General features: G+C 40.6%; 58 protein-coding genes and 1 tRNA gene (2 of these 59 cut by a window edge). 25 read left to right on the top strand and 34 right to left on the bottom strand.

What is annotated here, in order from left to right:
- The 4 genes from WG989_RS13275 to WG989_RS13260 all read left to right on the top strand — a co-directional run.
- Positions 1-479: the 3' portion of an AMP nucleosidase gene (locus tag WG989_RS13275; protein ID WP_340430042.1), read on the top strand. The gene continues 301 nt to the left of window position 1, outside the view; 479 of the gene's 780 nt are visible here — the last part of the coding sequence; its start codon lies beyond the left edge, outside the window; the stop codon is at positions 477-479.
- Positions 476-2,215 (top strand): ABC transporter ATP-binding protein, encoded by a 1,740-nt coding sequence (locus WG989_RS13270; protein WP_340430040.1) that lies wholly within the window; start codon positions 476-478, stop codon positions 2,213-2,215. Before WG989_RS13275 ends, WG989_RS13270 begins: the two co-directional genes overlap by 4 nt.
- A 212-nt stretch (positions 2,216-2,427) precedes the next feature.
- Positions 2,428-3,477 (top strand): tRNA preQ1(34) S-adenosylmethionine ribosyltransferase-isomerase QueA, encoded by a 1,050-nt coding sequence (gene queA / locus WG989_RS13265; RefSeq protein ID WP_340430038.1) that lies wholly within the window; start codon positions 2,428-2,430, stop codon positions 3,475-3,477.
- Between the two features lie 111 nt (positions 3,478-3,588).
- A complete protein-coding gene (locus WG989_RS13260) occupies positions 3,589-4,101 on the top strand; it encodes an acyl-CoA thioesterase (RefSeq protein ID WP_340430036.1) in 513 nt (170 codons plus the stop codon).
- Positions 4,102-4,108: 7 nt separating this feature from the next.
- On the opposite strand, the gene WG989_RS13255 is transcribed toward WG989_RS13260, so the two are convergent.
- The 3 genes from WG989_RS13255 to WG989_RS13245 form a co-directional block, all read right to left on the bottom strand.
- Entirely contained in the window at positions 4,109-5,245 is a 1,137-nt protein-coding gene (locus tag WG989_RS13255; protein WP_340430034.1) for a carboxypeptidase-like regulatory domain-containing protein, read from the bottom strand.
- A 28-nt stretch (positions 5,246-5,273) separates the two neighbouring features.
- A complete protein-coding gene (locus WG989_RS13250) occupies positions 5,274-6,101 on the bottom strand; it encodes an ion transporter (RefSeq protein ID WP_340430033.1) in 828 nt (275 codons plus the stop codon).
- 138 nt (positions 6,102-6,239) lie between these two features.
- Complete coding sequence (locus tag WG989_RS13245) at positions 6,240-7,010, bottom strand: lysophospholipid acyltransferase family protein (protein WP_340430032.1); 771 nt, start codon at positions 7,008-7,010, stop codon at positions 6,240-6,242.
- Between the two features lie 124 nt (positions 7,011-7,134).
- Between WG989_RS13245 and hxpB the strand changes: the two genes are divergently transcribed.
- Complete coding sequence (hxpB, locus tag WG989_RS13240) at positions 7,135-7,791, top strand: hexitol phosphatase HxpB (protein WP_340430030.1); 657 nt, start codon at positions 7,135-7,137, stop codon at positions 7,789-7,791.
- A 4-nt stretch (positions 7,792-7,795) separates the two neighbouring features.
- Here hxpB and WG989_RS13235 read toward each other — a convergent pair whose 3' ends face one another.
- The 3 genes from WG989_RS13235 to WG989_RS13225 all read right to left on the bottom strand — a co-directional run bounded on the left by WG989_RS13235 (position 7,796) and on the right by WG989_RS13225 (position 12,377).
- Positions 7,796-9,568 (bottom strand): chloride channel protein, encoded by a 1,773-nt coding sequence (locus tag WG989_RS13235; protein WP_340430029.1) that lies wholly within the window; start codon positions 9,566-9,568, stop codon positions 7,796-7,798.
- A gap of 5 nt (positions 9,569-9,573) precedes the next feature.
- Positions 9,574-10,950, bottom strand: a complete 1,377-nt coding sequence (locus WG989_RS13230; RefSeq protein ID WP_340430027.1) for an HAD-IB family phosphatase — start codon at positions 10,948-10,950, stop codon at positions 9,574-9,576.
- 242 nt (positions 10,951-11,192) lie between these two features.
- Positions 11,193-12,377 carry an acyl-CoA dehydrogenase family protein gene (locus WG989_RS13225; protein WP_340430026.1) on the bottom strand — a complete coding sequence of 395 codons (1,185 nt, stop codon included), beginning with the start codon at positions 12,375-12,377 and terminating at the stop codon, positions 11,193-11,195.
- A 206-nt stretch (positions 12,378-12,583) separates the two neighbouring features.
- On the opposite strand from WG989_RS13225, the gene WG989_RS13220 reads away from it, so the two are divergent.
- Entirely contained in the window at positions 12,584-13,000 is a 417-nt protein-coding gene (locus WG989_RS13220; protein WP_340430025.1) for a YciI family protein, read from the top strand.
- A gap of 128 nt (positions 13,001-13,128) precedes the next feature.
- Positions 13,129-13,752 (top strand): SGNH/GDSL hydrolase family protein, encoded by a 624-nt coding sequence (locus WG989_RS13215; protein ID WP_340430024.1) that lies wholly within the window; start codon positions 13,129-13,131, stop codon positions 13,750-13,752.
- Between the two features lie 111 nt (positions 13,753-13,863).
- Here WG989_RS13215 and pyrF read toward each other — a convergent pair whose 3' ends face one another.
- The 5 genes from pyrF to WG989_RS13190 form a co-directional block, all read right to left on the bottom strand.
- Complete coding sequence (gene pyrF / locus WG989_RS13210; RefSeq protein ID WP_340430023.1) at positions 13,864-14,691, bottom strand: orotidine-5'-phosphate decarboxylase; 828 nt, start codon at positions 14,689-14,691, stop codon at positions 13,864-13,866.
- Positions 14,692-14,752: 61 nt separating this feature from the next.
- Positions 14,753-16,030 (bottom strand): kynureninase, encoded by a 1,278-nt coding sequence (gene kynU / locus WG989_RS13205; RefSeq protein WP_340430022.1) that lies wholly within the window; start codon positions 16,028-16,030, stop codon positions 14,753-14,755.
- 55 nt (positions 16,031-16,085) lie between these two features.
- Complete coding sequence (locus tag WG989_RS13200; protein WP_340430021.1) at positions 16,086-16,721, bottom strand: FMN-binding negative transcriptional regulator; 636 nt, start codon at positions 16,719-16,721, stop codon at positions 16,086-16,088.
- A 77-nt stretch (positions 16,722-16,798) separates the two neighbouring features.
- Positions 16,799-17,047 carry a GlsB/YeaQ/YmgE family stress response membrane protein gene (locus WG989_RS13195; protein ID WP_340430020.1) on the bottom strand — a complete coding sequence of 83 codons (249 nt, stop codon included), beginning with the start codon at positions 17,045-17,047 and terminating at the stop codon, positions 16,799-16,801.
- 118 nt (positions 17,048-17,165) lie between these two features.
- Positions 17,166-18,260: an Mrp/NBP35 family ATP-binding protein gene (locus WG989_RS13190; RefSeq protein ID WP_340430019.1), complete on the bottom strand. Its 1,095-nt coding sequence runs from the start codon at positions 18,258-18,260 to the stop codon at positions 17,166-17,168.
- A gap of 103 nt (positions 18,261-18,363) precedes the next feature.
- Between WG989_RS13190 and WG989_RS13185 the strand changes: the two genes are divergently transcribed.
- The 5 genes from WG989_RS13185 to WG989_RS13165 all read left to right on the top strand — a co-directional run bounded on the left by WG989_RS13185 (position 18,364) and on the right by WG989_RS13165 (position 23,381).
- On the top strand, positions 18,364-19,005 hold the full coding sequence (locus WG989_RS13185; RefSeq protein ID WP_340430017.1) for a carboxypeptidase-like regulatory domain-containing protein: 642 nt from the start codon (positions 18,364-18,366) through the stop codon (positions 19,003-19,005).
- Positions 19,006-19,317: 312 nt separating this feature from the next.
- Positions 19,318-20,208: a 3-hydroxyacyl-CoA dehydrogenase family protein gene (locus tag WG989_RS13180; protein ID WP_340430015.1), complete on the top strand. Its 891-nt coding sequence runs from the start codon at positions 19,318-19,320 to the stop codon at positions 20,206-20,208.
- 61 nt (positions 20,209-20,269) lie between these two features.
- A complete protein-coding gene (locus tag WG989_RS13175; RefSeq protein WP_340430013.1) occupies positions 20,270-20,860 on the top strand; it encodes a hypothetical protein in 591 nt (196 codons plus the stop codon).
- 179 nt (positions 20,861-21,039) lie between these two features.
- Positions 21,040-21,648 carry a hypothetical protein gene (locus tag WG989_RS13170; RefSeq protein ID WP_340430012.1) on the top strand — a complete coding sequence of 203 codons (609 nt, stop codon included), beginning with the start codon at positions 21,040-21,042 and terminating at the stop codon, positions 21,646-21,648.
- A 920-nt stretch (positions 21,649-22,568) separates the two neighbouring features.
- On the top strand, positions 22,569-23,381 hold the full coding sequence (locus WG989_RS13165) for a 3-keto-disaccharide hydrolase (protein WP_340430011.1): 813 nt from the start codon (positions 22,569-22,571) through the stop codon (positions 23,379-23,381).
- A gap of 5 nt (positions 23,382-23,386) precedes the next feature.
- Here WG989_RS13165 and WG989_RS13160 read toward each other — a convergent pair whose 3' ends face one another.
- Positions 23,387-24,412, bottom strand: a complete 1,026-nt coding sequence (locus WG989_RS13160) for a sensor histidine kinase (RefSeq protein ID WP_340430010.1) — start codon at positions 24,410-24,412, stop codon at positions 23,387-23,389.
- Positions 24,413-24,731: 319 nt separating this feature from the next.
- Between WG989_RS13160 and WG989_RS13155 the strand changes: the two genes are divergently transcribed.
- The gene (locus WG989_RS13155; protein WP_340430009.1) at positions 24,732-24,959 is read left to right on the top strand and encodes a hypothetical protein; all 228 of its coding nucleotides are present in this window, start codon (positions 24,732-24,734) and stop codon (positions 24,957-24,959) included.
- Between the two features lie 130 nt (positions 24,960-25,089).
- Positions 25,090-26,199 (top strand): DUF2911 domain-containing protein, encoded by a 1,110-nt coding sequence (locus tag WG989_RS13150; protein WP_340430008.1) that lies wholly within the window; start codon positions 25,090-25,092, stop codon positions 26,197-26,199.
- A 117-nt stretch (positions 26,200-26,316) separates the two neighbouring features.
- Here the strand turns inward: WG989_RS13150 and WG989_RS20965 are convergent, their stop codons facing one another.
- The 3 genes from WG989_RS20965 to WG989_RS13140 form a co-directional block, all read right to left on the bottom strand.
- Entirely contained in the window at positions 26,317-26,571 is a 255-nt protein-coding gene (locus WG989_RS20965; protein ID WP_445298479.1) for a GIY-YIG nuclease family protein, read from the bottom strand.
- A 43-nt stretch (positions 26,572-26,614) separates the two neighbouring features.
- A tRNA-Val gene (locus WG989_RS13145) sits at positions 26,615-26,689 on the bottom strand.
- Between the two features lie 67 nt (positions 26,690-26,756).
- On the bottom strand, positions 26,757-28,757 hold the full coding sequence (locus WG989_RS13140) for a site-specific recombinase (protein ID WP_340430006.1): 2,001 nt from the start codon (positions 28,755-28,757) through the stop codon (positions 26,757-26,759).
- Between the two features lie 110 nt (positions 28,758-28,867).
- On the opposite strand from WG989_RS13140, the gene WG989_RS13135 reads away from it, so the two are divergent.
- Positions 28,868-29,161: an ATP-dependent Clp protease adaptor ClpS gene (locus tag WG989_RS13135; RefSeq protein ID WP_340430005.1), complete on the top strand. Its 294-nt coding sequence runs from the start codon at positions 28,868-28,870 to the stop codon at positions 29,159-29,161.
- 35 nt (positions 29,162-29,196) lie between these two features.
- Positions 29,197-29,841, top strand: coding sequence for a leucyl/phenylalanyl-tRNA--protein transferase (aat, locus tag WG989_RS13130; RefSeq protein WP_340430004.1), 645 nt, complete (start codon positions 29,197-29,199; stop codon positions 29,839-29,841).
- A gap of 36 nt (positions 29,842-29,877) precedes the next feature.
- On the opposite strand, the gene WG989_RS13125 is transcribed toward aat, so the two are convergent.
- The 7 genes from WG989_RS13125 to pdhA all read right to left on the bottom strand — a co-directional run bounded on the left by WG989_RS13125 (position 29,878) and on the right by pdhA (position 35,442).
- A complete protein-coding gene (locus WG989_RS13125; protein WP_340430003.1) occupies positions 29,878-30,789 on the bottom strand; it encodes a DUF4349 domain-containing protein in 912 nt (303 codons plus the stop codon).
- 82 nt (positions 30,790-30,871) lie between these two features.
- Positions 30,872-31,306 carry a hypothetical protein gene (locus tag WG989_RS13120; protein WP_340430002.1) on the bottom strand — a complete coding sequence of 145 codons (435 nt, stop codon included), beginning with the start codon at positions 31,304-31,306 and terminating at the stop codon, positions 30,872-30,874.
- A gap of 614 nt (positions 31,307-31,920) precedes the next feature.
- Positions 31,921-32,328 (bottom strand): EVE domain-containing protein, encoded by a 408-nt coding sequence (locus WG989_RS13115; RefSeq protein WP_340430001.1) that lies wholly within the window; start codon positions 32,326-32,328, stop codon positions 31,921-31,923.
- 105 nt (positions 32,329-32,433) lie between these two features.
- Entirely contained in the window at positions 32,434-33,153 is a 720-nt protein-coding gene (locus WG989_RS13110) for a (Fe-S)-binding protein (RefSeq protein WP_340430000.1), read from the bottom strand.
- A gap of 28 nt (positions 33,154-33,181) precedes the next feature.
- On the bottom strand, positions 33,182-33,688 hold the full coding sequence (gene ribH, locus WG989_RS13105; RefSeq protein ID WP_340429998.1) for a 6,7-dimethyl-8-ribityllumazine synthase: 507 nt from the start codon (positions 33,686-33,688) through the stop codon (positions 33,182-33,184).
- A 26-nt stretch (positions 33,689-33,714) separates the two neighbouring features.
- Positions 33,715-34,404, bottom strand: coding sequence for a tetratricopeptide repeat protein (locus tag WG989_RS13100; RefSeq protein ID WP_340429997.1), 690 nt, complete (start codon positions 34,402-34,404; stop codon positions 33,715-33,717).
- 45 nt (positions 34,405-34,449) lie between these two features.
- The gene (gene pdhA, locus WG989_RS13095) at positions 34,450-35,442 is read right to left on the bottom strand and encodes a pyruvate dehydrogenase (acetyl-transferring) E1 component subunit alpha (RefSeq protein ID WP_340429996.1); all 993 of its coding nucleotides are present in this window, start codon (positions 35,440-35,442) and stop codon (positions 34,450-34,452) included.
- Between the two features lie 202 nt (positions 35,443-35,644).
- Between pdhA and WG989_RS13090 the strand changes: the two genes are divergently transcribed.
- The gene (locus WG989_RS13090; protein WP_340429995.1) at positions 35,645-36,079 is read left to right on the top strand and encodes a DoxX family protein; all 435 of its coding nucleotides are present in this window, start codon (positions 35,645-35,647) and stop codon (positions 36,077-36,079) included.
- On the opposite strand, the gene WG989_RS13085 is transcribed toward WG989_RS13090, so the two are convergent.
- The 3 genes from WG989_RS13085 to clpB all read right to left on the bottom strand — a co-directional run bounded on the left by WG989_RS13085 (position 36,080) and on the right by clpB (position 40,714).
- A complete protein-coding gene (locus tag WG989_RS13085; RefSeq protein WP_340429994.1) occupies positions 36,080-37,303 on the bottom strand; it encodes a TCR/Tet family MFS transporter in 1,224 nt (407 codons plus the stop codon).
- 138 nt (positions 37,304-37,441) lie between these two features.
- Complete coding sequence (locus tag WG989_RS13080; protein ID WP_340429993.1) at positions 37,442-38,020, bottom strand: DsbA family protein; 579 nt, start codon at positions 38,018-38,020, stop codon at positions 37,442-37,444.
- Positions 38,021-38,071: 51 nt separating this feature from the next.
- Positions 38,072-40,714, bottom strand: a complete 2,643-nt coding sequence (clpB, locus tag WG989_RS13075; RefSeq protein WP_340429992.1) for an ATP-dependent chaperone ClpB — start codon at positions 40,712-40,714, stop codon at positions 38,072-38,074.
- Between the two features lie 219 nt (positions 40,715-40,933).
- On the opposite strand from clpB, the gene WG989_RS13070 reads away from it, so the two are divergent.
- On the top strand, positions 40,934-42,079 hold the full coding sequence (locus tag WG989_RS13070; protein WP_340429991.1) for a serine hydrolase domain-containing protein: 1,146 nt from the start codon (positions 40,934-40,936) through the stop codon (positions 42,077-42,079).
- Positions 42,080-42,099: 20 nt separating this feature from the next.
- On the opposite strand, the gene WG989_RS13065 is transcribed toward WG989_RS13070, so the two are convergent.
- Complete coding sequence (locus WG989_RS13065) at positions 42,100-42,864, bottom strand: oxygenase MpaB family protein (protein ID WP_340429990.1); 765 nt, start codon at positions 42,862-42,864, stop codon at positions 42,100-42,102.
- A gap of 343 nt (positions 42,865-43,207) precedes the next feature.
- Positions 43,208-43,702 (bottom strand): hypothetical protein, encoded by a 495-nt coding sequence (locus WG989_RS13060; protein WP_340429988.1) that lies wholly within the window; start codon positions 43,700-43,702, stop codon positions 43,208-43,210.
- Between the two features lie 110 nt (positions 43,703-43,812).
- Here WG989_RS13060 and WG989_RS13055 point away from each other — a divergent pair, with 110 nt between their 5' ends.
- Together WG989_RS13055 and WG989_RS13050 are read left to right on the top strand one after the other, a co-directional pair.
- Positions 43,813-44,106 (top strand): hypothetical protein, encoded by a 294-nt coding sequence (locus WG989_RS13055; protein WP_340429987.1) that lies wholly within the window; start codon positions 43,813-43,815, stop codon positions 44,104-44,106.
- A gap of 85 nt (positions 44,107-44,191) precedes the next feature.
- Complete coding sequence (locus WG989_RS13050) at positions 44,192-44,473, top strand: hypothetical protein (RefSeq protein ID WP_340429986.1); 282 nt, start codon at positions 44,192-44,194, stop codon at positions 44,471-44,473.
- 69 nt (positions 44,474-44,542) lie between these two features.
- Here the strand turns inward: WG989_RS13050 and WG989_RS13045 are convergent, their stop codons facing one another.
- From WG989_RS13045 to WG989_RS13035, 3 genes are read right to left on the bottom strand one after another with little or no spacing between them, the layout of a single operon-like run.
- Positions 44,543-45,268, bottom strand: coding sequence for a DUF4328 domain-containing protein (locus WG989_RS13045; RefSeq protein WP_340429985.1), 726 nt, complete (start codon positions 45,266-45,268; stop codon positions 44,543-44,545).
- Positions 45,269-45,322: 54 nt separating this feature from the next.
- Complete coding sequence (locus WG989_RS13040) at positions 45,323-45,841, bottom strand: hypothetical protein (protein WP_340429984.1); 519 nt, start codon at positions 45,839-45,841, stop codon at positions 45,323-45,325.
- Between the two features lie 47 nt (positions 45,842-45,888).
- On the bottom strand, positions 45,889-46,608 hold the full coding sequence (locus tag WG989_RS13035; protein ID WP_340429982.1) for a hypothetical protein: 720 nt from the start codon (positions 46,606-46,608) through the stop codon (positions 45,889-45,891).
- Positions 46,609-46,945: 337 nt separating this feature from the next.
- Between WG989_RS13035 and WG989_RS13030 the strand changes: the two genes are divergently transcribed.
- From WG989_RS13030 to WG989_RS13010, 5 genes are all read left to right on the top strand, one after another.
- On the top strand, positions 46,946-47,461 hold the full coding sequence (locus WG989_RS13030) for a hypothetical protein (protein ID WP_340429981.1): 516 nt from the start codon (positions 46,946-46,948) through the stop codon (positions 47,459-47,461).
- 83 nt (positions 47,462-47,544) lie between these two features.
- Entirely contained in the window at positions 47,545-48,354 is an 810-nt protein-coding gene (locus tag WG989_RS13025; RefSeq protein WP_340429980.1) for a DUF695 domain-containing protein, read from the top strand.
- Between the two features lie 301 nt (positions 48,355-48,655).
- Positions 48,656-50,986, top strand: a complete 2,331-nt coding sequence (locus WG989_RS13020; RefSeq protein ID WP_340429978.1) for a PAS domain S-box protein — start codon at positions 48,656-48,658, stop codon at positions 50,984-50,986.
- 83 nt (positions 50,987-51,069) lie between these two features.
- On the top strand, positions 51,070-51,876 hold the full coding sequence (locus tag WG989_RS13015; protein ID WP_340429976.1) for a cyclase family protein: 807 nt from the start codon (positions 51,070-51,072) through the stop codon (positions 51,874-51,876).
- Between the two features lie 140 nt (positions 51,877-52,016).
- On the top strand, positions 52,017-53,627 hold the full coding sequence (locus tag WG989_RS13010) for an OmpA family protein (RefSeq protein ID WP_340429974.1): 1,611 nt from the start codon (positions 52,017-52,019) through the stop codon (positions 53,625-53,627).
- Between the two features lie 14 nt (positions 53,628-53,641).
- On the opposite strand, the gene WG989_RS13005 is transcribed toward WG989_RS13010, so the two are convergent.
- The 4 genes from WG989_RS13005 to WG989_RS12990 all read right to left on the bottom strand — a co-directional run.
- A complete protein-coding gene (locus tag WG989_RS13005) occupies positions 53,642-54,013 on the bottom strand; it encodes an iron chaperone (protein ID WP_340429972.1) in 372 nt (123 codons plus the stop codon).
- A 90-nt stretch (positions 54,014-54,103) separates the two neighbouring features.
- Positions 54,104-55,150 (bottom strand): porin, encoded by a 1,047-nt coding sequence (locus WG989_RS13000; protein WP_340429970.1) that lies wholly within the window; start codon positions 55,148-55,150, stop codon positions 54,104-54,106.
- 13 nt (positions 55,151-55,163) lie between these two features.
- A complete protein-coding gene (locus WG989_RS12995; RefSeq protein ID WP_340429968.1) occupies positions 55,164-57,107 on the bottom strand; it encodes a KUP/HAK/KT family potassium transporter in 1,944 nt (647 codons plus the stop codon).
- A 26-nt stretch (positions 57,108-57,133) separates the two neighbouring features.
- Positions 57,134-57,279, bottom strand: partial view of a response regulator gene (locus WG989_RS12990; RefSeq protein WP_340429965.1) — the end only. 541 nt of this gene lie beyond the right edge of the window; the window shows 146 of its 687 coding nt (coding positions 542-687); its start codon lies beyond the right edge, outside the window; its stop codon occupies positions 57,134-57,136.

Genomic DNA, 57,279 nt, shown 5'->3' with positions numbered 1-57,279 from the left:
AAAACAAAATTGGCGATCTCATTCTCCCCATCGCCGCTGTAAGAGGCGAAGGTACCAGCAAGGATTATTTCCCATCTGAAGTGCCGGCTTTACCTTCATTCGCTTTGCAGAAGGCAGTATCAACCACCATCCGTGATTATGATAGTGATTACTGGACCGGAACCGTTTACACAACCAACCGTCGTGTATGGGAGCATGATATAGAATTTAAGGCATACCTCGAAAAGATTCGTGTGATGGCAATTGATATGGAAACAGCGACCATTTTTACAGTTGGTTTTTTCAACCATATTCCTACCGGTGCTCTGTTACTGGTAAGTGATAGCCCCATGACACCTGAAGGTGTAAAAACTGAAGAAAGCGATAAAAAAGTAACCTCACACTTTGTTGAAAATCATATTAAGATCGGCATTGATTCATTGAAACAATTGATCAACAACGGCAACACCGTTAAACATCTTCGTTTTGAAGAACAATGATGGATCTGCTTCAAATAAAAGATCTTGAAGTAAACTTCAAAACAGAGGAGGGTTTTGTTAAGGCCATACATTGTATTTCATTTGGTGTTGGCAAAGGAGAAACGGTTGCAGTAGTGGGCGAAAGCGGTTCAGGCAAATCTGTTACTGCATTGTCTGCTTTGAAATTGATACCGCAACCTCCTGCTTCTTATCCCAATGGAAGCATTCATTTCACCAGAAAAGACGGAACTACTATTGATCTGCTCAACGCTTCCGCAAAGGAAATGCAACATATTCGTGGTAATGAAATTGCCATGATCTTCCAGGAACCAATGAGTTCACTCAATCCTGTTTTTACTTGCGGCATGCAAGTGATGGAAGCTATTCAATTGCATCAAAAAGTAAATAAAGAAGAAGCGGCCAAACGAACACTTCAATTATTTGAAAAAGTAAAGTTACCCAACCCGGCGGCTATGCTTAGCCGTTATCCGCATCAATTAAGTGGTGGACAAAAGCAACGGGTGATGATCGCTATGGCCATGAGTTGTAATCCATCACTCTTAATTGCGGATGAACCAACTACGGCATTGGATGTAACGGTGCAAAATACCATCCTTCAACTCATAAAAGAATTGCAGCAGGAAACCGGCATGGGTGTGTTGTTTATTACCCATGATCTTGGTGTGGTGCATGATATTGCTGATAAAATTGTGGTGATGTACAAAGGACAAATTGTTGAGCAAGGCTCTGTAAGAGATATTTTCAATAACCCGCAACATCCTTACACAAAAGCTTTACTTGCTTGCCGGCCTGCACTTCATCCAAAAGGAAAACGTTTGCCGGTGGTGAGTGATTTTATGGAAGTGGGAAATGGAAAATTGAAAGTGGAAAGTATAGCCGGTAGTCATGAGCCGAAAGTGGAGAGTGAAAAGCCCAAAACCTTAATTCCTAATTCCCAAACTCCCCTTCTTCAAATTCAAAACCTGAACGTTTGGTTTCCGGAACAGAAGAAACTGTTTGGCAAATCCTCTTCTTACATTAAAGCAGTGAACAATGTAAGTTTTGATGTGTACAATGGTGAAACGCTGGGACTTGTTGGCGAAAGCGGTTGCGGCAAAACAACACTCGGCAGAGCATTGCTTCGCTTGGTTGATGCAACATCGGGCAGCATTTTACTGAATGGTGAAAACATCCTCAGCAAATCTTCTGCTGTATTCAAACAACAACGCAAAGACTTGCAGATCGTTTTCCAGGATCCATATTCGTCTTTGAATCCACGTATCAGCATCGGTGATGCCATTGCAGAACCAATGCTGGTGCATCAACTTCAACCCTCCCAAAAGAAAGCGAAAGAAAAAGTGATGGAGCTTCTGGAGAAAGTAAATCTAACTACCGATCACTTCAACCGATACCCCCATGAGTTCAGCGGCGGGCAACGCCAGCGGATCGTTATTGCAAGAGCATTGGCCTTGCATCCATCGTTTATAGTTTGGGATGAATCAGTTTCGGCATTGGACGTAAGTGTACAGGCGCAGGTGCTGAACCTGCTCAACGATCTGAAGCAGGAATTCAACTTCACGTCCATCTTTATTTCGCATGATCTTTCGGTGGTGCGTTATATCTGCGACCGAATTATTGTTATGAATAGAGGTCAGATCGAAGAAATGGGTACATCTGAAGAAGTTTATTTCAACCCCAAATCAGATTATACCCGTCAATTGCTGTCAGCGATTCCCGGCCAGGCTTTACAATCCTAAACTTGATGAATAAGTTCGCAACGATCAGCTAATAGCTTGCAGCTTTGTTTGTGGATAAAATTCCCCGATTTTCGCCTAAATTCCTTACCTTCGCACGCATTAAAAAGTAACAGGTTCAAACCCGGTGCCGTAAGACGGGGTTTGGAGAGTCACTCCCGAATACTCACCTCAACGCTGCGTTTGCACCCGTTACTAAAATTATAAAACGCAGTATGAAGTTATCACAGTTTACGTTCGACCTACCCCTCAATCTCATTGCCCAGAATCCTACAAAAAAACGTGAAGACAGCCGTTTGATGGTGGTTCACCGCAAAACCGGACAAATCGAAAACCGCCAGTTCCGTGACATCATGGAATACTTCGACGACAAAGATGTTTTTGTAGTTAACAACACCAAAGTATTTCCTGCCCGTATGTATGGCCGCAAGGAAAAGACAGGTGCTAAAATTGAAGTGTTTCTTCTCCGTGAATTAAATAAGCAAAACCGTTTGTGGGATGTGATCGTTGATCCCGCAAGAAAGATACGTGTTGGTAACAAATTATATTTCGGTGAAACAGAAGATCTGGTTGCTGAAGTAATTGACAACACTACTTCACGTGGACGTACCATTCGTTTCTTGTTTGATGGTACTGATGAAGAGTTCCGCACTGTATTGTATGCGATGGGGGAAACACCACTTCCAAAATATATTAAGCGTAAGCCGGATGATGAAGATCGTGAGCGTTACCAAACTGTGTTTGCAAAACACGAAGGTGCGGTTGCAGCTCCTACGGCGGGTATGCACTTTAGCCAGGAGTTGATCAAACGTTTGGAAATTCAAGGTATCCGTTTTGCAGAAGTAACACTGCACACGGGTTTAGGAACGTTCCGTCCAATTGAAGTAGAAGATTTGAGCAAACATAAAATGGATGCAGAGTATTATAAGATCGATGATTTTTCCTGCAAAATTGTAAACAAAGCAAAAGAAGGAAAAAACCGCATCTGTTCTGTGGGCACCACTACAATGCGTGCATTGGAAACATCCTTTACTGCACAGCAATTATTAAAACCAAGTGAAGGCTGGACGAATATTTTTATTCACCCTCCTTACAATTTTAATATTGCCGATTCATTGGTAACCAACTTCCACTTGCCGAAAACAAGTTTGTTGATCATGACCTGTGCATTTGCCGGTTACGATCTTACAATGGAAGCGTACAAAAAAGCAATTAAAGACAAATACCGTTTCTTCAGTTATGGAGATGCGATGTTGGTGATCTAACTCATACAATCCCTCTCCCAACCGAGAGGGATTTTTTCTGGCCACAAAGACTCAAAGAATTTCCTTTGTGCATTTTGTGCCTTAGGGCCTTTGTGGTAAAAATATTTTTACATGAACAGCAAAACAGCAAAAGAATCGTTTATCATAATGACCGAGTTGGTACTCCCGAACGATACCAATGTATTTGGCAACCTCATGGGCGGTCGTTTAATGTATTGGATGGACATTGCCTCGGCATTGGCTGCAGGCAAACATTGTAACTCACCTGTAGTTACAGCCAGTGTTGATAATATTTCATTTGAGAACCCGATCAAGTTGGGCAACGTTGTACACATTGAAGCAAAAGTTACAAGAGCATTTAATAGTTCAATGGAAGTGCACATGAAAGTGTGGGGTGAAGATACCGTGCAGCAATACCGTTACAAAAGCAATGAAGCGTATTATACATTCGTAGCACTCGATCCCAACCGCCGACCAAAACCCGTTCCGCAGTTAATTCCCGAAACAGAAGAAGAAGTAAAATTATTTGACGGTGCATTACGCCGCCGTCAATTGCGTTTGATCCTTGGCGGAAAAATGAAACCGAATGATGCAGCGGAGTTGAAGGCGTTGTTTGTGGATTAGCCGTTCGCTACTCCGGCTCATAATCTTCCGGCAACATATTGGCCAATCGTTCAAAGGCCCACATCCCATCATTGTAAGCAGCCATAGGTGTAAGTAACCTTCCACGGTAGTCAACAAGAATAGGTGGTTGAAAAGGGTGTAGACCGGCGACAGTTCCATCTCTTGGCTGGCCGCCCACAATTCTGTTCTTTGTAATATCCTGCTTCAGTGCTGTGTTTTTTGCATATAATACACGCAGGCGATCGGCTGTTTTAATTTCATAGATCGTATAACCTGAGTCGCTGTAAACACGCAACAAACTGTCTTCGGTAACCGGCACTGCAATATCAATACTGTTGCTTCCTCCGAGGTTGAGTGTAATGTTTTGCGGAATCCCTCCTTCCCGTTTCATTTCCTTCCTGTAAATATTCTGTACTGTAAACTGTTCTTCCTTTAGTTTACGCTGTACCAAGCTGCGGTAAAAATGCATCGTACTTCCTGCATATGCTTCCTTTCTTCTTTTTGCCCACCGGCGTTTATTTTCGCCTTCGCCATTTTTGTCTACAAAACGGGTATAGCCAAAAAACCGTGACTCTCCTGTTGCACTGTTAAAATAAAATTCAACCAGGTCGAAATAGATCATGTATCCAAGTTCAGGGTTGTCAACAACAAGCGTTGTATCGCAATAGGCAACTAATTCGTTCTTGTTAGGTGTAGCTGCAAACTGTACATCTTTCAAATTTTTCACCTTTGACCGGTTTGCCGCATTGGTTTCACCCAATAAATTTTTTCGAAAAATTTCAAGGTATCGTACCCGTGTTGCTTCTGGCAAAATCAGCAACTCACGCATTTCTTCTTCACGCCGGGTCATTCGGAAAGTGATTTTCATTGAAGCGTTACGGATATCGGCAATGTAGAGTAATCGTTCGTACCCTACAAAAGAAGTAACAACCTCATAGGTACCTGGCGCAAAAGGTCCCAGTTGAAATTCCCCTGCGCTGTTTGTAACGGTACCGGTTGTGGAATTATTGATGAACACACTTGCATTGGCAAGAGGCACGCTCGTTTCGTTATCAATTACGATGCCTTTGATATAAAACGACTGTGCAACTAAATTGCTTTGTGCTAAGAGAAAGATGATGATAAGTTTATAAACAATATGCATTCCCAGACTAAAATTAAATATTCATCTGCTAATGACCATGTTCATGATGGTCTGGATGAAAATTTGCACCACAATGCGGACAATGAACCGTTTTCTTTCCACGCATATGTTGCACCTCTTCTAAAAAACCTGCTGTAATTATCCCGGCAGGTAAAGCGAAAATAGCAACACCACTCAGCATTATAACGCCGGTCATTATTTTTCCGATGATCGTAACCGGTATCATATCGCCATAACCAACAGTGGTGAGGGTTACAATTGCATACCATAACGTTGCAGGAATACTGGAGAATACGGCAGGTTGAGCATTGTGTTCTGCAAAATACATCACACTCGAAGCAATGATGATCAGTATAAGAATAAGCACAACGCTTAACTTCAGATCACTTGCTCTTTTTACAAATACATTGCGGATCATTTTTGCAGATTTCATATACGCTGTTAGCCGGAACAAACGCAAAAATCGAAGTAACCGCAACATTCGTAAAACACGTAGGTCAAGCCCTACCACCACATGCACATAAAAAGGGAGAATGGCCAACAGATCAATCAATCCTTCATACGAAAACATATATTTTAACCGCCCAAAAAATGTATGACTGTAACGGGGATCATGATCACAACTCCACACCCGTAACACATACTCAATGGTAAAAATGATGACTGAAATAAGATCGAAGTAATAAAAAAATGTGAGATACCTGTCGTGGATCCACGGAACTGTTTCAAGAATTACAACCAATACATTTGAAATGATCAGAAAAATAATGAACGCATTGATGATCTTATCCCATTTCGTTTCGCCCAGTTCAGGGTGAAGAAGGATGTGTACTTTCTTTCTGGTTGAGTGATACATGCAGTAGCTTTGGCGGTGGTTTAAAGTTAGGGAATAATACAAGCACTGCAACAGCCGGTGCAACAGCTTCAACGAAAATAAAAAAGGATGAATAATTATTCATCCTTTTTTAAAAACGATCTGTTACAGCAAGCAATCTTATTTATCAATTACGCTCATAAGGTGATGTTTCCCTTTGAGCATGTATTTTTTACTTTGTTCAATGCCATCCATTACCTGATCCAGAATATCTTCAACAGGCGCATTGTAATCAATGTTTAACGGCTCCTTGATGGTAACCGACAAAATACTTCCTCTCTTCTTAAACTTCAATCCCTTTTTATTGAATGCACGCCAGAATCCATTGATCACAATTGGTACAACAATGGGTTGGTTTTGTTTGATGATGTAAGCCGTTCCTTTACGGCCGGGCGCAAACGGTTTTGTTGTTCCCTGCGGGAAAGTGATCACCCAACTATCGTTCAATGCCCTTGCAATTTTTCGTGTGTCGCCGGGATCTAATCCACGTTGTACTTCTTTTCCCTCAGCCCTCCATGTACGCTTCACCGTGAGTGCGCCTGCACTGGCAAACAAACGTGTTAGCCATGTATCTTTCATGGTTTCGGCTGCGGCTACATAATAAATTTTTGTGATGGGGTTGAGCAAGTAATACGGTATACCAAGTCCTTTGTATCGGCCCCACTTCGCTGCAAAGAAAATATGCAGGAACGTGATCACATCCGCAAAATAAGTCTGGTGATTGCTTACAAACAATACATTCCGTTTGGGAAGATCTTTCAAACGTTCTGCGCCATGCACCTGGAGCTTATTAATAAGTGCGATGCCGGGGTAAGTAATAACACCAACAACACCGTACACAACACGACGCAACAAGTTGAACTCTTTTATTCGTTCTACTAAATTTGACATGGTTAAAGTTGATTGACACCTGTAAACAGGAGTTGCAAGATAACAATTTGGTAATACTGACAAACATTAATTTTGCGCTCATTTCAACCTGATTATATGAAAAAATCAGGCCTATTTTTGCAGCATGACTTATAGAGCCGTAATTTTTGATATGGATGGCTTACTCATTGACAGTGAGCCATTTTGGGAAGATGCAGGGAGCGAAACGCTACTACAGTTTGGTAAAAAATTGACAACCGCAGAATACCACAGCTCTACAGGCTTACGTACGGAAGAATGGATCGAACATTGGTTCCGTCATTTTGATCTTCCCATGCAGGATGCGCCAACTGCTGTTGACACGATCATTCAAAAAGCAATTGAAAAAATTGATGCAAATGCGGATGTGTTTGAAGGTGTAGATACCATCATCCATTTTTTCAAACAGCGGGGCTTTCAAATCGGACTGGCTACTTCTTCTCCCCTTTCGTTGGTAGATGTGGTGTTGAAAAAACTTGATCTGCAAAACAGTTTTGATGCAATTACATCGGCCGAAAAACTTCCGTTTGGGAAGCCACATCCGGAAGTATATCTCAATTGTGCCGCGGAGCTTGGTTTGAAAGGAATGGAATGTATTGCATTCGAAGATTCATTCAACGGTATGATCGCCGCCAAAGCAGCACGTATGAAATGCGTGGTTGTACCTGCAACGGCAGCATATGATCATCCGAAATGGAATGCAGCCGATTTGAAATTAAGATCGCTGATGGAATTTGATGAAGAGAAATTAAAGATGCTGTAGTTTCTTATTCAGAAAGATGATGCGTATTGAGCGTTTCACGTAACAGCCCCAACAGTTTTCGTTTATCAGCAAATCCAATAAACAAACCATCCGTTTGTACAACAGGTATCACCCATAAACCCGACAAATCAAACAGGCGCATGATCTTTTGAATATCATCTTTTACAGAAATCGTGTATTGTGGTTTTACCATGATATCAGCAATCACTGTTTTATCGAATACATCTTCTTTCAGCAAAATCGATTTCACATCATCAATATATACAAGCCCTGTTAAACGACGATCCTCATTCAACACCGGAAAAACCGTTTGATCAGTTACAAGGAATGCATCGGATAATTTACGAAACCGATCTTCTTTGCGCAATGCAATAAAATCTTTTTCAAAAATTGATTCGGGCCGGATGTTGTTGAGCAACACCAATTCCCGATCATCTACTTTAAATCCTTTCTGTGCCAGTTTTTCGGTGTAGATAGAATACGGTTCAAATGCCTTGCTGATAAAATAACTTACTGCTGCCACGATCATCAACGGTACAAACAATGTATAACCGCCTGTTACTTCTGCAATCAAAAAGATAGCAGTCAATGGTGCGTGCACAACACCACTGATGATACCGGCCATTCCTGCCGCAACAAAGTTCACCGTGAGTAATTCTTTCCAACCGGTGGTATTAAAAAAATGCGCAAAGCCAAACCCCGTAAATGCACCTGTAAATAAAGTGGGCGCAAAAATACCACCGTTACCACCGGCGTTAATTGTAATGGCAGAAGCAACTACTTTAAACAAAACAATGGCAATAACCACCAGCAGTAACACATACGGGTTTGTAACCCATTCACCATAAAATGTATTATCAAGCAGCTTACTTGTATCGCCGTTAAATAAGGCAGAAACAGTGGAATAGCCCTCGCCATACAACACAGGAAAAAAGAAAATCAACAAGCCTAACGTTAAACCGCCCGCAATTGCTTTGGGAAGTATAGTAGAAGAAGCTGCAAACTTTTTCTCTGTCCAGAAATACACACGCATAAAATAAACTGATACCAATCCACACAACCCACCCAGCAATAAGTAAAACGGGATAGCATCAATTTGCCACTCTTTTGTAAGCAGGTAAAACAAATGCTCATTGTACAATAACCTGGAGATAACCGCACCACTTGCTGATGCAATAAGAATGGGAATAAATGTTGGGATTGAAAATTCAGCAAGCAATACTTCCATTGCAAACAACACACCTGCAACAGGTGTATTAAACACGGCCGCAATTCCTGCTGCAGCACCGCACGCAAGCAATACAACACGCTCCTTCTGGCTAAGCAAAAATATACGTGCAATATTTGATCCCACTGCAGAACCTGTAATCACAATCGGCGCTTCCAGTCCAACCGATCCGCCAAACCCTACAGTAACAGCACTGGTAACCATATGGCTGTACATATTATCGGGTGGAATATTTCCATGACGCTTAGAGATCGACTGAATAATACCGCTGATACCTCTTCCGATCTTTCCCTTTCTGATCTTCTGTACATAAAATACAGTGATCAAAATACCAATGAGTGGTAACAAGTAATACAAGTATTGCCAATCGTGGCCTCTGAATAATTCACGCAACCAAAACTGAATTGCATGCACTGTTTTCTTCAGTGCCACAGCAACAAGCCCTACCGATACTCCAACAATAATACTGGAGATCAGAAGAAAATTTCGCTCACTGATGTGTGAGGCTCTGTAACGATTAATATTTCGAATAACCGACCTGATGGACATACTTGTCAGGCAAATTCAAGTAGTTCGCTAAAAGACGGAACAGTGATTTGCCTGTCGGCAAGGTAATTCAATAATTCGTTGGTTGAACAAAATGAAATACCAACACCCACATGTTTGATCATGCAGAGATCATTCTCACTATCACCAATGGCAATTGCATTGTTTATGTCGATCTTATAATGTTTGAGAATATGCTGCACTGCATTTGTTTTGCAGATGCTGTGTTTGCAAAGCGACTCCTGCGAATTAAACAGGAAAGAAGGAATTTTCACTTCACCGGTTGCTACACTCTTCGAAAATTCCAATTCGTTGGCTAACGAAAAATCAGCACCAATTTTTGTTTTTACATAATTCGTAACCACGTCATAACTATCGCTGATGATACCCACTACATAGCCACGATTTTTTAATTCCTTCACTACGTCTGCTACATCATCTACTGGCGGAATACTTTCAGCAACAGCAAGAATCTGAGATAAATTTAAACCCTTTAACAGCCGTGCTACATTTTTTGTTGTACTGGCTGTGTCAGAGCCACTTCCCCGGATATTGAGCAGATCTTTTTCAAAGCCATAAAGTTTTGCACAGGTATCGATAAAACGACCACGAAGAATTGTGTTGTCCATATCAAAAAGGGCGATCTTTTCAAGCCCCATTACGCTTTCACGAATGGCAAAATCCATTTGGTCACGTATTTCGGAAAACGACTGCAACTCTTCCAGATTTGCATTGGGTTTATTTTGCTGCATGGCTTTTTGAATAATAGCACGGGATACTTCTTTACTCATTTTACCCAATGCCTGCCATGGCTTACTTTTATTGTCGATGTATCCAATATTCACTTCTGTTATACGTGCCTTTTGCAAATACATATCAATGAGGATGCCGATGTCAACTCCGTAATCATCATAAAAATCAATTGTTTCAAAATACTTTTTACGACCGGCGATCATACCGCTGAGTGGCTGTTCAAATTCCGACAGATCAGGAAATAAAATATTCAGTAATGGCTTTGCAACAAGTTCGGTTACACGACCTGCATTGCGGCCAAATGTTGCTTTTACAAAATCATGTGTATCATTGATGATCGGATCGGTAAGATCACGAATTGTATTGGGTGGATAAGGATCAATATCACCATCCAGAAAAATTAAAATTTCATTTTTTGCACAGAGCATCCCTTCCTTCATGGATGCACCTTTTCCAAGCTTGGTACTGGTGATCACTTTTGCTCCTGCCGCTGTAGCTTTTGCAACTGTTTCATCAAATGATTTATCGTCTACCACCACTACTTCTGAAACATTTTCATTCTCAAACGCAAATTTGATTACATTTTCAATTGTTTCTGCCTCATTTAAAACGGGTATAATTACAGTTACCATACGAAAACTTTTTTGGTTAGAAATCGGGGTTATTTACAGCAGTTTACAAGGAGTACTGGCGAAAAAAGATTGTTCCCGCCGGGTATAGTGCAAGATGGATGCCACAAAAAATGGTTGCATCCTGAAAAAAGAAATACTTCACCGAAATTCTTCTAAATCAGTTGATATTCTTGTAAATAGAAAGATAGTACATAAAAAAAGGATACCTGTTAAGATATCCTTCCATTACTGATAAATAATAATTATTTAAACGCATTGATTCCGGTAACATCCATGCCTGTGATCAATAAATGAATATCATGTGTTCCCTCGTATGTAATTACACTTTCCAGGTTCATCATGTGGCGCATCACAGAATATTCTCCGGTAATACCCATACCACCCAGCATCTGTCGTGCGTCTCTGCAAATATTCGTCGCAATTTCGCAACTGTTACGCTTGGCCATACTCACTTGCTGTGGTGTAGCTCTTCCTTCACTCATCAACACACCCAAACGCCAATTCAATAATTGTGCTTTGGTTATTTCTGTGATCATCTCCGCCAACTTTTTTTGTTGCAATTGAAATCCTGCGATCGGCTTGTCGAATTGAATACGCTGTTTACTGTAACGCAATGCAGTATCGTAACAATCCATGGCAGCACCTAACACACCCCACGCAATACCATAACGTGCTTTACTTAAACAACCCAACGGACCTTTCAATCCTTTTACATTCGGTAAAATATTTTCTTTCGGCACTTTCACATTATCAAATACCAACTCACCGGTTGCACTTGCACGCAAACTCCATTTACCGTGCGTTGTTGGTGTAGAAAATCCTTCCATTCCTCTTTCTACAATTACGCCTCGCACTACACCCTCTTCGTCTTTTGCCCACACAACAGCTACTTGTGCAAACGGCGCATTACTGATCCACATTTTTGCGCCATTCAAAATCACATGATCACCTGCATCTTTTATATTCGTCAACATACTGCTTGGATCGCTACCATGATCTGGTTCTGTTAAACCAAAACAACCCAACCATTCGCCACTTGCAAGCTTGGGTAAATATTTATTCCGTTGCTCTTCGTTACCATACGCATAAATAGGATACATCACTAAACTTCCCTGCACACTAGCAGTTGAACGCACACCACTATCGCCACGTTCCAATTCCTGCATCATTAATCCATAACTGATATAATCCAAACCACCGCCACCATATTCAACGGGCACTGTTGGACCAAAGCAACCTAAGTCGCCCATTTGCTTTACGATCTGCACAGGAAATTCTGCTTTTTGTGCATACTCTTCAATGATAGGAGAAATTTCTTTTTTAACGTAAGCACGCACTGTATCACGAATCAACTTATGTTCTTCGGTCAACAATTCATCCACTAAAAAATAATCTGGGCTTTGAAAAAGGTCTTGTTTTACACTCATACCGGAAGCAATTTTTTGTTATCGTCTTTTGTGCTGCTATGTTACGTTCGTTGCGTCGCACTCTTGTACTTTATCTATTCTACTCAACCCCACCCCTTCCATCTTTTCTTCCACTCTAAGGACGGGAATCAGCTGGTCGCAAATGTACGAATGAGCGGCTGACAGAATAGAAAAAGTTGTACTTTTCTTGCCCTTAACAAACTTCCATGAAACAATTATTTTTTTGCTGCCTGTTGCTTGTATCGCTTACCGGGTTTGCCCAACAAAAGAATGAAACCCCAAAAGAAACCATTCAGCCATATTGGTTTGTGATGTTGCTAAAAGGTTCCAATCGTTCGCAGGATTCTGCCACAGCAGCAAAAATCCAGCAAGGACATATGGCAAATATGGCGAGATTACACAAAGAAGGAAAATTAAAAGTTGCCGGACCTTTTGGAGATGGTGGCGACTGGGTGGGGCTTTTTATTTTTGATGCGTCGGCACCGGGTTGTAAAACAAAAGAAGAGATCGAGTTATTGGTAAAAACAGATCCTGCAATTGTTGCCGGTCGTTTAACGTATGATATCCGGCCTTGGTGGACGATGGGTAGTGGTAGTTTTAAAACGGGGATTCCTGAAAATTAAATTCAAAGCAAGATGCATCAAGCATATTTTTCGATTTGAACTTCTGCAAAACATTTATCAGCCTTATGCAATTCCTAAACGCAATCGTTCTATTATTATTTCTAACCATTTCATGCAACAGCAGTAAGATGCCAACAAACACGTCACAAAAAACATATACCTATCTCGCTCTCGGTGATTCTTATACCATCGGCGAAAGTGTTCCGTCAGAAAAAAACTTTCCGCACCAGCTTGTTGCATTGTTGCAAAAAGAAAAAATAACGATCGATGACCCGGCAATCATTGCTAAAACCGGTTGGACGACCGATGAACTGCAGGAGCAATTAAGTCGGGTGCGATTAGCAGTGCCGTTTGATTTTGTTACACTATTGATTGGTGTAAACAATCAATACCGTGGCAGGAGTGAACAAGAATATGCACAACAATTTGAAGAATTGTTGCAACAGGCAATTGGTTATGCAGGTGACAAAGCAAACCATGTAATTGTATTAAGTATTCCTGATTGGGGCGTAACACCATTTGCAAAAGACCGTGACCGCAGTAAAATTGCAAAAGAGATCGATGCGTTTAATGCGATCAACGAAAAGATCAGCAAGCAGTACAATGTCCATTACATCAACATCACTCCTTTTACAAGAGAAGCCGCTACTGATTTAACATTGGTTACCGACGATGGACTGCATCCATCCGGAAAAGATTATGCACGCTGGGCGGTGAGAGTGAAAGAGGTGATGATGAAGGAGATGAAATGAACTGTCATCCCGAGGAACGAGGGATCTGCAGAGCACCTGTACAAAGCCCAACAGATTCCTCCTGCGTCGGAATGACAAAAACTTCAGCTTTATCTTTTCTGATGTTCTTGCTTACAAATAACTCTTCATCTCAACTTGATATTGCTCTGCAATGGCTTTTGCCTCTGTTGCAAAATCTTCTTTACCTGAAGCATAAATAACTGCACGGCTTGCATTCACAAGAAGCCCGCAATCGGCATTCATTGCCTTTTCTGAAATATCTTTTAAGCTTCCACCTTGTGCACCAACACCGGGAACCAATAAAAAATGATCAGGAATAATGCTGCGGATGTTTATAAATTCTTCGGGTTGTGTTGCCCCTACTACAAACATTAAATTATCAGGCGTACCCCATTTTGCAACTGTGCGCAACACACGTTCGTACAAAAACTCTGCACGTAAATGCTCTTCACCATTTTCGCTGATCAGTTGTTTCAATTCAAAATCATTTGCGCCTTTGTTGGATGTAAGTCCCAACACAATCGCCCACTTGCCTTCGTATTCTAAAAACGGACGCACACTATCTTCACCCATATATGGCGCAACAGTTACTGCATCAAAATTCATGGCTTCGAAAAAAGCCCGTGCATATTGTGAAGAGGTGTTACCGATATCGCCACGCTTGGCATCAGCAATTTTAAAATGAGTATCGGGAATATAATTGACAGTACGTTCCATCACCTCCCATCCTTTGACTCCCATAGCTTCGTAGAACGCAGTATTGATCTTGTAACTTACGCAATGTGGCAAGGTAGCATCAATGATGGCTTTATTGAATTCAAACATCGCATCGGGATGCGATTGTAAATGTTTCGGAATTTTAGTAAGATCGGTATCTAACCCAACACACAAATACGATTGCTTTTGATTGATCTGCTCAATAAGTTGCTGCCTTGTCATGCGGCGAAGATATAGAAAGATGCACGATGTAAGAAGTACGAGGCAGGTAACTAGAGTAATTTTAAGACGCTAAAATTTTCTTCAGCGCCTCCCCGAATTTCCACACTTCTTCAAACGTATTGTACAACGGAACCGGAGCCAAACGTATTACCGATGGTTCACGCCAGTCCACATAAAATCCCTGCTTCATCAATTCAGCATAAACTTCTTTCCCACGTTGCAGCATGTTCATGCTCACCTGGCAACCATGTTCGTTTTCATTGCGGGGCGTTATAAATTCAATGATGGGTTGCTTCTGCGAAGAGTTTACTTCATCAAGGATATACCACAAATATGCTGTGAGTAATTTTCGTTTTTGATTGATGTTTTGCCAACCGGCTTCTTCCACCACCTGTAGTGCAGCCAGATGCGATGCATACAACAGCATAGCCGGTGTGCCCAGTTGCCAACCTTCCGCCGATTGAATGGGCTTGAAGCCTTGCTCCATTTGAAAACGGGTGGCTTTTTCATAACCCCACCAACCTGCAAAACGTTGTATCGATGGATCGGTATGATAACGCTCATGCACATACGCTGCTGCCACAGCACCCGGACCAGAGTTGAGATATTTGTAATTACACCAGCACGCAAAGTCAACATTCCAGTCGTGCAGTTTTAATTCAATATTACCGGCAGCATGTGCCAGGTCGAATCCAACTTTCGCTCCGGCTTGCTTTGCCAGTTGCGTAATGGTTTGCATATCGAATACCTGACCGCTGTAATAATTGATGCCGCCAAATAATACCAATGCCAGTTCTTCCCTGTGTTGCACAATGATTTGTAACAGATCTTCATTGCGGATAGTATGTTCGCCGTCTCTTGGCTTTACTTCAATAATTGCATCAGCCGGATCGAATCCATGATGCTTTACATGCGTTTCCATCATGTACTGATCGCTGGGAAACGCTTTTGCTTCACAAAGAATTTTATAGCGTTTGCCCTGCGGACGATAAAAACTCACCAGCATCAAATGCAGATTTACACTGAGGTTATTCATCACCGTTACTTCATGCGGCAAACAACCAACAACTTTACTGAGCGGCGTTGTAAGTTGATCATGATAATCCATCCACGGTTCGTCAGCACCAAAAAACGCTTCTACGCCATGCGCTGCCCAATCGTTGAGGATTGTTTGCAGCCGGTCTTTTGTACGCTTTGGCTGCAAGCCAAGTGAATTACCAAGAAAATAGACTTTCTCTTTCCCGTTTGCAGAAGGAATAATAAACTGCTGACGAAAACTCTTTAACGGATCAACTGCATCCAGTTGTTGAGCGAAGGCAAGTGATGGTTGAAACTGCATAGCAACAAAGAAACGATTAAATCATTTGAAAAAAGGAAACGTTGAACAATACCGGTTATGCAGACGGATATACTTTCTCCTTTCGTTCTTCCATCATCTTTGCTACCTCAGCTGCTTCTCCGCCTTCCGCTTTAAGATGATCGATAATATGATGATAACTTTTTTCATCCCGGTTCTGGCTAAGCTTAAACACATGCTCCACTGAGTTTACTTCAATTTCAAATGCAACGATGGCTTTCAGCAGGGGACTTGTGTATTCATGCGATAAATTATTGAACACTGTTGTTGCATGTGGATCATGCTGTTCGTAATGAGAACTTAATTTTTGCAATGCCTCTTTCAACCCCTGTTCATCCAGAAATGAAATGCTTCCTCTTGCATGCACACTAACATAATTCCAGGTACTCGCCTGATGCGGATCTTCATACCAGGTAGCGCTCACGTACGTATGCGGACCAGTAAACACGACCAACACTTCGGGATTTTTTTCAAACGCCAGTTGATGATCCTGTTTTTTCATCATATGACCCAGCAAGATCATCTTTCCATTACGCTCTTCAAATAACAAGGGAATTTGTGTTGCCACTGAACGTCCATCTGCATTACCGATCAACATTGCAAACGGATGCTGTTTCATAAAATCAGTCACAACCGATTGATCAGGTTCTTTGAAATGAGTAAGGTTATACATAAACCAAAGTTAGCAAAGCATCTACAAAAAAATAACGGCGGGCTAAAAGCCCGCCGTTCCTTATCACAATTTCATTTTCATCTTCGATTGAACAACAGATTGATAATGGCGAGAATAACAATAGCACCTAAAGCACCAGTTAAAATTGCACCCACCAATCCTGTTCCAAAACTAATACCCAGTTTGCCAAGCAACCAGTATCCCACAAAACTTCCAAGGATACCAACTACAATGTTACCAAGCAATCCAAGTCCGCCTCCTTTAAAGATAAATGCTCCCAGCCATCCGGCCAGTGCGCCAATCAAGAGTGTTGCGATCAGTTCCATGATTCGTTTTTTTTAGTGAGTAATAAAGTGGAAGCTACACATTGTAATGCACAACAGGTAACTTCTTTTATGATGCAACAATGTTTTGCATCAAGTTCAATTACTCCCTAATCATAAACTATACCACAGTTGTAAGTAATTCAGTTGCAGGCATCTCGGCATTCCGCATCGCAATGCTTCGTACAGCAGCGGCTGTAAAATCTTGAAATGCTTTTTTGGTAACGCTATCGTCACTTGCCATGATCGGCATTCCGTAATCACCACCTTCACGAATGCTTTGCACCAATGGTATCTGCCCGAGAAAATTCATTTCAAATTCATCAGCCAAACGTTTGCCACCATCTTTTCCGAAAATATAATATTTGTTATTCGGCAATTCAGCAGGAGTGAAATACGCCATGTTCTCTACCAAACCAATAATGGGCACTTTAATTTGCGCCTGTCCAAACATTGCTACGGCTTTCTTTGCATCAGCCAATGCAATATCCTGTGGAGTGGTTACAACAATAGCACCTGTTACGGGAACAGTTTGTACCAATGTTAAATGAATATCACCTGTACCCGGTGGCATATCGATCACTAAATAATCCAATTCTTCCCACATTACATCCGTTACAAATTGACGGATTGCACTGCTGGCCATTGGTCCACGCCACACAATGGCATCTTTTTCATTTACCAACAAACCAATGCTCATGAATTTGATGCCATATTTTTCCATGGGCACGATCATGGCTTTACCATTTACCTCCGTCATCTTCGGACGTTCGCCCCTTACACCAAACATAATAGGTACACTTGGTCCGTAAATATCTGCATCCATCAAACCAACTTTTGCACCACCTTGTGCCAATGCAATCGCAAGATTTGCACTAACAGTACTCTTCCCTACGCCACCTTTACCACTTACTACGGCAATAATATTTTTCACATTCGGCAATACCGATCTTGCATCTTTCCGGTTGCTCGTTGTATTCGATGTAAAGTTCACGATCACAACCGCATCTTTATTTACCAGCAATTCAATGGCATTGGTTGCTGCACGTCCCATCATATCCTTCATGGGACAAGCAGGCGTTGTTAATACAATGGTGAAGGAAACTTTATTTCCATCGATCACTATATCCTTGATCATATTTAGCGTAACAAGGTCTTTACCAAGATCGGGCTCCTGCACATTACTCAACGCCTGCAGCACTTGTTCCTTTGTCATATCGTATTATTATTTGTTAAAAAAGTGAATAGAAACGCAAATTTAGCCATTGATCGCTTTCAAATAATGAGGCAAATCATGTTTTGGCTTATTTTTGAAGCAGATGAAGAAATTTCTACTCCTTGGACTCCTGTTTGTATTGCTTGCACCTTTTGCCGTTAAAGCTCAGTTTGAATCGTTCAAAGATTCCGTGGTACAATTATATGGTGTGGTAATGACCGCCGACAGCCTTCGTGGACTGCCCGGTGTTACGGTGAAACTCCGCAATCAAAACCGGGGAACGTTTACCAATGAACAAGGTGTGTTCAGTATTGTGGTGTTGAAAGGCGATATTATCGATTTTACCTATGTGGGGTTCAAAGCAAAAGAAGTGGTCATCCCCGTTAATATTGAAGGCAATTCCTTCAGCGTAATACAACTCATGGTGGTTGATACGGTTTATTTACCTGCCACCATCATTAAAGCAAGGCCACGACGGGAACAGTTTGAACGGGAGTTTGTAACGGCCGATGTGCCCGCCGATAAAATTGAAATTGCACGACAAAATACCAGAACGGCTCAATCAAGAATTTTACAACAATCGCTCCCACGTGATGGTGGTGAAAACTCACGGAATGTGCAACGTCAATATGCACAGTCGCAATACTACAACGGGCAGTTCCGTCCGCAGAATATCTTTAACCCGGTTGCCTGGAATGAATTTATACAGGCGTGGAAACGGGGAGATTTTAAGAAGAAAAATTAAACTTGCCACCAAGGCACGAAGACACAAAGCCGCACAAATAAGAATTAATTTTCAAACATTTTCCGGATATCAAAATCATTTTGTGTCCGGGCTATTGTCATTTCCTCAACTTTTGTTGCGTCGCACACTTGTACTTTTTTTTCTTTGCTGAACTTTTCAGGGTTGCCAACCTTTGGAAGGTAGGCAACCCTTCTTCGTGATTCTTTGCGACTTTGAGTCTTTGTGGCAAGTCTTTATCATCACGCATTCTAATTCCCGTCATACAATCAACACTGGTCTTTCCTTATCTTGCAACCAATAAAAAGCATAGAAATGAAACAGATTGCAGTTGTCGGTGCAGGAACCATGGGAAATGGAATTGCACATGTATTTGCCCAGTATGGATTTAACGTAACACTTATTGATGTAAATCCAGGTCAGTTAACAAAAGCGATGGAAAGCATCAGTAAAAATCTCGACCGGCAGGTTGCCAAAGGCACTTTAACCGAAGAACAAAAACAAAGCACATTAAAAAATATTACTACAACACACGATTTGTTGAAAGGTGTAAGTACAGCTGAATTGATTGTGGAAGCTGCTACTGAAAATATTGAACTGAAGCTCGACATTTTTGAAGAGATCGATAAAGCAGCTCCGGCCGGTTGCATCTTAGCCAGCAATACTTCATCTATTTCCATTACAAAAATTGCATCAGTAACCAAACGACCCGGTATGGTAATTGGCATGCATTTTATGAATCCTGTACCGGTAATGAAACTGGTAGAGATCATTAACGGATATGCAACAAAAAAAGAAGTGACCGATCAAATTGTGGAGTTAAGCAAGCAGCTTGGCAAAGTACCCTGCGTGGTAAATGATTATCCCGGATTTATAGCCAACCGCATTTTAATGCCGATGATCAATGAAGCGATTTGCAGTTTGTACGAAGGTGTTGCCGGTGTGGAAGAAATTGATACCGTAATGAAATTGGGAATGGCTCACCCGATGGGACCGTTGCAATTAGCTGATTTTATCGGGCTGGATGTTTGTCTTGCTATATTGCGTGTGTTGAACGATGGTTTTGGTAATCCAAAATATGCACCTTGTCCGCTGCTGGTGAATATGGTGACTGCAGGTAAGTTAGGCGTAAAGAGCGGCGAAGGATTTTATACATATACTGCAGGTAGCAAGGAATTAGTAGTGAGTAAGAATTTTAAAAAATAATAAATCCGGTGTTGGTCAGGCGACCAACAAGGGCATTCGACCAATAAGGCATAAAGCATCTATGATCAAGCAAACCGTTTTTTCGCTTTTACTTTTTATTGTTACACTCACTGCTACAGCACAAATTGAAGCAGGCAAAGAATTTGTTTACAAACCAATTAACTGGAAGATCATTATTCCGCAGGGCACTACTGTAGTTTCACAACAGGAGTGGCAACGATTGGAACAAAAAGGTGCCGAAGCGATCGAGAAAACATATGGCGAGAAAGTTGAAAGCAACGCCACTACCCTTTTTGTAGTAAAGTACGACGACTTAAATTATTTTGAAGCGAATCAGCAGCCTTACGATTCAATTACCGACCCTGATTACCCCGCTTATTTTCGAACTGTAAACGAAGTTCTTTACGAAACCTTCAAAGAACAAATTCCAAACGGAACAATTGACACTGCTTCATCAGAAGAATTGATCGCAGGTTTGTTGTTTCAGAAATTCCGGATCAGCATCAGCATGCCCAATAATATCGTTATCCGGCTGTTTATGTTTAGTCGTCCATTTGGCGACAAAGAATTTACTGTTAACATCATGTATGTAGATGAAGAGAAAGGAATACGCATGATGAGTGCGTGGAAGAAATCGACGTTTGGGAAGTGAGGTGCCTTGTGTAAGGTATAAAGTTGATTGCTTCTCCAAAGATTGTATGGTACTAACTACGACCTGTCTGCCGATAGGCAGGTACAAAAAGTATAACACTATAATATTGATTTTCAGATGCTCTCTTTTTTGTGTAGTATCATATTATATCATAAATTGGAATGTTATAGGCAACTAATATGCAACTTCCCGTTTACATAGGTTATGACAAATTTCGCCAAGTTGGTTATGTGACAATTACCTCAGACCGCATAACCAATGTTGACATTTCATTTTCGTTTCCCACTCCTATGGGTCACGCAGAAAGGTTTGCTTTATACGTAATGCAAGGAAAGGAACAACCTCAAACAACTCTTGAACTTAAACAGGACACACAGTTTTCTTTTGCAATTAAAAAAATTTCAAGAGCTGACTTTGCATACCGAAATTCAAGTTTGACACACGAACTTATATCAAACGACTTAAAAAAATATTTTGACAACACAAAGTTTTTTACAAAGCCTTCATTTGCTCAAAAGCTGACACTCTCTTACAGTCTCAAAAAATTCTTCTGGCAGACACAAGACTTCAAAACACACATTTATAAATACGTTGCGACAAGTTTTATTAGTTTGGCTATTGGTATCATTGGGACACTTATTCTTATCAAACCTTGCGACAATACAAAAGGTTCGGACAAACCAAATATTACGACACCACCAACCGATACGTTAGGTAAGCAACTAGTGACCCCCATAACAGGTGACACACTAACTCACCAACCCATTCATAAAACAAAGACACCTTAGACTTTTTATTATTTCGTGACATCCAAAATTCGTTTGGTATAACTATAACATTGGGGCTTGCTGCTATACTAGCGGACGAATAAAATATCATCTTTTTATTCGCTATCAGCTTTAGTTACAGCGGACGGAATGCTATTTGGCTTTTAATTATTAAATTCAACATCATATTTTTAGATGGGCTGCGGTTCCGGGCTGGACATTATAAATTCCAGCACAGCAGTAAGCCCTGCCGTTTTGCGTCACTTAACATTCTTCAAATGCGTTATTCATTTTACTATATATCGGGTTTTATCTTAGGACTAGTAATGTTGTTTTATTATCTGAAAGGAATTTTGTTTCTCCTCCGCCAAAAGAAATTTTTTAGTTTAACTATCTATTTCGCAGCTTTGACTTCTTCCATTTTTGCCTCTCAAAAGATCTTAAAAATTGAGGACAACTATTTGAGGGTATGGTGTTTTACTGGATTATTGATGATTTACATTGTTTTGTTTCTCTTCCCACTTATATTTATTCCGAATTCAAAAGAGCATCAGAGTTCTAAGTTTGGGAAAAATAAAAAAATAAACATCCTTCTCATTGCAGTTGGAATTGCTGCGTGGCTAGCAGGGCTACTATTCAATGCAATTACGAGCTATACTATTATTCTTCTAGTAATATTTATGTATAGTTTTTTAATCGGTTCGTACAATTTATTGATTCAGCTTAAAATGGTTAAAAGACTATAAATCCCCAGTTGGCGTAAGCGTCTCACTTGTGCCTTTCCAATGAACATATGATTTCGGTAAATCGCACAAGCGAGGCGCTTGCGCTAAAAAATAGTGCGATATATCTCGACATCAGGAATAAGGATCATTGCGCAACCGTTCCCTCAACTTCATTTCCTTTGTTTCAAGTATCTTCGGAATCCATATTTCAACAACATGCGTCATTTCTTTTCAATTCTTCTCATCAGTCTTGCATCATTCATACTCAACAGTTGCAGCAGCCGTACTACAACGAAAGCAGCCGATGAATGGAAACCGCTCTTCAACGGCAAAGACATCAACGACTGGATCGTAAAAATTCAGCATCATGAAACAGGTGTCAACTTTGGCAACACCTTTCGTGTGGAAGAGGATATGATCAAAGTACGTTATGATCAGTATGATAAATTCAATGAACAGTTTGGTCATTTGTATTATAAAACACCTTACTCCTACTATCATCTCAAAATGGAATATCGTTTTGTAGGCGAGTGGTTTAAAACAGCACCTTCGTATACATTGCGAAACAGCGGTGTGATGTTTCATTCGCAAGACCCACGCAGTATGCCGAAAGAACAGGATTGGCCCATCTCGGTTGAAATGCAATTCCTCGGCGGACTCAGTGATGGCAAACCACGACCCACCGGTAACATGTGTTCGCCGGGAACAGAAATCGTGTACAAGGGAACCATGTATCCGGGGCATTGCCTCAACTCCACATCCAAAACATATGATGGCGAACAATGGGTGAGTGCAGAATTAATTGTGTTGGGCGATTCGTTGATCACGCATATCATTAATGGCGATACGGTATTGCAATATTCTAAACCACAAATTGGTGGCGGCGTAGTGGCCCGTTACGATCCCAACATAAAACAAGATGGGAAATTATTGAGCAGTGGTTTTATTGCATTGCAAAGCGAAGGCCAGCCGATTGATTTCCGGAATATCCGCATCAGGGATTTATCGCAGCAGTACAAACAAAAATAGAATGGTTATTTTTTCAGCGTAAGAATCACTTCTGTTCCGCTGCCGGGTTTACTGGATACAGCTAGTGCCGCATTGATGGAGGCGGCTCGTTCTTTCATGACAGTGAGGCCGTTGCTTTTTTCAATTTGAGTAACATCAAATCCTTTCCCGTTATCAACAACAGCAAACGACAATTCAGTTGTTGTTTCTTTGATTGTGATGGATGCAATAGTTGCGTCTGAATGATACAATACATTATGCAATGCTTCCTGGCAAATCCGAAAAATGTCGAGCTGCAGTTCCTTGCTCAATAATTCATCATCACAACTTCCCTTCAGCTTACAGTCGACAGAGCTGATCAGACTGAATTCATTGCAATGCCATTGCAAAGTTTCAACCAATCCAAGATCTGTTAACATACCCGGGCTGATAGTAAACGAAATACGTTGAATGGTTTTGATCAACAGTTCGGCAATAACACCTGCATGTTCCAGCCGTGTTGAAATTTCATCGGGTAACTCTGCTTCTTTTGTTTTGATCCAGTCAATATCGATTTTCAAAACGGCGAGCAGTTGTGCAAGCTCTTCGTGCAGCTCAACGGAAAGATATTTTCTGTCACGCTCAATATTGCCTTTGAAATGATTCGCTAATCCTTTAAAGCGATTGTATTTTTCTTCAATTTGCAGTTCTGTTTCTTTGCGTCGTGTTACATCTTTTGCAATCGCAAACACCACTTCCCGTTCAGCAAAATAAATGGAGGTCCATTCAAGCCAAACGATGCTTCCGTTTTTATGAAGATATCGGTTCTGAAAATTAACAAGCGGTTGCCCTTCGATCATCTTTACACGTGTAAGCTGTGTAAGCTCTCTGTCGTCGGGGTGCACAAAACTACTGATTGGCCTTGCAAACAATTCCTCATTGGTATACCCAAGTTTTTTACTAACAGATTGATTGATCCTGCGGAAATAGCCATCCTTTCCTGCGATACAAACAAGATCGGGAGTAAGTTCAAAAAAAGGCAAGAGTTCAAATTCAGCGGAACTTTGGGACATCATCCCGATGAAAATACAGAAATCTGCAAATATGAAATGTAGTACAATCTATTTTTTGTGATAAGTATAATTTGAAAACACGTTGCTTGAAATATTAAAAAATCAGGAATACCAAATCAGGCTGTTTTACAATTCTGTATATATGCCATTTATTTACTTGATATCATTTCACTTTTGAAATATAGAACGGCATGAAATTACTCAACGTTTTCATTCACCTGCGCCATCCACTACCGGCCAACTGGAACAATTCTTGATGCGATTAAAAGTATTAACAACAATATCTGTATCGTAATTGTTTTACTTGAAATGAATAGATATGTTGAAACAGCCTTACATACTTGCTATTCTTCTTACTTGCTATTTACTGGCATATGTTGTATTGCTGCATCTGAACATTTTGCCGGATGTAACCATGATCATGTTTTTCCTTTCGCCTTTTCTGATCATAACACTTGTGTACAGTATTCTCTGCCATGGAACGTATGATAGCCCCGAATTAAAAGACGACGAACACTGGGGTTACCAGGATCGTCAACCGAAGTAAATAACCGACGTCGCATTTCACTGCAGATCTTACTTGCACTCCGTTTGTCAGCTACTGTATGATTTAATCATATTCTGCTGCTGCATCGTTTTGTAAATAATTAATTTGCACCAACTAAAATTTTTCATACATGAAACAATTCTGTTTACTGCTGCTTGGTAGTTTCCTCTGCCTTTCAACTTTCGCACAAATTCCATTAACTGTTGCTCCAAGTGGTGGCAATAAAAAAGCATCGGTGAGTGAACGGATCGGTTTAACAGATGTAACGATTCATTATGATCGTCCGGCCGTGAAAGGCCGTGAAGGAAAAGTATGGGGTGAGCTGGTGCCTGTTGGTTTTACCGATCCTGGTTTTGGCAGCAGCAAATCTGCTCCCTGGCGTGCAGGTGCCAATGAAAACACAACCATTGAATTCAGTACCGATGTTACAGTGGAGGGGAAACCATTGAAAGCCGGCAAGTATGGTTTGTTTCTGGCGTATGATCCAAATGGTTCAACCTTGATCTTATCAAACAACTCCACTTCATGGGGTCATTATTATTACGATGCAAAAGAAGATGCCTTGCGTGTACCTGTAAAAGCAGTGGCACTTGATAAATCAATTGAATGGTTGAAGTACGAATTCATGAATGAAAGTGAAGCAGGCGCTACGGTTGTATTGCAATGGGAGAAACTCATGTTTCCTTTTCGTATTGAAACTGATTATGTGAAAGAACAGATCGCTTCTTTCAGAAAAGAATTACGAACAGAAAAAGGATTCATCTGGCAAAGCTGGAACCAGGCAGCAAGCTGGTGTTTGCAACGTAATACAAATTTGAACGAAGCACTGCTGTGGGCCGATTCTGCTACAAGTACAGGCTTTGGTGGTGATCGTGTGTTTGGTGCATGGGCTGTAAAGGCACAATTGCTGGAAAAACTTGGTCGTGCAGATGAAGCAAGCAATGTAATGAAACAGGCCATGACGTTTGGTAACATGCAGGACCTGCATCAATACGGCCGCCAATTATTACAACTGAAAAAAGCAAAAGAAGCGCTGGAAGTTTTCAAACAAAACCATGCAAAAAATCCGAACCAGTTTACAACGTTGATGGGTTTGGTGAGAGGCTATTCTGCTACTGCAGATTACAAGAATGCATTAAAGTATGCCAACCTTGCACTACCGTTAGCACCTGATCAACCCAATAAAAATAATGTGCAGACGATGATCTCTAAGTTGAAAGAAGGAAAAGATGTGAATTGAAGAGAATTTGTATCGATAAGTAAACAGATAAAAAAAACCTCCGAAATTTCGGAGGTTTTTCTGTGGGAGCACACGGGCTCGAACCGCGGACCACTCCCGATTGTAAATCGGGATGCTCTAAACCGAAAGAGCTATTAATGCTTCAATGTATTTTCTCGACTTCTTAGACTTGATCTCTTTTTCTCTTTGAATAGCATCCTGCTTATTATTAAAACACTCTGTATACTTTACTATCCAATCACCTGAACCTCCGGTGAATCCATTGTGATTCGAATTGTGGCGGCGTAGTCTTTCTGCAATTATATCGCCAGTGTAACCAACATAATATTTATCAAACGAAATGGAATATAAAATGTAGACGGTGTAAGTCATGCCGTAAAATAAAGAAACCTCCGATAAATCGGAGGTTTCTTTGTGGGAGCACACGGGCTCGAACCGCGGACCCTCTGCTTGTAAGGCAGATGCTCTGAACCAACTGAGCTATGCTCCCGTTTGGGGAGTGCAAAGATAAGGGGATGAGTTATTCAGACAAAAAAATCTAAAAAAATCTTTCAAGTTTATTTTTTCGTCGGAATAATGAAATCCATTGGTCGTTTGCGGATGTAGCGCCAGAGAATACCCAGGAATTCCGGATAATCTTTCAATTTAATGCCTCTCGATTTTACTGCCACGTAAAAAGCAAATCCAAAACTCACAAAGAAGTTGAGAAAGCCGATCAACCCAACACCCAGCAGTACAGTGGCGAGATAGCGGTAACTAATAGCCTCCTCTAATCCATAATAACCAATAGCGGTATTACCTGCAGAGATCGTAATGTGGCGAATGTCAAATGGCACGCCAAAGGTTTTACCAATAAATGCAGCCATCCCGAGGAAAAAACCCAACGATACACTACCGGCTATGGAACCTAATTTCTTTTCAACTGTGCTTACCAACCAGCGTAGTTGTCGCTCACCTAAATAATGACGAAGTGTTGGATGCAGTTGAATGCGTTGCGGCAATTGTGCATACACAACATAATTCTCCACCCAACCTGCAATCAATCCGCTTAGAAATAAAAAGAAACCGGTAAAGCATGCATACAACAATGCAAGACTTTGAAAGGGATGTTGACTCTGTAATAACTGCAATGCAGCAGCTCCGGTTGCAACCCTGTTTCCGGTTACTTCAAAAAACAACATCGCCAGCAAATAAGTTAGCGGAAAAACAACTAATAGATTTCCAGCAAATGAAGCCAACTGACTCCTTGACACCTGTGCAATGGTAACAGCGAGGTTATCAAGATCAGGACGTCCCTTGAGTTTGCTGCTATCAAGCGAACTGGCAACAGCCGAAGCCGTGAAGGCTGGTTGTTTGGTTGCAAGTGTAGAGCCGGTTGACTGGATCAGCAAGAAACCAAAACTGTAATTTGTACTGTAAGCAACGGCTTGCCAAAAAGGAGCCAGCGTTACTTTCATCAGCAGATTTTTGAATACCGCAATAAAGGAAATGATCAGACCTCCGCCCATTGCACTTAAAAAAAGTGCATTGAATTCTTTTCTTGTTTTGGTAATAAAGGTTTCTCCTCTCCGGCCTCCATGTTCGGATATTTGGTAAGCCAACAATCCCATATTCTGCGACAGAAATTCTTTTACACTGTTCTTCCTGTTTTGATTTCGAACAACTGTGATGAAATACGTAATAAACCGATCAACATCAAACCGGTTATCGTTATCAATCGCATCGAGCAACATGAACATCCGTTCTACATGTTGTTCCATGCGTGTAAGCAAAAATGTTTCAGCCAGGCTTGTACCTGATTCCCTACGTTGTTCTTTGATCCATTGAATGCTTTGTAAGCAGTTGTGTAATGCTTCCGAAATTCCGGCAGCTATCATTTTCTCATCACTGATCGGATGTGCTTTTTGTTTTCGCTCGATGAACAGATTCACTAACCTGTTTTGTTCCATAAAAGGAAATACCGCATCATTTACTTCGCTATATTGCCGGGTAACTTCTTTTTCCAACCCCATCATGGTCAAGCGGTACGACAATACCTGCATTGAATGAATTAGTTGTGATGTAAGTGCGGGTTCCGATAAATTCACTTCTATACCGATCCGTTCAAAAAACGATTTCCACAATTCCGGATCAATTTTTTCGATCCAGACATAATCGTTCCGTTTATAAAAAATACGTTCAATTACAAAGAGAAAATCAGTGGGCTTTAATAAGGCAGGAATAATTTTATGTTTCACTTTCAAACCAAGTTCCTGGATAAATCCTCTTGAACTTAACAACCCGCTTTCGGTCAATGCAGTAGTAAGGTCGCTGCCGGTGAACTGTGATAACAATGCACGGCGAAGTGAAAACAATAATGACCGGTCTTCGTGTAATTGAAATAAAAAGGCTTTGAATTTCAGCTCTATATCTTCGGTGTTTGTAACATCTGCCGGTCGAATTTTTCTGAATAATTCAACCAGGAAATCCAACCCTCTGTTAGTAGAATTGATGGAAAGCACAATTGCTTTGCCTTGCTCTTCCGGCACTTTCTTTTTAGGCAGTAGTTTGAATTTCATATAATTGAGTAGCTGAGAACGAATATATGACAAGTATTGTGCCTTGTTAGTTGCCTGAATAATATCAAGTAATTATTTTTTTAGCCCTTCTTTTTATAAATTTGTGTTTTATGGCCGATCATTCTACATATACCAAAGAGTTAATTGAAACCGACGTTCTTACAGATGTGGAAGAACCCTGTCGCCTGATCATGTGGAATGATGAAGTGAATACATTTGAATGGGTCATCGAAACCCTTGTTGATATTTGCGGTCACGCTCCGGAACAGGCCGAACAATGTGCCTGGCTTATTCACACCAAGGGAAAATACGCCGTAAAAAACGGTGCGTATGATGATCTGAAACCTTTATGCGATACAATTACTGAGCGGGGTATTGGTGCAACTGTTGAAGTGGTTGTCTGATTTGTTGTTTCCGGCCCTATCCTGTTACTTTACACATGCCCCTTCCTTTTTTATCTGATGCGCTCTGGTTTCCGCCTGTTGAAAAAGCAGCGGAGGATGGGTTGCTTGCTTATGGTGGCGATTTGCGTACCGAACGTCTGTTGTTGGCCTATCGGAGCGGCATCTTTCCTTGGTTTAACCAGGATGAGCCTCCGCTCTGGTGGTGTCCTGATCCACGTTGTGTTATTTTTCCCGATGAATTGTACATCAGTAAAAGCATGCAGCAACTGTTGAAACGAAAAGCATACAGCGTAACTATCAACAGAAATTTCGCAGCCGTTATTCAGCAATGCGCCGCAACACGTGAAGAACAGGAAGGCACATGGATCACAACCGACATCGAAGAAGCCTATACAGAGCTACATCGATTAGGCTACGCCGTTAGTATTGAAGCATGGCAACACGATGAACTGGTGGGCGGATTATATGGCATCCGCATTGGGAATATTTTTTTTGGTGAAAGTATGTTCAGCAAAGTGAGTAACGCCAGCAAATACGCATTCATCACTTATGTTCAACAACTAAAAAAAGAAGGTATTGTGTTGATCGATTGCCAGATCCATACAGCACATTTAGAGAGCCTGGGTGCAAGGATGATCCCGAGAGAAGAGTTTTTGAAAATTGTAAAACAGAACATATGAGCCGATGCCGATCCATATGTTCTGTAGCAATATTTATTACTGAACAATTTTTCGGGGCCTGAATGAGAATCGTTTCAACCACCATACGATCACAGCAGCTATTATCAGCAATGGCCAAATATAAACCAACCCGATCAGTACGTCTCCTACTCCATTCCATCCGGTTAAAAAAGCGGTTTTTACTTTCTCCCACAAACCACGATTGTCCGGATCGGCAGCAGTTGCGTTGAGCACCTGATAAAACGTAAGATGAATGGTACTCATAGCTGATGCATTCGACAGATAGTTAATACGACCGGCAGCACTTTCAATTTCTTCCTGTATTTCGTTGATCTCGTTTTGCACCTGTAAGATCTCCTCCATATTTTTTGCCTGCTTCAACAAATCAAGATAACGGAGACGAACCTGCTTCTTTGCTTCCAGTCTTGATTTTGTATCCACATATTGTGTTGTTACATCTTCAGAACTGATCTTCTTCTCATTCATTTTTCTATCACCGTTTGTGAGATAATCAACAGCAGATTGGAACTGATCAACGGGCACTTTGATGGTAATTGTATTTTCAATTTTATAGTCCGTTTCTGTTTGTTGCTCATCAGCAATATAACCGCCAAACTTATTGGCTGCAGTATGCACAAGTTGATTAAACTTTGCATACTCTTTTACTTCAACGTTGAGTGAACCTGTTTTAATGATCTTCTTATTCCAGTCGGGTTTACTGGCTGGGACCTGTGATGGCTTTACTGGTTGCTTTGCCTGTTGTTGATCACCAGATTGCGGTGGTGTAAATGCTGCCGCCGAATCGGTAACTGCTGTTTCCATTGCTGACTCCTCCATTTTCAAATTCGGTGAATGGAGCAGAACATCAGTCGATTTACTCTTTGCTGATTCAGAATGATTGCAAGCCGCAAACACAAACAGAAGCAGAATGAAATGTATGTATTTCATAAACTAATTTTTAATCAGATGCAGAAAAATTGGATTTGCATAAAAGAAGCCGGTTGATAGAAACATCAACCGGCTTGCATCGTTAACGGCGCTGCTTCTTAAAATAGAATACGGAACTGTCTTTATGCATGATTGTAAATGCATCAGTTGTCAATGCTAATACCTGAACGGACTGTTGATCGGTGAGTGAATCGCCTTCATTAATAGCTAGATGAACGCTGTCTTTCCATTCATAGGTTCGTTTCAACGGAAGAACGGTATCGTTCAATAACTGTGTAATACTTCCATCTTCTTTAAATTGAAACCGATACCTGGTGAAATTTGTATCGAGTGAAAGCATTAATAAACCAATGCTGCCTGAGTCGCCTGCTGCAACAGAGTCGATCATCCATTCGCCAATGATGTTTTGTTGATACGAAGTAGTTGTTTGTACTGCTGGCTTCTTTGTTTGATAATAATAGTACAAAGCTCCGCCTGCGGCTGCCAAAACAATGACAGCCAAAATGATTTTTTTCATTTTGAAATTTTTTGATTGTTTTTAAATGAGAAGCGAGATGCAGGAGCAGCGAAATACTTGCTGAATTCATTTGCCGGCTAGCAAATCATTCAACTGCTAATGTATCGTTCATAGTAAGGATTGATACCACTAACTGTAAAATGTAACCTTCAAAATTTGTTAAAGAAAATTAAGAGAGAGTATCCTTTGATTTATTGATTCTTTTCAAATCAACAAACATGGACCGATAGTCTTTGAAATTTAAACCAACATGAAAAGCAAGAACCCAAAAATACGGCTGAACATATCTAATTTCTATCGACCAGGAGTTTAAGGTAAATTCAGTCCGGGTTGCATATTGAATTGGCATAATAGACAATACATCAAATAACAAAAAAGCAATTGTTATAATACTTACAACCAAAAATATCTTTCGTTTGATAAAAAACAAGACAACAGATACATATAAAAAGACAAGACTGATGTAGTGAATATTCGCTAAACTATATTCAGGTCCCATACTTCTTAGCTGAAACCACGAACTAAGATTTAGATAAACACAAAAAAGTAAGGGTAAAATTTTGGCAGTATTGAAGATTTTGCTTCGCATCTCATTTTACTTCTTAATTCTTGGCTCACTCTCCCGCCAATTCCAATACAATATCCCATTCTGCATCTGTTACTTTCCCTACACTCAAACGTCCTAAACGTAAGAGATCCATATTGGCCAATCGCTGATCGGCTTTCATCTGTACAAGTGTAACCGGCTTTTTGAGTTTACGTACAGGTTTAAAATCAACTACTACCCATGCATCTTCTTCCGTTGTTGGGTCTTGGTATGCTTCCTTTACCACTTTTGCAATTCCTACAATTTCCAATCCTTCGTTGCTATGATAGAAAAACACTTCATCGCCTTTTTTCATATCACGGAGATTGTTACGTGCCGCATAGTTGCGTACACCATCCCAAAACGTTTGCTTGTCTTTTACAAACTGATCCCAACTGTATTTAAAAGGTTCTGATTTGATTAACCAATGAGCCATGTTAATTTGAAAATTTATGAATTTGAAGATTTGAAAATGAAAATACAAATTTGAAGATAATTCAATTTTCAAATTAACCCATCTTCAACTTTTCAAATTGTATTCTCACCATCCATTCGCTAACACATCAGCAATGTGTAATGTTCGCAGATTGTGTCCTTTCTGTTTGATGTAACCATCCAAATGCATCAAACAACTCAGGTCGGTGGAGATCATGTACTGAGCACCGGTAGCCAATGCATTGTTTACTTTCTGATCGGCCATGGCAATGGAGATAGGTTCAAATTTTACAGCGAATGTGCCGCCAAAACCACAACAGGTTTCTACATCATTCATTTCAACCAACTCCAATCCTTCTACATGCTGCAACAACTTACGTGGACCTTCTTTGATCTTGCATTCACGTAACGCTGCACAACTATCATGATAGGTTGCTTTGCCTTCCAGCTTTGCACCAACATTTTCAACTTTCAATACATCCGTTAAGAACTCACTAAACTCATACAAGCGTTTATTGATCCCTTTCACATCGTTATGAACCGATGAGTTATCAAATATCTTCCCGTAATAATTCCGCACAAAACCTGCGCAAGAAGCACTAGGCGATACAATGTATTCGCTACCTGAAAAATCGTTGAGGAATTTTGTTGCCACATCTTTGCATTCATCCTGGAAACCTGCATTGAAAGCCGGTTGTCCGCAACAGGTTTGATTGCTGTTGTATGTAACGGTGCAGCCAAGCTTTTCCAGCACCTTCACCATATTGAATGCGGTGGCGGGATATAACTGATCTACAAAGCAGGGAATAAATAATTGAACCTTCATGCTGCAACTCGCTGTATGCACAGCGTCTTTATTTCTTTAATGATTCATTCAACAGGATCATCTTAAGTGCAGTGATAGCACTTTCTTCACCTTTATGACCATGACTGCCACCAATACGATCTTCAGCCTGTTGCTGATTTTCTACAGTAAGCACTCCAAAAATGGTTGGCACATCCATCGACAGATTTAACTGCATTACACCATCGGTAACTGCTTTGCACACATAATCAAAATGAGGTGTATCACCACGCACTACGCAACCCAGCGTAATAAACGCATGCGGCCTTGTTGTGATGTGGCGTGATTTGTTTTCCCAAAAACGTTTTACAGCAAATGGAATTTCAACGGCACCGGGAACAGTAATGGTAATGATTTCTTTAACGGCAAATGCCTCCAATGTTTTCCGGCAACCTTTTTCGAGTTCATCCACAATGGCTGCATTCCACTCGGTGCGTACTAACACAACACAGGCACCCGAAAAATCGTGAGTGCCTGCATTCAATTGATATAAGTTACTATTGCTAACCTCTGCCATACTACAATTGGTTGAGCGATGTTGAATTAATCGATATTCACCACACCAAGGCGGGCAAGATACTTTTCTGCCTGTCCACCACTTGATGTTTTTGGATATTTTTCTTTGAGTGTTTTTAATAACTCGGTTGCCTTCTCTTTTTTCCCGATCACTTCATACGCCATGGCTGCACGGAATAAATTTTCAGAAGAAGTGTATTCATCTTTTTCATTGAGCTTGCCTGCTTTTTCGTACATGCCGGCACCTTTTTCTTTTTTGTCGGTACTCATATAAGCATCGCCCAACATACGCCATGCTGCACTTTGAATTTGTGTGGCATCAGTAGAAAAATCTTCCAGATGCTTGATAGCGTTGTTATAATCTTCTTTGCGGAGATAAATTGCACCTGCATAATAATGTGCAAGATTCGCTGCATTTGTACCGCTGTATGTTTTGATCACCTTTAAGAATCCAGCAGCAGAACCATCACCATTCAACGCAAGGTCAAGAGAGTCTTGTGCAAAATAAGCCTGCGCACGGCTCATCGCTTCGGTGCCTTTGGTTTCTTTTGGACCAACAATAAAATTCTTATAAACGAGATAACCTCCAGCCAGCAAGATCACCAATCCACCGATATACGTAATAGGCTTTGAAAAACGGCCCCAGAAATCTTTTGCCTGTTTTATGGCTTGCACATCGTTCAGTTCTTCCGCTGTTGTTTTTTTAATTTCAGACATTTTGAAAATGATTCTTGTTAAATACTGATTGTTTTACTTTTTGAATTAGTCAACTATGAATGGGTAATTCTGATCTACATATACATCTTTCAACAGTTCGTCCGCTTCAGGATATGGACTTTCTTCTGCAAACTTCACACTCTCTTCCACTTCTACACGTACACGCTCATTGATCACTTCTATTTCTGCTTCTGTTACACCAAACACTTCCAGTAGCTTCTTCTTTGATGTTTCGATTGGATCACGTTGCTTGTATTCTTCCACTTCATCCTTGGAGCGGTACTTCTGCGGATCACTCATAGAGTGACCTTTGTAGCGATAGGTTTTTATTTCTAACAATGTTGGTCCTTCACCTTTACGGCCACGTTCAACAGCACGAAAAACAGCTTCATGTACTGCTTCCGGATCCATACCATCCACCATATCGGCCGGCATATCATATGCATCCGCCAGTTTATAAATATCGATCACGTTACTGGTACGTCCAACGGAAGTACCCATCGCATAATTATTGTTCTCACAAATAAACACCACCGGCAGTTTCCACAACATCGCCAGGTTAAATGTTTCATGCAACATACCCTGACGTGCAGCACCATCACCAAAAAACGAAAGTGTTACATTATCGTTGCCTTTGTATTTATCAGCAAATGCCAACCCTGCACCGGTTCCAATTTGTGCACCCACAATACCATGGCCGCCAAAAAAACCAACATCCACACCGAAGAAGTGCATACTTCCACCCTTGCCTTTTGAACAACCGGTTGCTTTACCATACAACTCAGCCATACAGCTTTTTGCACTAACGCCTTTTGCAATGGCTAATCCATGATCACGATATGCAGTGATCATTTTATCTTCTCCTTTAGTGGCCGTCATACATCCGGCAGCAATTGCTTCCTGGCCGATATAAAGATGACAAAACCCTCTGATTTTCTGCATACCGTAGAGCTGACCTGTTTTTTCCTCGAAACGACGGAGTAAAAGCATCAACTCGTACCAGTATAAGTATGTTTCTTTTGTGAATTTAGTGGCCACGTCGTAATTTTTTTAGAGTGGCAAAGATAAGGGGACGGGGTTAATTTCAGATGGGCGATTTTAGATTGTGGATTTTTGGAAATCAGTCGCTAACGACCGGTTGGAGAGGGCTTGTTACATCCCTCATTTTCATTTGGCATCCTCCTCAAAATTCAGTAAACTTTGTAGGTGGACTTTTACATTGCTCATCAAACTTTTTGTTATGGGCTTGTTACATCAATTGGATCAATGGAGTGCCACGCACCATCCTAAATGGCTGGTGTTGTTACGGGTGGCTCTCGGCGTTAGCCTGATGTTGAAAGGCATTTCATTCATCAGTAATTCTGTCAACCTTCAACTCATTCTTCAGCAAAGCAACCTCCCATCAACCACTTGGTTAAGCAGTGGTATTGCGTGGCTGCATTTACTGGGTGGGTTTCTCATCGTTATCGGCTTGTTTACACGTTGGGCCGTGTTACTGCAAATTCCGATTCTTTTAGGAGCGGTGATTTTTGTGAATGCGAAACAAGGTGTATTTACCGGCCAGTCAGAATTAGGCCTTTCGCTGGTAATACTGGCGCTGCTTCTTTTCTTTTTGCTGGAAGGTGGCGGACCACTTTCATTGGATGATCATTATTTCAGAAGAAACCGAAGATGATCATTTTGACCTGATCGGCTTGATATGCAGTACATAATAAGCAACCACTGCACTGGCGATCATAAAAATGGCGCCCAGTAAAAAAGCCGAACCCGGAAAATAAAATGGCGCTGATTTACCGGTGAAGAAAGCAAAGGTATTCGTCATCAATGGCGGACCAATAATTGTGGTTGCACTCATTAATGCAGCTAACGAACCCTGTAACTCTCCCTGTTCGTTGGCCGGCACGTAGCCCACCATGATGGATTGTAAAGCAGGGCCGCAAATTCCGCCCAAACAATACGGAACGAGAAAGGCAAACATCATCCAGCTTTGGGAAGCAAATGAAAACAACAACATGCCCAATGCATACAATGCAAGGCCTGTGTAAATACTTTTTTCGTTGCCGATTCGTGGGTTGATCACTCTGGTTAAACCGCCTTGTACGGCACCAACCAACAAACCTACCACCGCCAATGAAATACCGATCATACCCGGCGACCATTTAAAACGCTCAATCGTAAAAAAACTCCAGTTGCTTTGCACGGCATGTCCGCCAATGTAAACAAGTACTAATGAGAGGATCAATCCTCCGAGCGCAGGATACTTTTTTAGTTTATACAAGCTCACTCCGGGAATCACCCGTATCCAATCGAGATTTCTTCTGTTCTCTTGTTTTAATGATTCAGGTAAAATGAACAGGCCATATAAAAAGTTGAGCAAACATAAACCTGCTGCTACCATAAACGGAACTCTGGGGCCAAAACTTCCCAACAATCCACCAATGGCCGGACCAATTACAAAACCCAACCCGAAGGCAGCGCCGATCATTCCAAAATTCTTGGCCCGTTCTTCAGGCAAACTGATATCTGCAATGTAGGCTGACGCTGCAGTAAAACTGGCACCGGTAATGCCCGCAACAATCCGTCCCACAAATAACCATGCGATCGATGGCGCAAATGCCAGGAACAAATAATCAACCGCAAAACCAAATAGTGAGGCCAGAATAACCGGTCGACGACCATACTTATCACTCAGATTTCCCATGAGTGGTGAGAACATAAACTGTGTGATGGCAAATGCAAACAATAACCATCCGCCAATCTTTGATGCTTCACTCACATTCACATCAGCGAGTTCTTCGATCAATGCAGGCATCACCGGAATAATAATTCCGAAACCAATTACATCAATGAGCAAGGTGATAAAGATGAAACCAATTGCAGCGTTCCGGTTTCCGGCCATAGTGTTTTTTATTAAGGCGCAAAGATGCTCGTTTTTCTCAAAGCCGGATCACCCTTTTTTTCACATCGCAACCTGTTACAAAACAAAACAGGCAACGGTTGTAACCGTTGCCTGTTCATTCTATCGCTGTCTTTTAGTTTATGCTCTTTTCTTAGCTGCTGCTTTTGTAGGTGCTTTCTTTGTTTTTGCAAGCAGGTCAATTACTTTACTAAACGCATTTACATTTACCGGGCCTTTGTACACTTCACCATTGATGTAGAAGAAAGGTACATCTCTGATCCCCTTATCTGCACCTTCTAACAGATCAGCACGTACGCTCCAGCCATAAACTGAATCAACCAATTTGGTTAAAAAGTTTTTATCGGTTACACCAACTTCTTTTGCATAGCCTTTCAGGCTGATGGTACCTAACTGACGACGGTGAGCAAACAAGGTATTGTGCATATCCCAAAACTTCCCTTCCTGCGCTGCACCAATGGAAGCTTCTGCTGCTTTTTGTGCACGCTGGTGAATACGGGTGAGTGGGAAATGACGATAGTTGAATTGCAATTTATCTTCATACTTCTCCATCAACTGGTTCACTACATCATTTGCTTTTGCACAAGCTTCGCTTTCGTAATCACCATACATCACTAATTTCACCGGTGCTTCACGATTGCCTACCCAAATATCTTTAGTTGGTATAATTTCTATTTCTACTGCTTTACTGTGTGCCATAATATGTGCTCCTTTTTTATATTGTTATGTCCTGTTCGGTTTTTCAAACGTTCAGCTTGCCATCGGTTGCGTTTTGCTTTTAGGTATGTTGTTTCCGTTCTTTTCGTTGCGGAATACAACTGTGCCGTCAAATACATCCACCAGCACGGGTATGCTTTTGTCAATCTCAGCAGCAAGGATTTTGCGGCTTAAAGCGTTCACGATCTCTTTTTGAATCAGTCGTTTTAACGGACGGGCGCCAAATTGCGGATCGAAGCCGTGTTCAGCCAGGAATTCAAGGGCGTAGTCAGAAAATTCAAGCTGAATCCCATTTTCTGCAACCAGTTTACGGAGGTTGTTCAGTTGAATACGAATAATTGATTTGATTTCCTTTCGAAGTAATGGCGCAAACATAATGATTTCATCCACACGATTCAAGAATTCGGGACGAATAGTTTGTCGTAACAATGTCATAACCTCGAGTTTGGCCCGATCAGTTGCCGTATCTATTTCATTATCAGTACTTACGCCTTCAAATGCCTCACTAATGAGGTGGCTGCCAATATTGCTGGTCATAATGATGATCGTATTCTTAAAGTTCACCACCCGGCCCTTGTTATCGGTCAACCGGCCATCATCGAGTACCTGCAGCAACACGTTCCATACATCCGGATGGGCTTTCTCAATTTCATCGAGCAACACCACGCTGTACGGTTTGCGGCGAACGGCTTCAGACAGCTGGCCACCCTCATCATAACCCACATAGCCCGGAGGCGCACCAACCAAACGAGAAACCGTATGTTTTTCTTGGTACTCGCTCATGTCGATCCTCGTCATCATACTCTCATCGTCAAATAAATACTCAGCCAATGCTTTCGCCAATTCGGTTTTACCAACACCGGTTGTGCCAAGAAAAATAAAGGAGCCGATCGGTTTCTTTGGATCGCTCAACCCTGCCCTGCTTCTCCGAATCGCATCGGCAACAGCGGTAATAGCTTCTTCCTGTCCAACCACACGGTTGTGCAATTCATCTTCCAGATGCAATAATTTTTCCCGTTCGCTTTGCAGCATTTTTGAAACAGGGATACCCGTCATCTTCGCAATGTTAGCAGCAATATCTTCTGCATCTACCTCTTCTTTCAGCAAACGCTTTTCGCCGCTTGATTCAATCATCTGTGTTAGAGCAGCGATCTGTGCCTCTTGCTCCTTGATTTTTCCATAACGGATCTCAGCTACCAACCCGTAATTGCCTTCACGTTCGGCACGGTCGGCTTGTATTTTCAGATTTTCAATTTCTGCTTTCCCGTTCTGTACTTTTTCTACGAGTTCCTTTTCAGCTTTCCATTTTGCTTTGAGCGTATCACGTTCAACAGAAAGATTAGCGATCTCTGTATTCAGTTCTTTTAATGTTGATTCATCTTTCTCCCGTTTAATTGCTTCCCGTTCAATTTCCAATTGACGGATCTGGCGTTCCAGTTTATCCAGCTCTTCGGGCATGCTGTTCATTTCCAACCGAAGTTTGGCTGCGCTTTCATCAATCAGGTCAATGGCTTTATCGGGCAAGAAACGATCGGTGATATAACGTGTGCTCAATTCAACCGCTGCAATAATTGCTTCGTCTTTGATACGTACATGATGATGCGTTTCATAACGATCTTTTAATCCACGTAAAATAGAGATCGCATCTTCCACACTTGGTTCATCGATCATCACACGCTGGAAACGACGTTCGAGTGCTTTATCTTTTTCAAAAAATTTCTGATACTCATTTAACGTGGTGGCACCGATTGCACGGAGTTCACCTCTTGCCAGTGCAGGCTTTAAAATATTGGCCGCATCCATTGCGCCATCACCTCCGCCTGCACCAACAAGCGTATGAATTTCATCAATGAACAAAATAATTTCACCATCACTACCGGTTACTTCTTTTACTACACTTTTCAAACGCTCTTCAAATTCACCTTTATACTTTGCACCGGCAATGAGTTGCCCCATATCTAATGCATAGATAATTTTTGACTTTAAATTCTCCGGCACATCACCGTTTACAATACGCATGGCTAACCCTTCTGCAATAGCAGTTTTACCAACACCTGGTTCACCTACAAGGATCGGATTGTTTTTACTACGACGTGTTAAGATGTGCAGTGTTCTGCGTATCTCTTCATCACGACCAATTACCGGATCAAGCTTTCCCTGCCTTGCCATTTCAATTAAATTCTTTGCATACTTGTTTAATGCATTGAACTGTGTTTCCTGCGTTTGGCTTTTTACTGTATCACCTTTACGCAGATCTTTAATAGCTGTAAGCAATCCTTTTTCGGTTAAGCCTGCATCTTTCAAAATTTTTGCAGTGGAATCGTTTCCCTGCACAATTGCTAATAACAAATGTTCCGGTGTTACAAACTCATCGCCAAAACTTTTCAATGAGGCACCCGCACGCAGCACAACATTGTTTGCTTCACGACCAATTGATTGTGCCGGCTCACCACTTGTTTTGGGAAGTTTATTCATGGCTTCCGCCAACTTTGTTTCCACCAAATTCAGCGTTACGTTATTTTTTTTCAGCAGATATTCCACAGGACTATCCTGCTGATCGAGCAATGCTTTGAGCAGGTGCTCTGTTTCAATATTTGTGTTCTGTGCATTAAACGCCAACTGCTGTGCCTGTTGCACTGCTTCTGCGGCTTTAATGGTAAAATTTCCGAGGTTCATATAAATTTTTAGTGTTTTGAATGTTCAATTATCCATTTCAGGTTGGCGATTGCAGATGTGTAACTCTTTCATCTTTGTTAAACCTTCATTCAACTTACAAAAGCTCATCTTCCTTCCATCGTTTCAAGTAAATTTGTTTGGTTCCCGAACATGAACAATGATCGATGAACCATGAATCTATGTTCGCAAATGAGTATCCAATTCAAAAATTCAGAAAGAATGTCACTTAAATCATTGAATATCCGCCCCAAAGTCAGTGCCACACTAAGTTTCCTGTTATTATTTCAGGTGTGCTTTGCCCAACAGAATTTCAGCAAGGTGAATGATTGGCTTATCAAGAATGTGCCCGATCTTGGCGGACGTGCTGTGCTGATGATCTATAAAGATGGAAAGATCGTGTACAGCGAAACGATCAACAACCTCAGCAAGCAACAGGAAACAAGAGGGAAGATCAAAGCGAAAGTGCAGGGAAAAGATGTGGAGGATGTATTGCAGGATTATACTACCACCACCCGTGAACGGATTGCCAGCAGCAGCAAATGGCTGACAGCTGCATTACTGATGACCTATGTTGATGAGAACAAAGTGCGGTTAACCGACTCCGTTGGAAAGTTCTTGCCTGTGATGACGAAATATGGAAAAGGCGGTATTAAAGTTTGGCAATGCCTGAACCATACAACCGGAATAAAAAGCGGCGGACTTCGTGATATGATCGTTGGCATGAAAAATACGAAAACGATGTTTGAATCAATTGAACAAATTGCAATGCTGCCAATGGAAGGAACACCAGGAAAATATTTTCATTACAGTAATACCGGCTTGCAGATTGTTGCCGGCATTGTTGAAAAAGTAAGTGAGAAAGATTTTGAAACGGCATTTAAAGAACGCATTGCCGATCCGCTGGAAATGAAGAAAACCGATTTTGGAAAAAGCGGCGTTCCATTGGCAGCAGGTGGCGCATACAGTACACCGGAAGATTATATGAATTTTTTGGTGATGCTTTTAAACGAAGGTGAGTTCAATGGCAAGCGCATCATCAGCAAAGCACTGGTGAATGAAATGATGAAAAACCGAATGGCCCGTGATGTAGAACGTGCTTATGCACCCGAAGAAGCCGGTAACTGGGGTTATGGTTTTGGCGCATGGATCATGGATGCACCTTTGGCCATCAGTGAAAAAAAAGATGCCATGCCTGTATCAAAACGTGGAGTTGCCGTTACAAGCCCGGGGTTGTTTGGCAGTTTTCCATGGATCGATAACGACAAAAAATATTGTGCGTTTTTGTTTGTACATAATTTAAAGAACAAAGGACGGCATACAAGATACACTGAGTTGAAAGAGATTGTTGATGGAGCGTTGCGTTGATCTAATTTGATTTTTACAAATCATCTTGGTTGCACATCCAGCTCCCTGATCTGATCTTTGTAATTTACAGGCAACAACATATTCTTCAACATCCAATCCATCTTCATCAACCGGCTGATCTTATACATTGGTACCATTGGTGTAAGAAAGGAGAAATCGCTAAAGTGTAATAACTCTTTTACCCGTTGCGGCACTACCAATTTTTGCGCTTCGATCAACACCTTGAAACGCATGATGCCGATATTTTTTTTATACTGTTGAAACAAATCCGCCGTGTAATTACTTTTACGAAGATCGGCTTGTAAATGTGCCTCACGTACGGGAAGCCATGTCAGGTAGTTCGTTGGTAATTCCTTCAATCCCATTCGAATACCTACACGATAAAAAACATTGTATACTTCTTCTTTTTCTTCATCGCTTAATTTCTCTTCCAACAGCTCGTATGCTGCAATCGAATAATGAATAAGCATAAACAACACATCACGGTAAGCCCAATCTGGAATTGTTGTGCCCCGGTTTTGTTCTACAGCACCGTGTATTTTCTGTAAGGTATCAATGGCCTTATTGGCATCGTCCATTGAAGAGAACACAATCTTTTTTGCATAAGCAACTGTTGAAAACAACCGACCCAACGGATCAGATGGCAACTTTCCGGTAAAGTATAACCAGTCAACAGCTTTATTAAGAGCAAATTCTGCAGATGCGCCCGCAAAAATAAACAGCACGGTATCGCTCTTGCCCCAGATCTTCCGCACAACCGATTTTTCTTCTACAAATAATTGCATATACTCATTTTGTTTTTCAGGTTATCAATCATCAAATCATTCGTTTGAATAAATCGTTCTTTTTTTTAAAAAAATATATTTCAACAGTCAAATAAATTTCCTATTTCGCCAAACTCGTATCAACAGATGCTTTTTCATATTTGTCGAGACAGGAATCAAGTGGCTGCCCTGCGTTATGAATACAATCACAGAATTCAAAACAAGCTTTTGATTTCTTATTGTCTTTACATTGTTCACGGCAATCCCTTAGCGAATTACGAGGCATTATTTCACATGCGCCGGCAAGAACAAACATCGAACAACAAATGATCACAATTCGTTTCATACATTTTTTTACACTGATTTAGAATGATCTGTTTTCTGATACAACACATTCCGTGCTTTTCGCTTTCTGCATTTCCCATGGAAAAATGAACTTCAGCTTATCGTAATCCCAACAAAGCAGGTACAAATTAGCCAACAGCATCAAAGGCGAAGAAACCCAGGAACCTTCAAACCGAACTGCAAACGAGAGAATACAAATGTTGAGAATGATAGGAAAATAGATCAGAGCACCCAGCAAGGCTGTACGTGGAATCAACAACAGAATTGCAGCGAGTATTTGTAACACACCAATAAAGGTGTAATAATAACCCGTGTGATGTAAGGCCTCCAAATACCGCCCCATTGGATGTTTTACTGACAAACCGCTGGCGAAACGCTCATCTATGATTTTTACCCAACCGGCAGGTAAAAAGCCTGCGGCCAATGCAATACGATTAAAAACAGCAAAGTGGCGAAGTTCCCGATTTTGCTTTACCCGATCATGAAGAATGTTTAATACAGAAGATATACTCATTCGTTTTCCGTTTCTACGGACAGAAAATATTTTAGTAAAATCATTTGTCCGGTTCGCAAATATACATTTACTTTGTATTTCAAAGTACTTTTAAAACAAAATAATTAAACATGACTTACAAACTAAATGTTGCTTCCATTATCAGCTCGCTGTTTGGCGTACTTACCTTGGCAATTGGCTTCGCAAATACCTTTTGGGGAGACGACCCGGGCTTTGGAATTTTTATAATGCTTTTATCATTGGTCTATTTTCTGCCGGTAAATGACTTGCTGAAAAAAATTACAGGTTACACGATCCCCGCATTTGGATGGATCAAAGCCGGACTAGGCCTTTTTATTATCTGGGCTTCGGTAGGTGTAGGTGAATTATTTGATAAGATCGAACTGATGATGCAATCTCTGTAAACTGATACGATTTTTTTGTCAACTTCAAACAGATAGACCGACCATTGTTTGCCGGTTAACCAACACATTTCAAAATAACAAACACATGCAACAAAAAATTACTGCAGATTACATGTTTAGCTGGATAGCCGGCATCTTAGTTTTTACAATTGGCGTATTTAATTTGATCTTGGTACATCCGGTACCCGGAGTTATTGGCCTTCTTCTTTCGGTTATCTTTTTCCCGCCTGTGAATGAATTTCTGATTCATAAGTTCGGCTTCCGCATTCCATTGGTTGTGAAAATTGTTTTAGCCTTAGCTATTTTCTGGTTTACGTTGGGTGTAAGTGATCTGGGTGAAATGATCGATCAGCTGTTTGTGAAATAGCAGCAGCAAAAAAAATGTGAATGCGTCTTTTATGCAGCATTCACATTACAATTGCAGTTTAGTGCAGATCTAACTTTCCCTTTCGATAGCTGCTGGCCATGCACTCAGGTAATCACCGCCTGGTCCAACTTCCTCTGCTTCATCATTTACATGCGCCAGTAATGGTTCAACCACAGCATAATCTTTAATAACTTTTACTGTAATAAGAGCAAGTGGAATACCTATTAAATTTCCGATCATGTTTGCAATTGTAACTGTAGTTAATTCGTCAATTGTTTCTGCACTCATGGAATAACGGAATACAAACTGGCCCACTAAATTATTAACTACCCACAAGGTCCACCAAACAGCAAGAGCAGCAGTTGAAAATTTCTCATAAATAGTCGTTTCCCGGAGCACAAGCAGTTCCCTTGTTTCCTGATAAAGCTCTTTCATGATCTGAAAAGGTCTGAACAAACTGATAATGGGCACAAACCAACTACCTGCCGCCCACCCTTCTGTAAAACGCAGCCCATGCACCAATTGATGAAGATTAAAATAAGCACGACGGAACCATCGTATAAACATAATGGCAGAAATAATTGTAGCAATCAGATAAACAATTCCGATCACCTGCTCACGCAGATCGTTAGCATTTGCAGCTTCAGTTGTTATTTCACCACCATCGGCAGCAGTTTGCAATAATTCATATTGGAAATAGCCGGAAATTAATGAGATCACTTCCAGGGACAACATGATCCATATTAAAATGATCGCATTTTTTGCACGTTGTTCATTGGGTTTTACTGTTTCCATTTTGCTTGGGTTTCTGTTATGTTTGTAAGCAAGACTACGTTTAAGCCTACAGAATTATCGTGGATTAATTTTCAAATTCTCGTCGAGCCAGGCATCCAACGTGCCTTCTTCATCGCTCTTAACAAGCTTATCCATCTTCTTATCTTTTTTGATCCCTTTTCCTGCTTTGTAAACATGCACCATATCCCTGAGTCCAGCCCTTTGTTTTGCACGAATATCTTTTGAATAATTATTCTCCAACACATACCGGGCACAACCCGCCATAAACAACAGCATCATCCCGCTATTCTTTTTATCAAAATCCAATATCACTTCGTTGAGCTCTACATTCACTGAAGGGCTTCCGCTGATCCATGAAAATATAAAAGCAGATACTTCTTTACGTTTTGCTTTTTGTTCATCGAAAGCTGTTTCTCTAAGCCATACTGACGCTTCGATAATATCCTTTTCATATTTTACAAAATCAGACGGTTGTTTTAATTCGTAGTTGGCAGGTACATTAAATGATTGAGTAAATCCCTGCACACTCAACAATAGTAAACTACCGGTAACGAAAAGACGGAATAGGTTCATGTTGATCGTTTTTAAAAGTCTACTGCTACTTTGGTTCATTTGACTTACTACTTTGTAAAATCTGCTTCTGTTATACCCTCGTTAACGAGTAAAGTGGTGACCTTACCTGTTTGAAACTGGTTATTGTCCCCGAATTTCAACTCACTGTAAAAAAGTAACTGCCCGTACTTTTTATATTTCAGAAAATAAGCGGATGTAAAAGCGTCTTTCTCCGGATTGTCACTTTTGTCTTCACGCATCAAAAGGAATGTTTTTTTGCTGAAATAGAGCAACTTCACTGCTCCATTTTTAAGGCTGGCTTTGATCTTATAACAAGACTCTTTATTCACCTTCTCCTCTCCTAACAATTCTAAGGTGTAAAGACTTTTATCTAAAAAATCTAATTCATTAAAAATATTTTTCCGATAAATTTTATCTTTAAATTCTGCAGGATCAGCCAATTGCTTTTTACCATTCACCATTTCATAACCCGTTGTTCCATCATACCAGTTTTCAAACACAACTCCCGTTTCATATACGATCTGGAAAGCTCCTTTATTGGGCAGCATTTCTTTGGTTACCCACACCACTTTCCGGCCCTGCATTTCTGTACTGATCTCTGAATAAAGCGTTTTAATACTGGCCAAATATTCCCGACCACCCATTGCAGTAATTGATTGCTCAATAATTTTTTCTGCACTTAGGTCTGCAGAACCGGTTTGCGAAAATAGATTAGCTGTGATAATCAAGTTAAGAAAAACCAGGGCGATACGTTTTGTGATAATCATTTCCTGAAAATTAATATTGCTTTGATGGCTATTATCCAGACCGTTTTCATTTCATTGAAAAGGCTCTAAACAAGAGGTAGTTTTATTTTATTCAAATGTATATTTTTTTTCAGCGTATCAATCCATTACTGGTTCGCACTTATAATGATTAAACTCCAAAATAAACATAAGCGGCATGAACGGGTAATTATAGAAACAGACGTGCATAAAAGACCAATAAGCGATAAAACATTTTTTCCACAATTATTGACCTCACAGCAAACAGCAAGTTTTACTTGTAAATCCCTCTGCCATCTGTGTGAACTAAATAAAACCTGTATATTAGAAAAAAATCCCGATGAAGCTTATTCTTCGATCTGTGTGTATGATCATTGTTAGTACTCTCCTTTTTCAGTTATCGGCAAACGCACAATCCAGCAGCAAAACACAAAAAGCTGAAAAGGCGCTTGTAAACTATTTGAATACGCTCTGCAAAGAGTACCTAACAAATGAAATGGGTATAGAGCTCGGAACCATTCAGCAGCTATATACGATCAATAATGGCACTCTTTCAGTTGTACGAAAACATGCAAACGAAAATGACCAGACAGCTATATTTTTTGTAAAAACCTCCATTAGCATAACAGAAATTGAAGATGTGTTCTTTGATTATTATATCGGGTTTGTTGGCATCAATAATCAATCTGTAAAAGAAGAAAAAAGCGACAGCCCAGACCTTAGATTTATGAACATCGGCACCATGCATTTAATGCATATTGCCCCGGTAGGCGATGGTGACCACGGATACGCAGTTCAAACCAAACTGCTGAAGCTGGTAGCAGATCTGAAAAAGCTATACAAAGCCGATAAATAAGATATCTGCGGCTTCGCAACATATCGGTTTCCTTTTCCTGATAACAGTACTATTTTTTATATTTATCGTCACAAAAAATCAGCATGAGAAAACAGCAATTGTTGTTATGGGCATTTATTGCCTGCACAACCTTATCATTTGCACAGGAAGATAACTGGGATGTGTATATGGCACAATATGAAAAAGGTGCCGGTTCAACAATCATCAACATGTCGTTGAAAGAAAAAGCACCTTTCACCAACCTGCCTTTCTTGTTGCAAGTAAGTGTAAGGCCGATCAAATGCAGCAAGGATGGCTTACCGGACGAACATGAATTTGAAGTGCTTTATAATTTGTCGGATACAATGAAAGCTGTTACTGATGCTGCAACAGTTAATAAAGCAGCCGGTACTTTTTCCTATCAATGTGAGCGAACCGATTACTATTATATTTCAGATACAACGATCATTCGTGGGTTGCTGCAAGAAGCATTTAAAAAACACTATCCACAATACAGCTTCACTATCAAACTGAAAACGGATGCGGATTGGCAGGCCTATTTCAATTTTCTATACCCCAACGAAGTGATATTTGAATACATGCAGAACGAAAAAGTGATCCTTGGTTTGCAACAGGCCGGTGATAATTTGCAAAAGCCGAGGCAGGTAGATCATTGGCTTTACTTTAAAACCGAATTGGGACGGGAACAGTTCGTTGTATTTGCAACAAAGGAAAAATTCAAAATCGAGAACAAACAGATCATAAAAGACGCCTCCTTACAATATCAACTGCATATTTCAAGAGAAGACCGGGTGGATCCGGATTCAATTTCAAGCATTACCATCGAACTTCGAAAAAAAGCCCGTCAACTGAATGGTGACTATGACGGATGGGAAACATTTGTTGTAAAATAAAAGAATATTTTCCCTTTTGTTGAATGATCATTCGAAACTGATTCGTGCTTTTGCACCGGATATCTACTTTCAAGATTACATGTTTCCACTTAGTAAAAATACGTAAGTGAAGGGGCTTCTTGTTTTTTGTTTAATTCTCTTTAATATTGTCGAAGTCTTTACACCCATTTATCCAACAGGTCATTATGGTTCATTTATTCTATGCAACGAATCAAATTAAAATTTCTTATCAACAATCCGTCTCTATTATCGCAGCTGCGTATTCTTTTTTATTACAATGCGTAAACCTTAGCGATAGCAATTGAATAGCAAAACCAATTATACAATAAAAGCATCTGCGATTTTTGTGATCGCAGTGGGTCTGCTTGTTTTATTAGGCTGGCAAACAGATTCAGTTATCTTGAAACAAGTATTGCCGGTAACAGTTGCCATGAATCCGATGGCAGCGGTTGCATTTTTATTCTCCGGATTTGCATTTTTGCAATTGCTTCAACATCCTGCAACAACTAATCAACGCCGCGTCGCAATTTTATTATCGCTTGTTGTTATACTTATAGCGGTATTACGGGTTGTTGCCATTTTTTATTGGTTTGATGCTGGTGTTGACCGGTTTTTATATCCTAACAAATTAATCACAACCGTTTATAACAACACTCCAAGTAATATTACAATTAATACAGCAGTTGCCTTTGTATTGTCTGGATGTGCATTGTTATGCATGGCTTTTCAACGAATCAAACTGGCACAATGGCTTAGCTTACCAGTTGCCGCTATCGGTTTGCTTTCAGTAATTGGTTACAGCTATCATATCAGTTCGTTCTACAACGCTACTTCGTTTACACCAATGTCGCTGCATAGTGGTGTTTGTTTTTTCATTTTTTCCATTGCATTACTTTTTGCAAACAGCAGAGAAGGTTTTATGGCAGAGGTTACTCATTTGCACGCAGGTGGGCAAGCTGCCCGTTTATTATTACCTGCTGCTATTTTGGTACCCTCAGTGTTGGGCTATTTCGTTTTAAATGGTGTACTGCACGAACGCTTTTCAGTCGCAGTGTGGATGTCGCTGTTTGTAACAGCAATCATTTTAATTTTCGGCTTTCTTGTTTGGGTTACGGCATGGATCATCAACAAATTTGAAACGGAGCGACAAAATGAAAAACTGGTTGCAGAAGAAAAACTGAAACAGTTTAACCAGGAACTGAAAAAACAGGTGCATGAACAAACCAGACAAATCATTGATCAGGAACAACAATACCGCTTTCTGTTGGAGAATATGCAGGAAGGTGCTCAACTGATCGGGTTCGATTGGCGTTATCTGTTTGTCAACAATTCATTTATCAGGCAAAGCAAACTTGAACATGATGAAGAATTTCTTAGACAAAAATTTACAGATAAGTTTCCCGGTATTGAACAAACGGCTTTGTATGCTACATTTCAAAAATGCATGAACGAACGTGTGGCAGAGCAATTAGAAAACGAGTACGAATTCCCAGATGGCACAAAGGAATGGTTTCAGCTAAGCATACAACCAGTGCCTGAGGGATTATTTATTTTGTCAAAAGATATTACAACGCAGAAGAAAGCAGAACAGGAAATCAGGCAATCGCAGGAGCGTTATCATACACTGATGAATAGTGTAGATGGTATTGTATGGGAAGCCGATACAGAAACTTTTGCGTTTAGCTTTGTGAGCGAAAAAGCAGAACGTTTACTGGGTTATCCGATTGAGCGCTGGATCAACGAACCATCTTTTTGGGCGGAGCATATTTATGAAGATGACCGCACATGGGCGGTGAACTATTGTGCCCAATGTACACGTGACGGAAAATCGCATCAATTTGAATATCGGATGATTGCAGCAGATGGCCGAATTGTTTGGTTAAAAGATATTGTTGCCGTGATTATGGAGAATGGGCGGCCGGTACGTTTAAGCGGCATCATGGTTGACATTACTGATACCAAAAAAATGGAAGCCGAGCTGGCGCAGAAAATGTTATCGCAACAAAAACTAACTACAGAAATAACCATTCTGGCACAGGAAAAGGAACGGAATGAACTGGGGCTTGAGTTGCATGATAATATCAATCAGCTATTGAGTGTGGTAAAACTTTATCTCGGCATTGCCAAAAAAGAAGAAACCTATAACCTGGAGATCATTGAAAAAAGTTACCACCATTTAGAAGAAGCGATGACGGAAATACGGAATTTATCGCACTCGTTGGTAACGCCTACTCTTGGTGAAGATGGGTTGAAGGATGCATTGCAAGATCTTGTTGACAGTGTTCCGCAGGCAAACAATATCCGTATTGATCTTTCAGTTGATGAAAAATATGATTCACTGCAGGTAGAGAAAAGTAAAGAACTGATGATCTATCGTATTGTACAGGAACAACTCAGCAATATCATCAAATATGCGAAAGCAAGTGATGTAAATATTTCATTAAAACAGGAAACGGAATCACTTTACTTATCAGTATCTGATAATGGTGTAGGTTTTGATGCCGAACAAACAGCCAGTAATGGAATTGGATTGAAAAATATCAACAGCCGTGTTGGCTATTACGCCGGCGACATGAAGATCATTTCAGCGCCGGGCAAAGGCTGTACATTGGAAGTATTTATTCCTAACTAAAAACTTTCATTCAATTCGGGACTCCCTGCAAATAATAAAAATGATGTAACTTTCTTACTTCATCTTTCATTTTTATCCCAACAATGAAATACATCATTCTTCTATTTATCATTAGCGGTATTAGTTGCGGCAAACCTGCAAAAAAAGAAAGTCTGTCACAGGTATTATCGAACGGTGCATGGATCGACCTTAGTCATGATTTTTCATCCGAAACAATTTATTGGCCCAACAACCCGACCGGATTTAAACTGGACACACAGTTTAACGGCATTACTGCAGGTGGATTTTATTATTCTTCAAATGCATTCTTTTCGCCAGAGCATGGCGGCACACATTTAGATGCGCCGGTACATTTTGCAAAAGGAAAATGGAGTGCTGATGAAATTCCATTAGAAAATTTAACAGGTGATGCAGTAGTGATCGATGTAAGTGCCAACACAAAAAACAATTCCGATTATCAAATAACAGTAGCTGATATCGCTGCATGGGAAAAAACAAATGGTAACATACCAACCAATGCTATTGTATTATTCCTTACAGGTTGGGCTGCATTTTATCCCGATGCCGCAAATTATTTGGGCACTGCTGCAAAAGGAGAAGCAGCAACAGCTAATCTGCATTTCCCGGGTATTCATCCGGATGCAGCGACGTGGCTCATTCAAAACAGAACCATTAAAGCAGTTGGTATTGATGCAGCAAGTATCGATTACGGTCAATCAAAAGATTTTAAAACACATCAATTGTTTTACGAAAAAAATATCGTGGGTTTCGAAAACCTGACAAACCTGAGCTCATTACCTGCCACCGGTACATATGTAATTGCATTGCCAATGAAAATAAAAGGTGGTAGTGGCGGCCCATTACGGATGATTGCATGGGTGAAAAAATAGATTTCTGATTCAGCGATCGTAACACTTCATTTTATGCAGTGTTACGATTGATTTCTATCGAAAACTACGCTCCCTGTATTCGTTATTCTACTATTTTTAAGCTCTTTGATTTGCTGTAGCTTAGCAGCAAATCCCTTCCCGTGAAACGATCTATATCCACTCTTCTTTGTTGCATTGTTGCATCTGTTGCTGTTGCACAGCCGTTGGTTGATACTGCTGGTAAAATGGTGGAGCAAAAAGAAAACATCATCACCGAAAACACCATCGTTAAAATAGAAAATCTTGGCTTTCGTATTAATTCTGAACTGCCTGAATTGCGGCCCACTATTTCTGCTGATGGTAACTTATTATTCTTCATCTGTGAAAGTCATCCACAAAATAAACATGCACATGAAGTGCGTAACTCACAAGACATTTGGTATTCACTAAGAGATACTGCTACAGGAAAATGGAGTGATGCAGTGCATTTAGGGTATCCATTCAACACAGCACATTACAATGCAGTTTATTGGATATCGCCTGATAAAAACAGAATGTTATTACGCAACGCTTTTGTTGATGGCGACTATTACGGCAATGGAGTAAGTATGAGTGTTGTGCAAAAAGATGGGCGCTGGAGTAAACCACAAATGCTCAAGATCAAAAACTATCATAAGTACGATCGTGGATTTCAATCTGGCGCATCAATGTCGAGTGATGGACGTGTTTTACTCTTATACATGAGTGAAGAATTGAAAAGCCGCATCAATAAAATTTATGTATGCTTCCTGCAAACAGATGGCACCTGGAGTGAACCCAAGAGTGTCGGTAAAAAAATTAATCTGCCCGGCTATAATCAAATGACCCCTTACCTTGCTTCAGATGCTGTTACTCTTTATTTCAGCAGCGACAGGCCCGGTGGTTTGGGCGATCAGGATATCTGGAAAACAAAACGCCTTGATAGCAGTTGGCTGAAATGGAGTGAACCCGTAAATCTTGGTGAGCCGATCAATACCACAGACTTTGATGCTTTTTTTACATTAGATGCCGGTGGTGAATACGCCTACCTCACCAGCAGTTTTCAATCGTTAGGCAAAAGTGATATTGTGCGTGTAAAATTATTAGAGATCGAAAAACCTGATCCTGTTGTATTGGTGAGTGGCAATGTATACAATGCAAAAACAAAACAACCATTGAGTGCAAGTTTAATTTACGAAACACTACCCGACGGTGTTATTGCGGGCAATGGTTTATCAAGTCCGGGTGATGGTGTATTCCAGATCGTATTGCCGTATGATAAAAATTATCTGATCCGTGCAACGGCTGATCATTTCTTTGCTCAATCTGAAAATCTGAATCTTGATTCGCTGATCCGTGCAGGTTATAAAGAAATTCACAAAGACTTATATCTGGTGCCGATTGAAGTAGGACAGATCGTTCGTCTCAACAACGTATTCTTCGATTTTGACAAATGGGATCTTCGGCCTGTTTCGTTCATTGAGTTAAATCGTGTGGTGAAAATGTTAAATGATAATCCTGCCATCAGTATTGAATTAGGAGCGCATACTGATGCTAAAGGTTCTGATGAATACAATATCAAACTCAGTCATAACAGAGCACAATCGGTGATGCAGTATATTTTATCAAAAGGCATTCCACCAGAGCGTGTTAGCTTTAAAGGCTATGGAGAAACTGTTCCGGTTGCTACAAACGATACAGATGAAGGCCGACAATTAAACCGACGGGTGGAGTTTAAAATATTGACGAACTAAAAAACATATAAAGATTATTTTTTCTTAACCGGCTTATTCAGATTCTGTTTTACTCTGAATTTTACAATTTTTGTAATGAGTGCAACCGGCATGGGCTTATCTAGTGGAAATTGCACCGCACCTTTGGAGCTTTTATAAACTGACAATTCTTTTTCGAATGCTTTGATACCATCCGGTGCAGGATAGAATCCAATATGTGCTTTATAACCTGCAAAATGCACAAGATTTCCATTCAGTACAAATGTGGGAATGCCATACTTCATAGCTTCTTCGGCAGAGGGTGCTGCTTTTTTAATGGCGGCACGAATTTGTTCCAGCAGTTTTTGAGTAGCTGCGGGAAAGCCGGCAATATACTCGTCTATATTGGTTGCTGATGCGTTAAGCATGACTGGTTCTTTTTATCAGTTTCGAAACCCGGTATACTTCCAACAAGATAAAATTTTTCTTTCTCATTTTATTATTTCTGTACGCCATCATCAGAACGACAGTGCAGCAGACAACAACCAGGAAAAATTATTCCGTTTGGTTACACCATCTCTTATAAAAATAGCATCCGCTGCATGCAGATATTTTGCCTCTGTTCGGAATCGGATAAATTTTGCGGGAATAAAATCTATATTGCAGGATAGGCCGGCTGACTCAAAGCCCACCGGCTCGTACCCTTTCACAATAACAGCCTGCCTGTCTTTATAATATTCTACCCGAAAAGCAGTTTTGAACTTTTCATGAATCATATATTGAACCATCATGGCTGTTCCCCACCAAACATTCTTCTGTTCTGTTCCAATATCAAACAGAAACGTAGTACTTAGTTTCGGAGAAAGTGAATGCGTAACAAAAAAATTATGAAACAACCGGATTGACTTAGCAATAGAATCTGGCTGTTCATTACCCATAAAGCCGGAAGAATTAAATAACCATTTCGCATTGGGTTTAAACTGTACCTGTGTACCGATCGATTTCCCGGAATTGGTTTCTTTTATATTCTGCCAACCATTCAACAGCAATAGAGAAGTTGTCCATTTCTCATTGAGTGTATAATTAAGCTTTACCCCCATTTCATAATAGGGTGAATTTTCAGCTATCAAACTTCTGCTCAGGTTCCAGCAATCTTTACTAATGGCTGTTTCACTTCCAATATGCGAAGGGAAAATACCTGCGTCCACACTTAGCTTTTCAGTAAACTGATAACCAGCACTCGCCTCATAAATATGTTTCAACAAACCGGGCTCTGCTGCTAAATTATAAGTTGAATAATCGCCGGCCATCAAACCGAGATTGGCTTTTATCTTCTTGTTTTTATAAGCAAGCTGCAAGAGTGCAAGGTTAACTGCAACTTTATTGTTCCGCTTATGATTATAAATGAATGATGGTCGTTCGTTCAATTGCGGCTTATCAAAATCATATTGATAATACAAGTCCACGAAGACGCTCAGCTTCAGCTTCTTTTCGTATGTACTATCCTGCGATCTTGCAAAGAGAAAAAGAATCACGAATACTTGAACACAGAGCAATCGTTTCATACGCTAAAATAAATTAATTTGCTACACGTGTCAACTCGATCTGTTGCATTGGCTGGTAGAGTAACGGAATATCTTCCACCACTACATCGCTTTTATCAAGCCCGAATGCTTTTTCATCTCGTTGTCCCAATCCTTTCAGAAAGAAATAGGAATTCAGCAGCAACCCGCCTTTCAATGTAAATTCATTTTCTACCGACAGAAATTTTTCGATCACTATAAATTTAAAATCCGGCTGAGCATTGTATTTGGTAGAACCGTCTGGACGTATATGCAGATTCAACTCCTTTTTAGCCACCAGGTCCTGTACGATCTTCTTAAAGTACAACTCTGTTCTCGGTTGAATACGGAAACCGGCATTGATGGTTACCTTGATCACCTTGTCATCAAGCAACTCCGACACATCATACGATAAGGTATAAGGATGCTCTGTACGATTGATGTGTACAAACCAATACACATCGGCCCGTTTGGGTTTCTTTGAAAAAATGGAGTTGATAATTTTTTCTTCAACCTGATGGCGGTTATTGGCCTTGGTAAGATAAATGAGATGTGTTGAGAATTTCGGAATCAGATCATCTTCACTTAACTCTTTAATGGTTGACGCAAATTTTCCCAGATCCACAAACTTTGTAAAGCGGTTGTTGATCTTACGTGCATTGTACCATACATACATCACCATAAAAATAAAGAGCTCAAAAAACAGAAACATCCAGCGCTCTTTGATCTTGGCTACGTTTGCAATAAAGAATGATGTTTCAACAGTTGCAAATACAATTACAATAACAGCAACCATCCATTTATTCCATTTCAGTTTATAAACGAGATAATAACTCAACAGTATAGTGGTCATCATCATGGTAATGGTAATGGAAAAACCATACGCAGCTTCCATATGCGTTGAATTCCGGAAGTACAGGATCATCATTACACAGCCCACCCACAAAATCACATTCACACTCGGGATGTAGATCTGCCCTTTCATATCGGATGGCTGACGCACTTTTACACGTGGCCAGAAATTCAGATTCATTGCTTCACTGATGAGTGTGTACGAACCGCTGATGAGCGCCTGCGATGCAATAATGGTTGCTGATGTAGCGATGATGATGCCGGCAATTAAAAACCAATGCGGCATGATCTCAAAAAATGGATTTCGTCCTTGCAACAATGGATCGCCCTGATGCATAAGCCAGGCTGCCTGACCGAGATAGTTTACCAACAAACATATTTTTACAACAGCCCATGACGCACGGATATTTTTACGTCCGCAATGTCCCAGATCGGAGTACAAAGCCTCAGCACCTGTTGTACAAAGAAACACAGCACCCAGCAACCAAAAACCTCCCGGATAGCGTGCAAGTAATTCATAGGCATACACAGGATTCAATGATTTTAATATTTCCGGATAGTGTAATATTTGACGAAAGCCCAATACAAACAACATCGTAAACCAGATCACCATTGCAGGGCCAAAAATGACACCCACTTTGTGTGTGCCAAAGCGCTGAAAGAAAAACAACAATGAAAGAATAACAATTACAATGGGAACGGTAGGAAGATTAGGTATCACTGCTTCTAATCCTTCAACAGCCGATGCAACTGAAATAGGTGGCGTGATAATCCCATCGGCCAATAATGTTGTTGCTCCAAGTATAGCCGGTATCACTAATTTTTTTCCATAGCGTCGAACCAACGCATACAACGAAAAAATTCCTCCTTCGCCATCATTATCTGCTTTTAGTGTAAGCCAGATATATTTAATACTTGTTTGTAATACCAACGTCCAGAAAATACAGGACACGCCTCCCAGCACCAACACTTCATCAATTTCCTTGGTGCCAATAATGGCTTTTAATACATACAACGGGCTTGTGCCAATATCGCCATAAATAATTCCCAACGCTACCAACAATGAGGCAATAGTTATCCTCTTCGAATGAATGTTATTCGATTTCATCTGTCAAAAATTTTATGTTTCAGTGATTATTCCTTTGCAATAAACCTGTAGCCCACTCCCGATTCGGTAATGATATGAGCAGGACGGTTTGGATCGGTTTCAATTTTTTTTCTGAGTTGTGCAATGAATACACGCAGGTATTGGGATTGATTAATATAACCCGGCCCCCATA

The organism is Lacibacter sp. H407 (genome assembly GCF_037892605.1).
In the GTDB taxonomy this organism is placed as follows: domain Bacteria; phylum Bacteroidota; class Bacteroidia; order Chitinophagales; family Chitinophagaceae; genus Lacibacter.
The sequence above is the reverse complement of the archived record's forward strand: the minus strand, read 5'-3'. Positions and strand labels throughout refer to the sequence as shown.

What these genes read in the sequence shown, in the direction of transcription:
- WG989_RS13270 (WP_340430040.1), top strand. Translation starts at nt 476, where the DNA reads ATGATGGATCTGCTTCAAATAAAAGATCTTGAAGTAAACTTCAAAACA.
- queA (WP_340430038.1), top strand. Translation starts at nt 2,428, where the DNA reads ATGAAGTTATCACAGTTTACGTTCGACCTACCCCTCAATCTCATTGCC.
- WG989_RS13260 (WP_340430036.1), top strand. Translation starts at nt 3,589, where the DNA reads ATGAACAGCAAAACAGCAAAAGAATCGTTTATCATAATGACCGAGTTG.
- WG989_RS13255 (WP_340430034.1), bottom strand. Translation starts at nt 5,245, where the DNA reads ATGCATATTGTTTATAAACTTATCATCATCTTTCTCTTAGCACAAAGC.
- WG989_RS13250 (WP_340430033.1), bottom strand. Translation starts at nt 6,101, where the DNA reads ATGTATCACTCAACCAGAAAGAAAGTACACATCCTTCTTCACCCTGAA.
- WG989_RS13245 (WP_340430032.1), bottom strand. Translation starts at nt 7,010, where the DNA reads ATGTCAAATTTAGTAGAACGAATAAAAGAGTTCAACTTGTTGCGTCGT.
- hxpB (WP_340430030.1), top strand. Translation starts at nt 7,135, where the DNA reads ATGACTTATAGAGCCGTAATTTTTGATATGGATGGCTTACTCATTGAC.
- WG989_RS13235 (WP_340430029.1), bottom strand. Translation starts at nt 9,568, where the DNA reads ATGTCCATCAGGTCGGTTATTCGAAATATTAATCGTTACAGAGCCTCA.
- WG989_RS13230 (WP_340430027.1), bottom strand. Translation starts at nt 10,950, where the DNA reads ATGGTAACTGTAATTATACCCGTTTTAAATGAGGCAGAAACAATTGAA.
- WG989_RS13225 (WP_340430026.1), bottom strand. Translation starts at nt 12,377, where the DNA reads ATGAGTGTAAAACAAGACCTTTTTCAAAGCCCAGATTATTTTTTAGTG.
- WG989_RS13220 (WP_340430025.1), top strand. Translation starts at nt 12,584, where the DNA reads ATGAAACAATTATTTTTTTGCTGCCTGTTGCTTGTATCGCTTACCGGG.
- WG989_RS13215 (WP_340430024.1), top strand. Translation starts at nt 13,129, where the DNA reads ATGCCAACAAACACGTCACAAAAAACATATACCTATCTCGCTCTCGGT.
- pyrF (WP_340430023.1), bottom strand. Translation starts at nt 14,691, where the DNA reads ATGACAAGGCAGCAACTTATTGAGCAGATCAATCAAAAGCAATCGTAT.
- kynU (WP_340430022.1), bottom strand. Translation starts at nt 16,030, where the DNA reads ATGCAGTTTCAACCATCACTTGCCTTCGCTCAACAACTGGATGCAGTT.
- WG989_RS13200 (WP_340430021.1), bottom strand. Translation starts at nt 16,721, where the DNA reads ATGTATAACCTTACTCATTTCAAAGAACCTGATCAATCGGTTGTGACT.
- WG989_RS13195 (WP_340430020.1), bottom strand. Translation starts at nt 17,047, where the DNA reads ATGGAACTGATCGCAACACTCTTGATTGGCGCACTGGCCGGATGGCTG.
- WG989_RS13190 (WP_340430019.1), bottom strand. Translation starts at nt 18,260, where the DNA reads ATGACAAAGGAACAAGTGCTGCAGGCGTTGAGTAATGTGCAGGAGCCC.
- WG989_RS13185 (WP_340430017.1), top strand. Translation starts at nt 18,364, where the DNA reads ATGAAGAAATTTCTACTCCTTGGACTCCTGTTTGTATTGCTTGCACCT.
- WG989_RS13180 (WP_340430015.1), top strand. Translation starts at nt 19,318, where the DNA reads ATGAAACAGATTGCAGTTGTCGGTGCAGGAACCATGGGAAATGGAATT.
- WG989_RS13175 (WP_340430013.1), top strand. Translation starts at nt 20,270, where the DNA reads ATGATCAAGCAAACCGTTTTTTCGCTTTTACTTTTTATTGTTACACTC.
- WG989_RS13170 (WP_340430012.1), top strand. Translation starts at nt 21,040, where the DNA reads ATGCAACTTCCCGTTTACATAGGTTATGACAAATTTCGCCAAGTTGGT.
- WG989_RS13165 (WP_340430011.1), top strand. Translation starts at nt 22,569, where the DNA reads ATGCGTCATTTCTTTTCAATTCTTCTCATCAGTCTTGCATCATTCATA.
- WG989_RS13160 (WP_340430010.1), bottom strand. Translation starts at nt 24,412, where the DNA reads ATGTCCCAAAGTTCCGCTGAATTTGAACTCTTGCCTTTTTTTGAACTT.
- WG989_RS13155 (WP_340430009.1), top strand. Translation starts at nt 24,732, where the DNA reads ATGTTGAAACAGCCTTACATACTTGCTATTCTTCTTACTTGCTATTTA.
- WG989_RS13150 (WP_340430008.1), top strand. Translation starts at nt 25,090, where the DNA reads ATGAAACAATTCTGTTTACTGCTGCTTGGTAGTTTCCTCTGCCTTTCA.
- WG989_RS20965 (WP_445298479.1), bottom strand. Translation starts at nt 26,571, where the DNA reads ATGACTTACACCGTCTACATTTTATATTCCATTTCGTTTGATAAATAT.
- WG989_RS13140 (WP_340430006.1), bottom strand. Translation starts at nt 28,757, where the DNA reads ATGAAATTCAAACTACTGCCTAAAAAGAAAGTGCCGGAAGAGCAAGGC.
- WG989_RS13135 (WP_340430005.1), top strand. Translation starts at nt 28,868, where the DNA reads ATGGCCGATCATTCTACATATACCAAAGAGTTAATTGAAACCGACGTT.
- aat (WP_340430004.1), top strand. Translation starts at nt 29,197, where the DNA reads ATGCCCCTTCCTTTTTTATCTGATGCGCTCTGGTTTCCGCCTGTTGAA.
- WG989_RS13125 (WP_340430003.1), bottom strand. Translation starts at nt 30,789, where the DNA reads ATGAAATACATACATTTCATTCTGCTTCTGTTTGTGTTTGCGGCTTGC.
- WG989_RS13120 (WP_340430002.1), bottom strand. Translation starts at nt 31,306, where the DNA reads ATGAAAAAAATCATTTTGGCTGTCATTGTTTTGGCAGCCGCAGGCGGA.
- WG989_RS13115 (WP_340430001.1), bottom strand. Translation starts at nt 32,328, where the DNA reads ATGGCTCATTGGTTAATCAAATCAGAACCTTTTAAATACAGTTGGGAT.
- WG989_RS13110 (WP_340430000.1), bottom strand. Translation starts at nt 33,153, where the DNA reads ATGAAGGTTCAATTATTTATTCCCTGCTTTGTAGATCAGTTATATCCC.
- ribH (WP_340429998.1), bottom strand. Translation starts at nt 33,688, where the DNA reads ATGGCAGAGGTTAGCAATAGTAACTTATATCAATTGAATGCAGGCACT.
- WG989_RS13100 (WP_340429997.1), bottom strand. Translation starts at nt 34,404, where the DNA reads ATGTCTGAAATTAAAAAAACAACAGCGGAAGAACTGAACGATGTGCAA.
- WG989_RS13090 (WP_340429995.1), top strand. Translation starts at nt 35,645, where the DNA reads ATGGGCTTGTTACATCAATTGGATCAATGGAGTGCCACGCACCATCCT.
- WG989_RS13085 (WP_340429994.1), bottom strand. Translation starts at nt 37,303, where the DNA reads ATGGCCGGAAACCGGAACGCTGCAATTGGTTTCATCTTTATCACCTTG.
- WG989_RS13080 (WP_340429993.1), bottom strand. Translation starts at nt 38,020, where the DNA reads ATGGCACACAGTAAAGCAGTAGAAATAGAAATTATACCAACTAAAGAT.
- clpB (WP_340429992.1), bottom strand. Translation starts at nt 40,714, where the DNA reads ATGAACCTCGGAAATTTTACCATTAAAGCCGCAGAAGCAGTGCAACAG.
- WG989_RS13070 (WP_340429991.1), top strand. Translation starts at nt 40,934, where the DNA reads ATGTCACTTAAATCATTGAATATCCGCCCCAAAGTCAGTGCCACACTA.
- WG989_RS13065 (WP_340429990.1), bottom strand. Translation starts at nt 42,864, where the DNA reads ATGCAATTATTTGTAGAAGAAAAATCGGTTGTGCGGAAGATCTGGGGC.
- WG989_RS13060 (WP_340429988.1), bottom strand. Translation starts at nt 43,702, where the DNA reads ATGAGTATATCTTCTGTATTAAACATTCTTCATGATCGGGTAAAGCAA.
- WG989_RS13055 (WP_340429987.1), top strand. Translation starts at nt 43,813, where the DNA reads ATGACTTACAAACTAAATGTTGCTTCCATTATCAGCTCGCTGTTTGGC.
- WG989_RS13050 (WP_340429986.1), top strand. Translation starts at nt 44,192, where the DNA reads ATGCAACAAAAAATTACTGCAGATTACATGTTTAGCTGGATAGCCGGC.
- WG989_RS13045 (WP_340429985.1), bottom strand. Translation starts at nt 45,268, where the DNA reads ATGGAAACAGTAAAACCCAATGAACAACGTGCAAAAAATGCGATCATT.
- WG989_RS13040 (WP_340429984.1), bottom strand. Translation starts at nt 45,841, where the DNA reads ATGAACCTATTCCGTCTTTTCGTTACCGGTAGTTTACTATTGTTGAGT.
- WG989_RS13035 (WP_340429982.1), bottom strand. Translation starts at nt 46,608, where the DNA reads ATGATTATCACAAAACGTATCGCCCTGGTTTTTCTTAACTTGATTATC.
- WG989_RS13030 (WP_340429981.1), top strand. Translation starts at nt 46,946, where the DNA reads ATGAAGCTTATTCTTCGATCTGTGTGTATGATCATTGTTAGTACTCTC.
- WG989_RS13025 (WP_340429980.1), top strand. Translation starts at nt 47,545, where the DNA reads ATGAGAAAACAGCAATTGTTGTTATGGGCATTTATTGCCTGCACAACC.
- WG989_RS13015 (WP_340429976.1), top strand. Translation starts at nt 51,070, where the DNA reads ATGAAATACATCATTCTTCTATTTATCATTAGCGGTATTAGTTGCGGC.
- WG989_RS13005 (WP_340429972.1), bottom strand. Translation starts at nt 54,013, where the DNA reads ATGCTTAACGCATCAGCAACCAATATAGACGAGTATATTGCCGGCTTT.
- WG989_RS13000 (WP_340429970.1), bottom strand. Translation starts at nt 55,150, where the DNA reads ATGAAACGATTGCTCTGTGTTCAAGTATTCGTGATTCTTTTTCTCTTT.
- WG989_RS12995 (WP_340429968.1), bottom strand. Translation starts at nt 57,107, where the DNA reads ATGAAATCGAATAACATTCATTCGAAGAGGATAACTATTGCCTCATTG.